Source organism: Peptoniphilus harei (assembly GCF_900454685.1).
Classification (GTDB): Bacteria; Bacillota; Clostridia; order Tissierellales; family Peptoniphilaceae; genus Peptoniphilus_A; species Peptoniphilus_A harei.
This window is the reverse complement of record NZ_UATM01000032.1, coordinates 576,715-634,385: the sequence shown is the minus strand read 5'-3', so window position 1 is coordinate 634,385 and position 57,671 is coordinate 576,715. Positions and strand designations below refer to the sequence as shown.

General features: G+C 36.4%; 53 protein-coding genes and 1 pseudogene (2 of these 54 only partly in view). 23 read left to right on the top strand and 31 right to left on the bottom strand.

The genetic code is table 11. From position 1 onward, the window contains the following. On the top strand, nt 1-263 hold the final stretch of the coding sequence (locus DRZ96_RS04435) for a hypothetical protein (protein WP_112889733.1). 499 nt of this gene lie to the left of the window's left edge; only the last 263 of its 762 coding nucleotides appear in the window; the start codon falls outside the window, past its left edge; it ends in the stop codon at nt 261-263. Nucleotides 264-369: 106 nt separating this feature from the next. Here the strand turns inward: DRZ96_RS04435 and DRZ96_RS04430 are convergent, their stop codons facing one another. From DRZ96_RS04430 to murA, 8 genes are all read right to left on the bottom strand, one after another. Then, entirely contained in the window at nt 370-1,224 is an 855-nt protein-coding gene (locus tag DRZ96_RS04430) for a DnaJ domain-containing protein (protein ID WP_112889732.1), read from the bottom strand. Beyond that, a complete protein-coding gene (locus DRZ96_RS04425; RefSeq protein WP_112889731.1) occupies nt 1,224-1,892 on the bottom strand; it encodes a metallopeptidase family protein in 669 nt (222 codons plus the stop codon). The genes DRZ96_RS04430 and DRZ96_RS04425 overlap by 1 nt, the downstream gene beginning before the upstream one ends. Nucleotides 1,893-1,984: 92 nt before the next feature. Continuing rightward, on the bottom strand, nt 1,985-2,785 hold the full coding sequence (locus DRZ96_RS04420; protein WP_112889730.1) for an ATP-binding cassette domain-containing protein: 801 nt from the start codon (nt 2,783-2,785) through the stop codon (nt 1,985-1,987). A gap of 4 nt (nt 2,786-2,789) precedes the next feature. After that, nucleotides 2,790-3,746 carry an ABC transporter ATP-binding protein gene (locus DRZ96_RS04415; protein WP_070702719.1) on the bottom strand — a complete coding sequence of 319 codons (957 nt, stop codon included), beginning with the start codon at nt 3,744-3,746 and terminating at the stop codon, nt 2,790-2,792. 1 nt (nt 3,747) lies between these two features. After that, nucleotides 3,748-4,590 carry an ABC transporter permease gene (locus DRZ96_RS04410; protein WP_070702721.1) on the bottom strand — a complete coding sequence of 281 codons (843 nt, stop codon included), beginning with the start codon at nt 4,588-4,590 and terminating at the stop codon, nt 3,748-3,750. Between the two features lie 7 nt (nt 4,591-4,597). Continuing rightward, the gene (locus DRZ96_RS04405) at nt 4,598-5,527 is read right to left on the bottom strand and encodes an ABC transporter permease (RefSeq protein ID WP_112889729.1); all 930 of its coding nucleotides are present in this window, start codon (nt 5,525-5,527) and stop codon (nt 4,598-4,600) included. Nucleotides 5,528-5,595: 68 nt separating this feature from the next. Continuing rightward, the gene (locus DRZ96_RS04400; RefSeq protein ID WP_112889728.1) at nt 5,596-7,122 is read right to left on the bottom strand and encodes an ABC transporter substrate-binding protein; all 1,527 of its coding nucleotides are present in this window, start codon (nt 7,120-7,122) and stop codon (nt 5,596-5,598) included. Nucleotides 7,123-7,137: 15 nt separating this feature from the next. Beyond that, nucleotides 7,138-8,385, bottom strand: a complete 1,248-nt coding sequence (gene murA / locus DRZ96_RS04395; protein ID WP_112889727.1) for a UDP-N-acetylglucosamine 1-carboxyvinyltransferase — start codon at nt 8,383-8,385, stop codon at nt 7,138-7,140. A 140-nt stretch (nt 8,386-8,525) separates the two neighbouring features. Between murA and DRZ96_RS04390 the strand changes: the two genes are divergently transcribed. Further along, nucleotides 8,526-9,680, top strand: a complete 1,155-nt coding sequence (locus tag DRZ96_RS04390; RefSeq protein WP_112889726.1) for an aminotransferase class I/II-fold pyridoxal phosphate-dependent enzyme — start codon at nt 8,526-8,528, stop codon at nt 9,678-9,680. A gap of 104 nt (nt 9,681-9,784) precedes the next feature. On the opposite strand, the pseudogene DRZ96_RS04385 reads toward DRZ96_RS04390, so the two are convergent. Next, nucleotides 9,785-10,661 (bottom strand): annotated as a pseudogene (locus DRZ96_RS04385) (DNA-3-methyladenine glycosylase family protein). A 46-nt stretch (nt 10,662-10,707) separates the two neighbouring features. Next, nucleotides 10,708-11,337, bottom strand: a complete 630-nt coding sequence (locus tag DRZ96_RS04380; RefSeq protein WP_112889725.1) for a redox-sensing transcriptional repressor Rex — start codon at nt 11,335-11,337, stop codon at nt 10,708-10,710. A gap of 227 nt (nt 11,338-11,564) precedes the next feature. On the opposite strand from DRZ96_RS04380, the gene DRZ96_RS04375 reads away from it, so the two are divergent. Continuing rightward, complete coding sequence (locus DRZ96_RS04375) at nt 11,565-15,314, top strand: S-layer homology domain-containing protein (protein ID WP_112889724.1); 3,750 nt, start codon at nt 11,565-11,567, stop codon at nt 15,312-15,314. Nucleotides 15,315-15,409: 95 nt separating this feature from the next. Here the strand turns inward: DRZ96_RS04375 and srtB are convergent, their stop codons facing one another. Beyond that, the gene (srtB, locus tag DRZ96_RS04370) at nt 15,410-16,153 is read right to left on the bottom strand and encodes a class B sortase (protein WP_112889723.1); all 744 of its coding nucleotides are present in this window, start codon (nt 16,151-16,153) and stop codon (nt 15,410-15,412) included. A 177-nt stretch (nt 16,154-16,330) separates the two neighbouring features. Here srtB and DRZ96_RS04365 point away from each other — a divergent pair, with 177 nt between their 5' ends. Further along, a complete protein-coding gene (locus DRZ96_RS04365; RefSeq protein WP_172605461.1) occupies nt 16,331-17,794 on the top strand; it encodes an APC family permease in 1,464 nt (487 codons plus the stop codon). 34 nt (nt 17,795-17,828) lie between these two features. Here the strand turns inward: DRZ96_RS04365 and DRZ96_RS10515 are convergent, their stop codons facing one another. The 8 genes from DRZ96_RS10515 to sdaAB all read right to left on the bottom strand — a co-directional run bounded on the left by DRZ96_RS10515 (nt 17,829) and on the right by sdaAB (nt 24,385). Further along, nucleotides 17,829-18,005, bottom strand: a complete 177-nt coding sequence (locus tag DRZ96_RS10515; RefSeq protein WP_172605460.1) for a hypothetical protein — start codon at nt 18,003-18,005, stop codon at nt 17,829-17,831. Between the two features lies 1 nt (nt 18,006). After that, complete coding sequence (locus DRZ96_RS04360; protein WP_112889721.1) at nt 18,007-18,909, bottom strand: arginine deiminase-related protein; 903 nt, start codon at nt 18,907-18,909, stop codon at nt 18,007-18,009. A gap of 99 nt (nt 18,910-19,008) precedes the next feature. Continuing rightward, complete coding sequence (locus DRZ96_RS04355; protein ID WP_112889720.1) at nt 19,009-19,839, bottom strand: bifunctional 5,10-methylenetetrahydrofolate dehydrogenase/5,10-methenyltetrahydrofolate cyclohydrolase; 831 nt, start codon at nt 19,837-19,839, stop codon at nt 19,009-19,011. Beyond that, nucleotides 19,836-20,729, bottom strand: coding sequence for a diacylglycerol/lipid kinase family protein (locus tag DRZ96_RS04350; protein WP_112889719.1), 894 nt, complete (start codon nt 20,727-20,729; stop codon nt 19,836-19,838). Before DRZ96_RS04350 ends, DRZ96_RS04355 begins: the two co-directional genes overlap by 4 nt. Before the next feature lie 20 nt (nt 20,730-20,749). Continuing rightward, nucleotides 20,750-21,484 carry an elongation factor P 5-aminopentanone reductase gene (ymfI, locus tag DRZ96_RS04345; RefSeq protein ID WP_112889718.1) on the bottom strand — a complete coding sequence of 245 codons (735 nt, stop codon included), beginning with the start codon at nt 21,482-21,484 and terminating at the stop codon, nt 20,750-20,752. Between the two features lie 110 nt (nt 21,485-21,594). Beyond that, complete coding sequence (locus DRZ96_RS04340) at nt 21,595-22,830, bottom strand: dicarboxylate/amino acid:cation symporter (RefSeq protein ID WP_070702744.1); 1,236 nt, start codon at nt 22,828-22,830, stop codon at nt 21,595-21,597. Between the two features lie 4 nt (nt 22,831-22,834). After that, entirely contained in the window at nt 22,835-23,716 is an 882-nt protein-coding gene (gene sdaAA / locus DRZ96_RS04335) for an L-serine ammonia-lyase, iron-sulfur-dependent, subunit alpha (RefSeq protein WP_070702745.1), read from the bottom strand. After that, nucleotides 23,717-24,385 (bottom strand): L-serine ammonia-lyase, iron-sulfur-dependent subunit beta, encoded by a 669-nt coding sequence (gene sdaAB / locus DRZ96_RS04330; protein ID WP_070702746.1) that lies wholly within the window; start codon nt 24,383-24,385, stop codon nt 23,717-23,719. Between the two features lie 247 nt (nt 24,386-24,632). Between sdaAB and DRZ96_RS04325 the strand changes: the two genes are divergently transcribed. Next, complete coding sequence (locus tag DRZ96_RS04325; protein WP_070702747.1) at nt 24,633-26,210, top strand: AbgT family transporter; 1,578 nt, start codon at nt 24,633-24,635, stop codon at nt 26,208-26,210. Between the two features lie 560 nt (nt 26,211-26,770). On the opposite strand, the gene DRZ96_RS04315 is transcribed toward DRZ96_RS04325, so the two are convergent. Beyond that, nucleotides 26,771-27,265, bottom strand: coding sequence for a radical SAM protein (locus DRZ96_RS04315; protein ID WP_232012778.1), 495 nt, complete (start codon nt 27,263-27,265; stop codon nt 26,771-26,773). 327 nt (nt 27,266-27,592) lie between these two features. Between DRZ96_RS04315 and DRZ96_RS11660 the strand changes: the two genes are divergently transcribed. The 8 genes from DRZ96_RS11660 (at nt 27,593) to DRZ96_RS04275 (ending at nt 35,585) form a co-directional block, all read left to right on the top strand. After that, nucleotides 27,593-27,847, top strand: coding sequence for a MarR family transcriptional regulator (locus DRZ96_RS11660; RefSeq protein ID WP_236587156.1), 255 nt, complete (start codon nt 27,593-27,595; stop codon nt 27,845-27,847). Nucleotides 27,848-28,087: 240 nt separating this feature from the next. Further along, nucleotides 28,088-28,936: a DegV family protein gene (locus DRZ96_RS04305; protein WP_112889715.1), complete on the top strand. Its 849-nt coding sequence runs from the start codon at nt 28,088-28,090 to the stop codon at nt 28,934-28,936. 121 nt (nt 28,937-29,057) lie between these two features. Continuing rightward, entirely contained in the window at nt 29,058-29,975 is a 918-nt protein-coding gene (locus tag DRZ96_RS04300) for a DUF2232 domain-containing protein (protein ID WP_112889714.1), read from the top strand. A gap of 11 nt (nt 29,976-29,986) precedes the next feature. Next, nucleotides 29,987-31,984 carry a DHH family phosphoesterase gene (locus DRZ96_RS04295; RefSeq protein WP_112889713.1) on the top strand — a complete coding sequence of 666 codons (1,998 nt, stop codon included), beginning with the start codon at nt 29,987-29,989 and terminating at the stop codon, nt 31,982-31,984. A 1-nt stretch (nt 31,985) separates the two neighbouring features. Beyond that, the gene (gene rplI / locus DRZ96_RS04290; protein ID WP_112889712.1) at nt 31,986-32,435 is read left to right on the top strand and encodes a 50S ribosomal protein L9; all 450 of its coding nucleotides are present in this window, start codon (nt 31,986-31,988) and stop codon (nt 32,433-32,435) included. 5 nt (nt 32,436-32,440) lie between these two features. Then, nucleotides 32,441-33,802, top strand: a complete 1,362-nt coding sequence (dnaB, locus tag DRZ96_RS04285) for a replicative DNA helicase (protein ID WP_112889711.1) — start codon at nt 32,441-32,443, stop codon at nt 33,800-33,802. A gap of 102 nt (nt 33,803-33,904) precedes the next feature. Continuing rightward, a complete protein-coding gene (locus DRZ96_RS04280) occupies nt 33,905-34,780 on the top strand; it encodes an undecaprenyl-diphosphate phosphatase (RefSeq protein WP_112889710.1) in 876 nt (291 codons plus the stop codon). Between the two features lie 10 nt (nt 34,781-34,790). Continuing rightward, nucleotides 34,791-35,585 (top strand): carbon-nitrogen hydrolase family protein, encoded by a 795-nt coding sequence (locus tag DRZ96_RS04275; protein ID WP_112889709.1) that lies wholly within the window; start codon nt 34,791-34,793, stop codon nt 35,583-35,585. Nucleotides 35,586-35,666: 81 nt separating this feature from the next. Here the strand turns inward: DRZ96_RS04275 and DRZ96_RS04270 are convergent, their stop codons facing one another. Both DRZ96_RS04270 and DRZ96_RS04265 read right to left on the bottom strand, forming a co-directional pair. Further along, the gene (locus tag DRZ96_RS04270) at nt 35,667-36,308 is read right to left on the bottom strand and encodes an SdpI family protein (RefSeq protein WP_112889708.1); all 642 of its coding nucleotides are present in this window, start codon (nt 36,306-36,308) and stop codon (nt 35,667-35,669) included. Next, nucleotides 36,298-36,570: an autorepressor SdpR family transcription factor gene (locus tag DRZ96_RS04265; protein WP_112889707.1), complete on the bottom strand. Its 273-nt coding sequence runs from the start codon at nt 36,568-36,570 to the stop codon at nt 36,298-36,300. Before DRZ96_RS04265 ends, DRZ96_RS04270 begins: the two co-directional genes overlap by 11 nt. 490 nt (nt 36,571-37,060) lie before the next feature. On the opposite strand from DRZ96_RS04265, the gene DRZ96_RS04260 reads away from it, so the two are divergent. Both DRZ96_RS04260 and DRZ96_RS04255 read left to right on the top strand, forming a co-directional pair. Beyond that, the gene (locus tag DRZ96_RS04260) at nt 37,061-37,807 is read left to right on the top strand and encodes an IclR family transcriptional regulator (protein WP_112889706.1); all 747 of its coding nucleotides are present in this window, start codon (nt 37,061-37,063) and stop codon (nt 37,805-37,807) included. Between the two features lie 331 nt (nt 37,808-38,138). After that, nucleotides 38,139-40,025: an ABC-F family ATP-binding cassette domain-containing protein gene (locus DRZ96_RS04255; RefSeq protein ID WP_112889705.1), complete on the top strand. Its 1,887-nt coding sequence runs from the start codon at nt 38,139-38,141 to the stop codon at nt 40,023-40,025. A 316-nt stretch (nt 40,026-40,341) separates the two neighbouring features. Here DRZ96_RS04255 and DRZ96_RS04250 read toward each other — a convergent pair whose 3' ends face one another. Continuing rightward, nucleotides 40,342-40,980 carry a racemase gene (locus tag DRZ96_RS04250; protein WP_112889704.1) on the bottom strand — a complete coding sequence of 213 codons (639 nt, stop codon included), beginning with the start codon at nt 40,978-40,980 and terminating at the stop codon, nt 40,342-40,344. A 4-nt stretch (nt 40,981-40,984) separates the two neighbouring features. Then, entirely contained in the window at nt 40,985-41,857 is an 873-nt protein-coding gene (locus tag DRZ96_RS04245; protein WP_112889703.1) for a diacylglycerol/lipid kinase family protein, read from the bottom strand. Nucleotides 41,858-41,948: 91 nt separating this feature from the next. Here DRZ96_RS04245 and DRZ96_RS04240 point away from each other — a divergent pair, with 91 nt between their 5' ends. The 3 genes from DRZ96_RS04240 (at nt 41,949) to DRZ96_RS04235 (ending at nt 44,707) form a co-directional block, all read left to right on the top strand. Further along, nucleotides 41,949-42,521, top strand: coding sequence for a neutral zinc metallopeptidase (locus DRZ96_RS04240; protein WP_236587155.1), 573 nt, complete (start codon nt 41,949-41,951; stop codon nt 42,519-42,521). A 34-nt stretch (nt 42,522-42,555) separates the two neighbouring features. Beyond that, complete coding sequence (locus DRZ96_RS11655; protein WP_407673022.1) at nt 42,556-42,786, top strand: neutral zinc metallopeptidase; 231 nt, start codon at nt 42,556-42,558, stop codon at nt 42,784-42,786. Nucleotides 42,787-42,877: 91 nt separating this feature from the next. Continuing rightward, nucleotides 42,878-44,707 (top strand): LTA synthase family protein, encoded by a 1,830-nt coding sequence (locus DRZ96_RS04235; RefSeq protein WP_112889702.1) that lies wholly within the window; start codon nt 42,878-42,880, stop codon nt 44,705-44,707. Here DRZ96_RS04235 and DRZ96_RS04230 read toward each other — a convergent pair whose 3' ends face one another. After that, nucleotides 44,708-45,601, bottom strand: a complete 894-nt coding sequence (locus DRZ96_RS04230) for a DUF368 domain-containing protein (protein WP_112889701.1) — start codon at nt 45,599-45,601, stop codon at nt 44,708-44,710. It lies immediately after the preceding gene. Between the two features lie 187 nt (nt 45,602-45,788). On the opposite strand from DRZ96_RS04230, the gene DRZ96_RS10510 reads away from it, so the two are divergent. Next, entirely contained in the window at nt 45,789-45,944 is a 156-nt protein-coding gene (locus tag DRZ96_RS10510) for a hypothetical protein (protein WP_172605459.1), read from the top strand. A 99-nt stretch (nt 45,945-46,043) separates the two neighbouring features. Further along, nucleotides 46,044-47,393 (top strand): DUF438 domain-containing protein, encoded by a 1,350-nt coding sequence (locus tag DRZ96_RS04225; protein WP_112889700.1) that lies wholly within the window; start codon nt 46,044-46,046, stop codon nt 47,391-47,393. Between the two features lie 40 nt (nt 47,394-47,433). Here DRZ96_RS04225 and DRZ96_RS04220 read toward each other — a convergent pair whose 3' ends face one another. Both DRZ96_RS04220 and DRZ96_RS04215 read right to left on the bottom strand, forming a co-directional pair. Beyond that, the gene (locus tag DRZ96_RS04220) at nt 47,434-48,165 is read right to left on the bottom strand and encodes a hypothetical protein (RefSeq protein ID WP_112889699.1); all 732 of its coding nucleotides are present in this window, start codon (nt 48,163-48,165) and stop codon (nt 47,434-47,436) included. Nucleotides 48,166-48,414: 249 nt separating this feature from the next. Then, a complete protein-coding gene (locus DRZ96_RS04215; protein ID WP_112889698.1) occupies nt 48,415-49,158 on the bottom strand; it encodes a hypothetical protein in 744 nt (247 codons plus the stop codon). A gap of 176 nt (nt 49,159-49,334) precedes the next feature. Between DRZ96_RS04215 and glsA the strand changes: the two genes are divergently transcribed. The 3 genes from glsA to DRZ96_RS04200 all read left to right on the top strand — a co-directional run bounded on the left by glsA (nt 49,335) and on the right by DRZ96_RS04200 (nt 52,197). Then, nucleotides 49,335-50,264: a glutaminase A gene (glsA, locus tag DRZ96_RS04210; RefSeq protein ID WP_112889697.1), complete on the top strand. Its 930-nt coding sequence runs from the start codon at nt 49,335-49,337 to the stop codon at nt 50,262-50,264. 9 nt (nt 50,265-50,273) lie between these two features. Beyond that, the gene (locus DRZ96_RS04205; protein ID WP_112889696.1) at nt 50,274-51,743 is read left to right on the top strand and encodes an alanine/glycine:cation symporter family protein; all 1,470 of its coding nucleotides are present in this window, start codon (nt 50,274-50,276) and stop codon (nt 51,741-51,743) included. Between the two features lie 103 nt (nt 51,744-51,846). Next, nucleotides 51,847-52,197 (top strand): phage holin family protein, encoded by a 351-nt coding sequence (locus DRZ96_RS04200; protein WP_112889695.1) that lies wholly within the window; start codon nt 51,847-51,849, stop codon nt 52,195-52,197. A gap of 47 nt (nt 52,198-52,244) precedes the next feature. On the opposite strand, the gene DRZ96_RS04195 is transcribed toward DRZ96_RS04200, so the two are convergent. From DRZ96_RS04195 to DRZ96_RS04180, 4 genes are all read right to left on the bottom strand, one after another. Then, nucleotides 52,245-52,550, bottom strand: coding sequence for a DUF4298 domain-containing protein (locus DRZ96_RS04195; protein WP_112889694.1), 306 nt, complete (start codon nt 52,548-52,550; stop codon nt 52,245-52,247). A gap of 203 nt (nt 52,551-52,753) precedes the next feature. After that, nucleotides 52,754-53,149 (bottom strand): pyridoxamine 5'-phosphate oxidase family protein, encoded by a 396-nt coding sequence (locus tag DRZ96_RS04190; protein ID WP_112889693.1) that lies wholly within the window; start codon nt 53,147-53,149, stop codon nt 52,754-52,756. 83 nt (nt 53,150-53,232) lie between these two features. Then, nucleotides 53,233-54,414: an amidohydrolase gene (locus tag DRZ96_RS04185; RefSeq protein WP_112889692.1), complete on the bottom strand. Its 1,182-nt coding sequence runs from the start codon at nt 54,412-54,414 to the stop codon at nt 53,233-53,235. Between the two features lie 107 nt (nt 54,415-54,521). Further along, nucleotides 54,522-57,671: the 3' portion of a phosphoribosylformylglycinamidine synthase gene (locus tag DRZ96_RS04180; protein WP_112889691.1), read on the bottom strand. The gene runs 519 nt beyond the window's last position; the window shows 3,150 of its 3,669 coding nt (coding positions 520-3,669); its start codon lies off the right edge, out of view; the stop codon is at nt 54,522-54,524.

The following is a 57,671-nucleotide window of genomic DNA, read 5'->3' as shown; positions in this document are numbered from 1 at the left end:
TGAGAGAAATTAATGGCGTGCAAGTTTATTATTGGAGATTAGAAAGTGTCTTTTTACCAGATGAAAAAGATGCTACAGAAGAAGAACGCGAAAGATCAGAAAAAGATCCTTTCTTTAACCTAGCTATTGGCTCAGCTAAAAGAGAAGAAGACGCTTCAAAGCACCTAATCTTTGACTACAAGGGAGTGCAATATGAGCTAATGGCTGGAGATGATATGGACGTAAATGAATTTTATAGGATGGCAGAAGAAATTATAAAATAATTTTTTCACAGTTAATTAAAACATTTTTCTTATAAATTAAATAGTTGTAAAAAACTAAAAATCTAAACACCAAAAAAGGACCCTCGTGGTCCTTTCTTTTTTGTCTTTAATTTGCCCCAGTCATCTTCTTATACATTTCCACATTTGTGTCGTTTAAGAATTCGTAGGCTGCATTTATTTTTTGAAATTTTTCCTTGGCGCCCTCTTCCTTGTTTAGGTCAGGGTGATATTTTTTTGCCATCTTCCTGTAGGCAAGTTTGATTTCATACTTGTCTGCATTATAATCTACCCCAAGAGTGTCGCAGGCATTTTCGTATTGGTCTTTGAAACCGTAGCCTCCAGTTGATGATGAAGAGCCACCATAAGATCCACCGTAATTGTTGCCGTAAGACCCTCCTTGATTTTCATAAAATCCACCGTAGCCTGATTGCCTAAAGAACTCTTCAAATTGTGAGAAGTCGTCAAAAGTTGTCCAAGTAAAGCCGCCAAAGTCCTTAAACCTTTGTCTGTACTCTTCTTCTCTTTGCCTCCTCCTCTCTTCTTCTGCTTTAATTCTCTCTCTTTCCTTCTTTTCCCAATAAGCTCTTCCGTAGCCAGAGATATTTTCAAATTCATTTTCCTTGCCAAGGAGATAGTGGTCTGCCCTGTCGTAGAAAAATTCTGTCACAACATAGTGGGCGTACTTCAAGAAGGACTCTGACACATTACCAAGTAAGGGCACAAATATTGCCAAGATTATTAGGGTTGATAGCCAATCATTTTTCGCCAAGCCCCTCCAAGCAAAAGGGTTTAGGAGCAAAAATATTATTAAGCATCCTCCCATGGAAATTATGTACAAGAAAAATCTCCTCACTGCCGAGAAGAGATCAACAGCAATGTTTACTATTACAAGTAAGAGGGTCAAGATGAGGTCAAAAAATTTCCCCAGCCCCTTATAAAAATATCCTAAAAATTTATTCATTATTTTTTTCCTTTTCTATATTCTTCTAAAAACTTCTTATCTTCAATGACAAGCCCCCACTCATTTGCCAAAAATTCCAAGTGGTGGGTGAACTCGTGGAGGAGAACTTCTTCAAGCTTTTCCTTCAGCCTCTCCCTGGATGAATACCTATACATCTCCATAAAGGACCCGTAGTAAATTTTTATCATATTTCCAAGTATAGACCTTTGGTATTCTCCCATTATAAGGAGATCATCTGCTCGAGATTCTTCGTGGTATTTTTTATCCTCTGAAAGAATTATACCACCATTTAGATGGTCAAAGGCATAAGATGGTATGGACTCGCAGATGCCTTCCAAGATTTCTTCGACTTCGTCAATTCTCTCTAGGTAATAAGAGTCATATTTTTCTTCGTCTTTTAAGCCTGTGTCATTTTTATTTTCATTTTCTTCTTCATCTTCTGAATCTATATCTTCTTTAATTTTTTCTTGGACTTCTCCCTTATCTTCAAAAGCTTCATTGATTGAGCTTTCTTCTTTATTTGTATCTGGGCCTTTAATTTCTTCACTTGAATTTAATTTTATCTCATCTTCATTTTTTTCATAAATCTCTTCAATCAAGTCAAGAGGAAGGTCAAAATTATTTTCTCCATCGCTATAAAAAATTTTTCTGCCATCTGGGTCAAGCATCTTTTCACCTCCAAAATAAAAAACTGTAGAAGCCTACAGTTTTATCTACTTTATTTAATTATAATACCCAAGCTTAAAATTTTCTACACTTCTTATAGGTCATCACATTTAGCAAGAGTCTTTCCAGGTACTGATGATAATAATTTTTTTGTGTAGTCCATCTTTGGGTTTTCAAAAACTTCTTCTGACTCGTCATATTCCACGCATTTGCCATGATACATCACGAGAACTTCTTCTGCCACGTGCCTAACAACTGAAAGGTCGTGGGAAATGAAAATCATAGAAAGTCCCAAGTCCTTTTGCAAATCTTCCATCAAATTAATTATTTGAGCTTGAATGGAAACGTCAAGGGCTGAAGTTGGTTCGTCAGCAATAATTATCTTGGGGTCAACAGCAAGGGCTCTGGCAATAGAAATCCTCTGCCTTTGTCCCCCTGAGAACTCATGAGGATATCTCTCCATGTGGTATTCTGAAAGACCACAAATTTCCATTGTCTCCAAGACTTTTTTGTGGATCTTCTTCTTGTCCCTCTCTCCCAAAAGATTTCTTATGCCAGAGGCAATTATGTCCTTGCATTTTTTTCTTGGGTTAAGTGATGAATAGGGATCTTGGAAAATCATTTGGACGTCTTTCCTATATTCTTTAAGTTCCCTTTGGTTTTCTTCTAAAATATTCTTGCCCTTGTAAATTATCTGGCCTGTGGCATCGGGATAAAGTCCCATTATGCACCTAGCAAGAGTTGATTTACCTGAACCACTTTCTCCTACAACTCCAAGGGTGTGTGAAGTCTTTAGGTCAAAGGAAATATCATCTACTGCCTTTAGGACCTTCTTCTTGCCAAGATTAAATTCCTTGTTTACATTCTTAACTTGTAAAATTACTTTTTCTTCCATAATATCACCTGTACAAGAAGCAGCTGACCTTTTGGCCATTTACATCAACTTCTTCGGGAGCCTTCTCTTCACAAATTTTCATTCTCTCGTCACACCTTTCACAGAAGTTACAACGATCTGGAAGTCCTATTGGATTGGGAACTGATCCCCTAATTGTGTAGAGTTCGTCCTTCTTCTTGTGGGCACTTGGTATGGCCTTAATAAGTCCCCTTGTGTAAGGATGAAGGGGATGGGTGAAGATATCTTCTGCCTTGGCTCTTTCCACAACCTTGCCTGCGTACATTACGTTGACATAGTCTGCGATATCAGATACAACTCCCAAGTCGTGGGTTATGAAAATAATTGAAGTATTCATGTCTTCCTTTAACTTCTTCATAAGCTCCAAGACTTCCTTTTGGATTGTAACATCAAGAGCTGTTGTTGGCTCGTCAGCTATTAAAAGTTTTGGAGATGATGAAAGGGCCATGGCGATCATGATCCTCTGCCTCATTCCTCCAGAAAGTTCGTGGGGGTAAGAGTTGTAGACATCTTCTGCCCTGGGAATCTCAACTTTTTTTATCATCTCAATGGACTTTTCCTTTGCAGTCTTCTTGTCCATATCGAAGTGAGTCCTAAATACTTCTGACATTTGATAGCCAACCTTTAGGGCTGGATTGAGAGATGTCATTGGCTCTTGGAAAATCATGGAGATTTCATTTCCCCTTATCTTCCTAAGTTCTTCAGGAGTTGCTTCCAACAAGTTCTTACCTTCAAAATTTATTTCTCCAGAAATTTTTTCAAGAGATGACTTGTCGAGAAGTCCCATAATGGCAAGAGTGGTAACGGACTTACCTGATCCACTTTCTCCTACTATGGCAGTTGTCTTACCGTCACGAGTATTTATATTAACCTTGTTTACTGCTTTGACAATACCTTGAGAGCTTTTAAAAAAAACTTCAAGATCTTTTATTTCTAATAACATACTACCTCCTGAACTTTGGATCAAAGGCATCTCTTAGGGCATCGCCAACTATATTTAAGACTAAAATAGTTAGGGCGATGGCTATACCTGGGAAGAGAGTTATGTGAGGATAGTTCCTTATATAGGCCCTTCCCTCAGAAAGCATTTGACCCCACTCTGCTTCTGGCGGCATAATTCCCATTCCAATAAAGGAAAGAGAGGCTGCTGATAGGATTGCAGTTCCAACCCCAATTGTTGCTTGGACAATTATTGGGGCAAAGCAATTGGGAAGGATCTCTGCAAAAATTAATTTAAAAGTTTTTACTCCAGCAAGTCTCGCCGATTCTATATATTCCAAATTCTTAACAGACATAACCTGACTTCTTACAATTCTGGCATAGGATGGAACGGATGAAAGGGAAACTGCTAAGATTAAGTTTCTCATTCCACCACCAAGAGCTGCTGCAAGGGCAATAGCCAGTACAAGTTGAGGAATAGATAAAATAGTATCCATGACCCTCATGATTATGGCATCAAAGACTCCCTCATAGTAACCTGCAAGGGCCCCAATGATAACTCCTACAAATGTAGATATAATTACTGATGAGAATCCAATCTTAAGAGAGACTTGGGCTCCCTTTAGGACTCTTGAAAATATATCACGTCCAAAGTTATCTGTCCCCATTAGGTGATCTGAACTTGGCTTCAAGAAGTTGTCAGCTGGAAACTGCTCTGTGTAATCATAGGGCGCAAGATAGTCTGCAAAAATTGCTCCAAGTATTATTAAGATTAAAATCCCAAGAGCAACAACTGCAATCTTGTTTCTCTTATAATATTTAAAAAATGTTTTAAATCTCTTTAGCATATTCCACCTACTTGTACTCTGACTTAATTCTAGGATTTATAAATCCATAGAGAATGTCTACCACAATAGATATCACTGAGTAAACTATGGCAATAAGCATAATGGCTCCAAGGATTATTGGATAGTCACGAGTTTTTATGGAGTCAACCATTAACCTGCCAATTCCTGGTATGGAGAAAATTGTCTCTGTCAAAATACTTCCACCAAGAAGTCCACCAGCTTGAAGTCCAATAGTTGTTATAACTGGGACCATGGCATTTTTTAGGGCGTGAACAAAGATAATCTTGGATTTTGGAAGTCCCTTGGCATAGGCTGTCCTGATGTAGTCCTTGTCCAAGACATCTAACATGGCTGACCTTGTCATCCTCATAATAACTGCTGAAGATTGGAAGCCCAGGGCAAACCATGGAAGGATCATCTGTTTAATAGATGAAAAGCCTGATGCCGGTAGGACTTTTAACTTAGTAGAGAAAATTATTATAAGTAGTAGTCCTGACCAAAAGATTGGCATGGCTAGGCCTACCATTCCCACAGCTGTGATTATAGAATCAATGATTGTGTTTTTCTTTAGGGCTGCAAGGACTCCAAAGGATATTCCCATTACTACTGCAATAAGAAGGGCTCCGCCAGCAAGCTTAATTGTTGTTGGAAATACTCTTAAGAGGGCTGCAGTAACAGACCTTCCTGATTGGTAGCTTGTCCCCAAGTCAAAGTGGAGGACTAAATTTTTTAAATAATTCCCATATTGGACCAGGAAGGGTTCATTTAGTCCCAGACTCTCTCTTATAGCTTCTACTGTTTCCTTGGTTGCGTTGGGTCCAGCTGCTGCAAGGGCAGCATCACCTGGTGAAAGGTAGAGGAGCAAGAAGACTATAAAACTTACTCCCAAGAGAGTAGGTATTAAAATTAAGAGTCTCTTTAAAATATATTTTGTCATATCTAATCCTTTCTTTCCTAGAAAAGACGAAATTCACCAAATAAGAACTTGGTGAATTTCAAAAAAAATTAATTTTCTAATAATTTTACATCTTTAAGTTCTTGCGCATATCCTGGAAGTAGCTTAAGTCCTTCTACACTACTGTTAGCTGCCACAAGTGTTTCACCATAGCAAATGTATAACCATGGATATTCTTGATTTATAAGCTCTTGAGCCCTCTTATAGATTTCTGCTCTTTTTGCTTCATCAACTGTTGAAAGACCTTCCTTCATTAAATTATCAAGTTCTTCATTGCCAAAGTACATGTAGTTTGGTCCTTGGCCCTTGTTTGATGAATGGAATGGTTGGAAAAGTTCATAGTGAGCATCTACAATTGATGGGTTCCAGCTCATAATAAACATATTATGTTCTCGTCTCTTAAGTGCGTCAACAAAAGCACCCCATTCAAGTCTTTCCACATTAAGTCCAATTCCATATTCCTTTAATTGGGCTTGCATCATAGTTGCAACATTAACTCTTTGGGTGTTGTCAGATGTGTAGATTGAAAGATTTGTTCCTTCCCCCATACCTGCTGCTGCAAAAAGTTCCTTTGCCTTATCCTTGTTAACCTTATTTGTTTCAAGGGAATCTGCAATAGAATATTTAAAGTTAGGGTTAATTGGACTTGTTGCAAGATTTCCACTGTTCATATAAACAGTTTCAAAAATTGTATTCATATCAATGGCATTTACCATAGCTTCTCTAGCTTCCTTCTTGTCAAAAGGTGCCTTTTCCATGTTAAATCCAATAAAGTGAACTGAGTTGTCTAACTTTCTGTAAAGTTTTAATTCGTCATTTTCTTCGATATTAGGAATTTCACTTGGATCAACCTTATAAGCTAAGTCTACTCCACCAGATTCAAGCTCAATAATTCTTTGAGATGCTTCTGGAATAACCTTCATTTCGATTCCAGCAATTTGTGGCTTGTCTCCCCAATAGTTTTCATTTACTGAGAAAGTAGCGTGGTCATTTTGAATCCATTCGTCTAATACAAAAGGTCCTGTTCCCATTGGTTCAGTAGCAAGATCTGCTCCACCTTCAACATAAGCCTTTGAAAGGATTGAAACTGCTGGGTGAGAAAGTGAGTTTAAGAAAGCAGCATCTGGTTCAGTTAATTTAAAGGAGAAAGTCAAGTCGTCTTCTTTTTGATAAGAATTCTTGTCGATTTTTCCATAAAATGGTTTGAACTTGTCAGTTTCTGCGGCCCTATTTAGTGTAAATATTACATCATCTACTGTTAGAGGATCTCCATTGGAGAACTTAACTCCCTCTCTTAACTTTATCTTAAAAGTTTGTGGGTCTGGGTTTTCAATAGATTCTGCAAGAGAGTTTTCAATCTTCCCATCTTCATTTACTTTTACCAAAGTATCATAAACTTGGAGTAAGATATTTACAGCATAGTCATCATCTATTGAAGAAGTTTCAAGAGACGTTGTATCTTCTGAAACTGCAACTTTTAATATCTTTCCTTCTCCATCACCCTTGTCCTTGGAGGAGCAAGCTGTCATAAATAGGGAAAGCACTAAAAGCATTCCAATAATTATTTTTTTCTTCATTATCATCGTCCTTTCTTAGATTCTTTTGATATCGGCTCCAAGATTTCTAAATTTCTCTTCAATTTTTTCATATCCTCTATCGATGTGATGAATTTCAGAGATTTCAGTTTCTCCTTCGGAAACTAAGCCTGCAAGTATAAGGGCAGCTCCTGCTCTTAAATCAGTTGCAGCAACTTTGGATCCGTATAGTTTGTTCTTACCCAAAAGTATAGCTTCTCTATCTACTACTTTGATTTTTGCACCCATTTTCTTAAGTTCATCGGCGTGCATGAATCGATTTTCAAAAACTGTCTCTATAATAGAAGATTGTCCTTCAGCTTGAGTTAATAGAGCCATGAACTGTGCTTGTAGATCTGTTGGAAAGCCTGGATGAGGTAGGGTTTTGATTTCAATTGGTTTAATTTCATCTTTGCCTATCACCCTAACAGTATCTCCATTTTCAATTACTTGAGCACCAGTTTCTTCTAGCTTTGCTATAACTGGTTTTAAGTGGGAAGTAATAATATTTTCAATTGTGATGTCTCCACCAGTAATTGCTGCAGCTACCATAAAGGTTCCTGCTTCAATCCTGTCTGGAATAATTTGGTGAGTGCAACCAGTCAACTTTTCTACACCCTTGATCTTTATTGTAGAAGTTCCTGCACCTGTCACCTTGGCTCCCATTTTATTTAGGAAGTTTGCAAGGTCAACAATTTCTGGTTCCATGGCACAGTTTTCCAAAATAGTTTCGCCTTCAGCAAGAACTGCTGCAGTCATAATATTTTCTGTTGCCCCAACTGATGGGAAGTCAAGATAAATTCTTGTGCCAACAAGCTTGTCGCACTCAGCCATAATTTCTCCGTGAGTCATCTCTATATTTGCACCTAATGCCCTAAAGCCCTTTAAGTGTAGGTCAATTGGTCTTGATCCAATGTTACATCCACCAGGTAGAGAGTTGTGGGCCTTATTTAACTTTGCAAGAAGAGGTCCCATAACCAAGAATGATGCCCTCATCTTGCTCATAAGTTCGTAGTCAGTTTCATAAGAATTAAGTCCACTTGGATCAATCTCAAGTCTGTTGCCATCTTTTTCTATTTTAAGTCCAAGCTTTCTTAGGACTTCTGTAATTATTTCAACGTCCTTTAGCTCTGGCACGTCTTCCAAAATAATTTTTTCTGTGCCAAGAATAGTCGCTGCCAAAATTGGAAGAGCTGCGTTCTTCGCACCAGAAATTCTAACCTTGCCCTTTAGTGGGCCCTTTGATTTTACTAATATTTTATCCAAAAGGATTCCTCCCCTATTTTTATTTATATTAAATTAATTATATCATAGAGAATCTTATTATTTAAGGAATTAAAACAACGCCTATTAATAAAATATTTATTTATGATAAAATGAATTATTAGAAATAAAGGGAGGTTTTTATGAAGAAATTTATCCGTGAAAAATATAGGGATGTTGAAGAATCTATTTACGCTGTTGACTACTCAGAAATCTATGATGATTTTATCAACTTTGGCGTTGGTGACCCAGACCTTGCTACTGACGAAGCCATAATAAAGGAAGCCTACGACTCACAAATGGCAGGTCACACCCACTACGCAGATCCACAAGGTTACATAGGTCTAAGAAAGGCCATAGCAGACTTTTATAAGGAAGACTTTGGGGTGGCTTGCGACCCTGATGAAGTTATGATCACTATGTCAGGAACTGAAGGAATGTTTTTAATCCTTCAAGCTATCCTAGAAGAAGGCGATGAAGTAATGGTTCCTTCACCTTACTTTAGTGTCTACCCAGACCAAGTTGACATGGCTGGTGGTAAAACTGTCTTCTATGACACAAAGTTCGAAAATGATTTTGACATTATTCCATCTGAACTTGAAAAATTAATAAATGAAAAGACTAAGGCCATTATAATAAACACTCCCAACAATCCAACTGGGGCAGTTTATAGTGACGAGACCCTAAAAGAAATTTATGATCTTGCTGTTAAACACGACATCTTAGTGATTTGTGACGACATCTACACAATTTATTCCTACGAGTCTGCCTTCACTCCAATGATCAAGTGGGATAAAAACTTTGACAGGGTGATTTCAATCTCTTCAATGTCCAAGGACTATGTAATGACTGGCTGGAGGCTTGGTGCAATTGTTGCCCACAAGGACCTTATTAAGTCCATGACTTCCATTCACACAAACACAGTTTACGCAGTCCCAACAATTTGCCAATACGCAGGCGTTGTTGGCATCGAAAACAGGAAAAGAATCTGTCCGCCCCTTGCAGAAGAATACAAGGAGAGGATGTATCTTGCTTATGACAGGCTAAAGAAATTAAATCACGTTGAAGTTATGAGACCAAAGGGAACTTTTTACATCTTCCCAAAAATTTCTGTCCCAGGCATGACAACTGACGAAGTTGTAAAAGAAATTTTAGAAAAGGCCCACGTTAACTTAATTGATGGCAAGGCCTTTGGTGCTGCAGGCGATGGCTTTATAAGAATTGCCGTTACTGTTAACAAGGACAGGATCAACGAAGCCTTTGATAGGATAGAAAAATTAGAAATCTTTCAAAAGTGATTTTCTTTTGAAAAATTAAAAAAGATTAATAAGAATTAAAAATCCACGAAAAAAGACTGCGTCATAAAAACTCAGTCTTTCTTTATTTCTTATAAGTTTATAAATTACTTGCCCAACTTGTTCTCTCTTCCATAATAAAAGAGATATTGGTTGGCAAAGCCTGCGTTCTTGCCAAATACTTCTCTTCCACGCATGGCAATCTTTGACTTTGGTGTCACTTCTTTTAAATATAATTCCTCCATAACCCTCTTTATCCACACGTCAACTGGGAAGGACTCCTTCCTGTCAAAGGCAAAGAGGAGGATGCAGTCGGCAACCTTTGGCCCAACTCCTGGAAGGATTTGGAGTTCCTTTCTTGCATCTTCAAGATCCATGTCTTGAATTTTATTGATGTCAACTTGACCTGATGCAATTAATTTTGATGCTTCAACTATCCTCTTGTCACGAAAGCCAACCCTTGCAAATTCACGAAGGTCTTCTGGCTTGGCAAGGGCAAGCTGGTCTGGACTTGGGAAGGAATAGTATTTTCTATTCTCATCCTCTCCAAGATAGTCCCCATACATTTCCGAAATTTTTTCAATTGCCTTTTGGATTCTAGGTATTTGGTTGTTGGCAGAAATTATAAAAGAGATAATTGTCTCAAACTTGTCTTGGTTAAGGATCCTTATTCCCTTACCATATTCTGTTGCCCTTTTCATTACCTCGTCTTTGGAAAGTTCTTCCATTACTATTTTGTAGTCACGAGAAAGGTCAAAATAGTCATAAAAAATTTCCTCAAAGGACTTTTCATCTACTCCCTTTAAAATTATTTCATCCCCAACTTTTTTTTGCATTGGCAACTATGCCATGGGTTACAAAGGTAAAAGACCCGTCCTCTTCTTCGTACCACCTAAAGGCCTGGCCACAAGTGAAAATATCTCTTGGGTCAAATTCTTCTAGGTCAGTGATCTTGCAAAAGCCTTCATCAAAATTTATCTTCATCAATAAAAAACTCCTATAAATAAAAAACCTATTATTAAATAATAGGTCAGCTAATTTCTTTCATAAAATAAGATAGGGTTAGAAGTGAGTCGTTAAGTCTTATGTTTTCAACCACAATGCCTTCCGGTCCCTTTAGGTCGTAGGGTGCGAAGTTCCAAATTCCCTTTACACCTGCATCAATTACCCTATCTGCCACCTCTTCACAGACTTCTCTTGGCACAGTGATAATTGCAACGTCTACACCTTCATCTCTTATGTAATTTTCTAAGTCCTTCATATTACGGACCTTGATCCCACTAATGTCTTCTATGTCATCTTTAATGTCAAAAAGTGAAATGACATTAAAACCAGAATCCCTAAATCCATTGTATCTTGCAATGGCTTGTCCAAGTCTACCTGCACCAATTACTATACTCTTGTAAGACTTGTCTATTCCAAGAATTTTATCAACCTGGTCTTTAAGAGCCTTGGTATTGTAACCATATCCCTGTTGGCCAAATCCCCCAAAATTATTTAAGTCCTGTCTAATTTGCGAAGCAGAAAAACCAGTGAGGCCACTAAGTTCCTTAGAAGAAACTCTCTCCACTCCATCTTCTATGAGTTCTTTTAAGTATCTGTGATAGACTGGCATTCTCCTTATTACGGTTTCGGAAATACTCCTTGCATCCTTCGGCAAATTAACACCTCCTAATTGTTTATATTATAACAATCTTTCCATATTTTGTAAATTGTAGTTGTTTTTCTTTACAAATATTTCATTAGTAAAGCTAGAAAAACACTTAATGCTTTATTAAAAATTTACAATAAATAAAAAATAAGTTAACAAAATCTTTAGAATTTTTCTGTAATATCCTAAAGGATAGATTTATTATTTATACTATTTTTTTATTAGAAAGGAGAAATATGAAAATATTTAAAAAAACTTTTAGAAAAATGACTTTATCTTTTTTAGTCATATTACTTTTTATGTCCAATATACTTGTAAACACTTTTGCTCTAACAAGTAAGGACATAAAAATTCAAAGTTCAGGTGGCGGTGGAAGTATTAATTTAACAATTGAATTTCCAAAATTGTTTAGATTAAATCCTGAAGAGAACACAGAAATTTCAGTATTAGAAGGCAGCGGCGATGTATTTATAAATGAAGAAAAATTCGACTATACCCCAAAACCTTTACAAATTAAAACTGAAAATAATTCTTTTAACCTAAAAGTAGATTCAAATATAGATGAAGATATTATTGTTAATATAAGAACATCAACTTTTTCTTTAATCTTAGCTTTAAATACTCAAAATTCACATGCGTCAGTGACAAGTTTTGAACCCTTTATTGAAACTGATGAGCCTGATTATGTGGATGAAAATTTATCACACAATGTAAACTTTCGCTCATCAATAACTAACATAAATAACTCTCAAGAAGCAATGGATTTTATCCAAAAATCAAATTTTGCCTTCCCAAATAATGAGGTTAATGTCAATACTATTAAAGATCAAGTTGATCTATCCCTAGGAGACCAATTTGAAAATGAAATTATTTATAATAAAACTAAAAAATGTTATGAAATTTCAATTTGGTCAAAGAATGATAAGCAAGACCTAGTTAAAGAGCCTCTTTATATAAACTCTGATGTAAATATAAATTTTGATGACCCTAAAATATTGAGATATTCAAGTCTTAGACAGATAACAGAAAATGACTCTCTTATTGAAAATGGCAGTTTGAAAATTGAAAAAAATAACTCAAGTCCTTACGGTAATGTTGTGCTTCCAATATCAAATTACGGAAGAAACTACACTATTGAGGCTGAGGTTATCCACAACGGCGGAGCTAATAATTCAAGATGGATTGCCCTTTCCTACGGTCTTAAACCAATTAATCCAAATGAAAATACTTGGTCCTTTTGGCAAATGGCTATAAGAAAAAATGCAACTGCAACAAATGGTGTCGAGTTTGCCAACATGACCCCTTCAGGCAATTGGAATGTAAAAGCAACTAGTCCATATAAGGAAGTATTAAAAGACAATACTCCTTACAAGTTAACAATTGTAGTAGAAGGTAATGAAGTGAGAGAGTATATAAATGACGAACTTTTAGTTGTTTCAAGTCTTCCTATTGAAGATAGAGATGGAAAAATTGCTTTTTCTTATAATAATGCAAATGCTGAGTTAAAAAGTCTCAAAGTTACTGGTGAAATTCCGAAAAATCTTCCAAAAGAAATTGTCATTGACGATATCCAAAATGAATATGTAAGTAATATTTATCAACCAAAAACTCAAATTCAAATCCCACCAACAATTGTGGCAAATAATTCTAATAATTTTACCTCCTTGGCATCAGGAATTAAGAGACCAGCCACAATAATTTTTGATTTAGATGAAGATTTAAATGTAATAGCATCTAACGCTAAAATCCCTCTAGGTTCAGCTATTGAGTCTATAAAGAAAAATGCAATGATTGCCTTTAGAACTAATTCTGAAAGTACAGCTTTTAAATTATCAAGATTTATAGATAATAATAAAATTGTTGATGCTTTTATTATTTCTAAAAATCCAGAAATCATAAAAGAAATTACAAATCATACTGGCATGAGAGGCGTCTTAGATTTTACTGACAAGGAAATTTCAAGGGATAATTTAATTAATATTGTTCACGAAACAAATAAATCCAATTCAAGGATCGCTCTAATCCCACAAAAACTTGCCAAGAGAGAAAACATCAAATATATTCAAGCTAGAGCTATTGCAACATGGGTTCTTTCAGATTCGGAAGACAAGAGTCTCTATAACAATATTTTGTCTGGGGCCTATGGAATTGTTACGGAAAAACCACTTGACGCCATTAATTTTATTGAGTCTTTTAAGGATCCATCCCTTGGAAATATCTTGACTAGAAATACAATAATAGCGGCTCATAGGTCTGTACACACAGATATTCCTATTGATATTCCTGAATTAAATCTAAAGGCAGGGGCAAATCTACCGGAAAATTCTATATCAGCACTAAAGGCTGCAATGGCTATACATGCAGATGCTGCAGAGTCTGATGTGTATCTTGCAAAAGATAATGTACTTGTTATGAATCATGACGCAAGAACAGGTAGGCTTTCAAATAAAGATGTGCTTGTTGAAGACTTAACTTCTTCAGAATTAAAGGAAATTAAATACAAAGAAAAGCCTGACGAAGGCATAGCAACTCTAGATGAGTTTTTTGATGCTAGTAAGGACTCCGACATAATACATGTAATTGAAATAAAAAGTGGCAATCTAAATATTGGATCTTATTTAAGAGATACTGTTTATAAGCACAATATGCAAGACCGAGTAATTTTTATTTCGTTTAGTAAAGAACAATGCGAAAAAATGAGAGAATTTATGCCAGAAATATCTGTTGGTTATTTAGGTGGAGTAACTACTGCTATTACTCCAAAAACTTTGGCTGTAAAAAAACTTACAGAAACTTTAAGCCCTATGAATGCTTTTTTCAACAACAACATGTCACTTGCAAATTATGAACAAGCTCAGTTTTCTAATCATAGAGGAATTTTATTTCATCCATGGACTATAAGGGATAGAGGTATTTATGAAGAATATTTCAGTAAATCTTATCATGGTGAAACAACTGACTTTCCTTTCTGGGGCATGGACTATTTATCTTCTGTAACAAGCTCAAAAGATAATTATACTAAAAAAGAAGTTGATAATAATAATTTTATAGCAAAATCAAACTTTAAAAATGGAAATAGCATAGATCTAAAAAATCCTAAACTCATTAAAATTAAAGATCAAGAAAATTTATTTTTGCTAGGCGACTCCTATGAATTAAACAATATAGGCAAAAAATATACTGTTGTTTCTGAAGTTTTATCTTTAAAAGAAAAAGGAAATGAAGAAGCAGTTAAACCTAAGAATCCAGAAGAGCAAACTAATCCTAGTAAAACAGAGGATCCAACTTATCCAGAAAGCCCTCAGAATCCAAATAATCCGCTCCCTTTAAATCCAGAAGAAAATAAAGAAGATTACTATTACAATTCTATATTCGACTTTAGTAGACATGACCACCCAAAGACTTATCCTGTCAACATTAGCTTTAAGGAAGATAATAAAAACAAGAAAAATAATTATCCTCAAGACATAAATGGATACTGGGCAGAAGATTCAATTAAAAAAGTTTTAGATGAAAATCTAATGGAATTAATTAATTCTAACTTTATACCTAATAAAAATTCAACTAGAGCAGAAATTGTTAGAGCTTTGGCGAAACTTGAAAAAATTGATCTAGATTCTTATGATAAAAAAATCTTTAAAGATGTTGATTCTAATACTGAAATCGGAAAAATGATTGCTTGGGCTTACGAAAATAAAATTATAGCCGGTTATGAAGATGGAAATTTCAGAATGAATAATTCCATAACAAGAGAAGAATTTGCATCTATATTAAATAGGTATGTTGTAAATTTAAATAAAAAATTTCCTCTTGAAGAGCCTGTAGCTTTTACAGACTCAAAAGAAATTTCAACTTGGGCAAAAGATGATGTTAATAAAGCTGTAGAGAGAGGCTTAATCTATGGTTATGAAGACAAAAGCTTCAAGCCTAAACATAACATTTCAAGAGCTGAAGTTGCACAAATCTTTACAAATTTAATGAAATAGTTTTAAATTAATAAAAATAAAAAGAGTTCTACTGAAGATAGCTAATAAATAAGTAAGTCTTCTTGTAGAGCTCTTTTTTATATAAATTTATAAATTTAATCTTCCTCCAATTTTGCCTGTACCACAAGCCTTGTATCTCCAGGCGAGCAAGTTTGTAGGGTCAAGATGTCTTCAATCTTCTTTGGAAGATCTCCATTAAAAGTATTTTTTTCTTTTATATATCTAAGGAGGTCTTCTCCCTCTTCCTCAGTGTAAGATGGACTCCTAAACTTGTCATAGGGACTGGCATTATAAACTGCAAAGACCTTGTATTTTTTGTAGCCATCAAGAGAATAAATTTCTATAAACCTATCTTCTGCAAAAAATCCTTCTTCTTCATACTTGTGAAGGTCCTTAAAGTTTCCTGCCCTAACATTGTTGTGCCCGTAAACAATTGTGTTTTGATCAGAAAAGTTTTCATCGTTCCTGTAGTCCATAAAGATGGCACCAAAGACATTGTACTCGTCCTTGTAATTGTGGTTTAGGTAGTAGTCGTTGTCACTTCCCTTGACTATTGGATAGTAAATCTCAGTTCCGCCAACCCTTATCCAGCCAACAATAGAAGGATATTCTTTTCTCAAGTCCTCAATTTTTTTTATGGCTTCAAGATTTTTCTTTTCTTTCTCATCAACTTTTGGATCAGGAGTCTTTAGCTCTTCTCTTTCGAATTTTTCTTGAACTTCTCTTGTGGCGTCCTTAAATTCCTTGTCTTCCTTGTTGTAATTGTAAATCCTATAAAGACTTGTAAGCAAGATTATCACAAGGATGACTTCTATTATAGTTAAAATTTTATTTTTCATATTTTTCCTTTCTTATGGTATCTTATATTCTAATTTTTATTAGTTCAAGTTGTTTTTTAATTTTAAATAAGAATTGTATTCTTTATAAATTTGACAACTGGCTCATTTTTAACTTATTATTATAATATAGTTTAACGCGATAAATTGATGCAGATACTTTTGATAGAGGTGTTTTTCTTGAAAAAAGATAAATATAGTGAAATGAAAAAGAAAATTCCAAATATAAAAAATATAATGAGAATTAGACAAAGTAGAAAGAAAGGTGATATGGGTTATCTAGATTTTTTCATGCTTGGTTTTGGATCTATGGTTGGAGTTGGCTGGGCAGTTTCTTCTAATCGCTGGATAGCTCTAGCTGGTGGTCCTATTCCTGCCTTTCTTGGATTTGTAATTGCAACTATTCTCTTAATACCAATTGGACTATGTCACGGGGAGCTACTTGCCACCCTGCCACAGGCTGGTGGGGTCATGGTCTATACTAGTAAAGCCTTTGGTCGAAACTTATCCTTTATTTCATCTTGGTTTCTTGCTCTTTCTTATCTAACGATACTGCCTTGGGAAGCTATTTATATAAACACAATTCTTAAAAAATTAGTTCCTTTCTTATCTAGTTCAAAGGTCCTTTATTATGTAGCAGGTTATCCAATACAAGCATCTTCCATCTTTCTTGGTATAGGGCTTGCCCTTTTGTTATTTTTTATAAATTTTAAGGGGGCAAATTTTGCTTCAAAGCTTCAATCTATACTTTCTATTTTAATAATTTTAATAGGTTTTATAGTCATCTTTTTTTCCTTTAAAGTTGGAAGTGTTTATAATTTCTATCCACTCTATAAAAACGTCGGCGAGGGAAATCACTCTTCACTTTTTGGTGGAATAATAGCAGTTATTGTAATTGTTCCCTTTTTTATGTCAGGTTTTGACACTATTGCCCAATCTGTGGAAGAAACTTCACCCGATAAAAAATTTAAAAATGTCGCCATTGCCATGGTTCTGTCTATAGTAGCAGCAGGTGCTTTTTATTCACTTGTGATTCTTTCAACAGGAAGCGTGTCCAATTGGCAAGCCTATTCTCTTGCAAGTCCGCCTGCCATGGGATATTTGCTACAAGACGCTTACAGAGGAAGACTTGGTCTTATTCTTGATAAATTAATTGTAATAGGAACTGTCTCTGGACTTTTCTCAACTTGGAATGGAATGTTTATGGCATCGGCAAGACTACTTCAATCTATGGCAAAAAATAATCTTATTCCAAAGGTTTTTGCAAGGGAGCACGCTGAATATGGAACTCCTGTAACAGCTCTTGTTTTCTGCTTTTTCTTTGCTGCTGTCGGTCCTTTTGTGGGCATGAATTTAATTGACCCCTTGACTAGTCTTGGTTCAGTTTCTTTTGTAATTGGATGGTTCTTAACTTGCCTATCCTTAGCTGCTCTTATTAATAAGGATAAGGATTATTATACTTCCTTTAAGGCTCCAGGTGGAAAACTAACTATTTATCCAGCAATAATAATTTCTGCTGTAATTGTAATCTCCACTTTCATACCAAAAACTCCTTCTTTTATGGGCTACACTGCCCTAATTATTTTCTTCTTTTGGTTACTTTTGGGATTAGCTTTTTTAAAATTTTATAATAAAAAAGATTAATATAAAAAAGAGAGATAAAATTTATCTCTCAATATTATACATAAACTCCTATAGCCAAAATTATTGAGGCAAGGGACATTAAAATTTTTCCTAATAGTATCAAAAAATTTTCCCATGACTTGTTTTCCTTATATATTTTATAATTTTCGGGGACTTGTCTTGCCCAAAAGATGGCAAAAATTATAAAAGCCAGGCATTTTAATAAATCCATATCAACCCTCCCTTATGTCAAAGAAATTTTCTGCTATCATGCACCTTATTGATCCGCCACCGTATTTTGAAATTGTGTCTACATCAACTGGCAGGATCTCATCCTGTTTTTCAATTTTTTCTCTATTTTCTTTTCTAAGATGATCATAGGCTGACTTGGCTATGACAAGGATATTTTTATCCTCTCCCTTTAATTCAAGGGAGTTTCCTGCAAAGTTATCAAATTCTTCCTTGTTAAGAGAAATAATTTCTTTTCCAGATTCTCTTAGGGACTTAAGAACTTCTTCTTTGTTTTCTACAATTAATTCATCTGCAATAATCGCAAATTTTTCTCCCACCATCATCATGACATTGGTGTGGTAGACATAGGTTCCCTTGTCTTTAGCCCTGAAATAAACTGGCTTTAAGTCAAAGCTATGACAGAATTTTAAAAATTCATCCTTGTCACATCTTTTCGAAAGACTCCCGTAGCAAATGTTGTTCCACCTGTCAATTACTACAGCCCCAGTCCCTTCAAGGACTTTTCCTTCATCATTTCTAAAGTCAACAACTTCTGCCCTGTCGTAGTCTAGAATTTTTTTAAGCTGTGGAAGAATTTTGTCATACTCTTCATTCCTGTTGTCTGTGTACATCTCAGAAATAAAAATTTTGCCAGGGAAAGTCACAAAGACATTGTTTGGGAAAATTGAATCTGGTGTCCTGTCATCAAAGTCACTAATTACATCAACTTGAATGTTTTTTGCCCTTAAACTTTCCACTGCCCTGTCAAATTCTCTTAGGGCTCTCTCTTGAATTTCTTCATCAGAAGTTTTCTTTGGGCTAACTTGGTAGACATTATCTGCCGCTGTTTCTATATTAAAATTAAAGGCGTAGGGCCTAACTAAAATTACTTTATTTGTTATCATTTCTTTCTCCTTTATATCAGTAAGATTAATTATAACAAATTTTAAGTAAAAAACCCTCCACTAGGGAGGGATAAGTTTTCGCTTATATTTTTAAATTTTTTACAAGTAATAATTTATTACATTCTCAAGAAGAAGGAGGTTTGTAATGCTTCCTATCCCACCGGGAACTGGTGAGAAGGCTCCAATCTTTCCCATAACAGCTTCTTCGTCAAGGTCTCCACGATACTTGCCTTCCTTGTTCTTTGAAGTCCCAATATCAATTACTACTGCATCTTCATTTAAGTAAGATTCATCAAGAACCTCAGCCCTTCCCATGGCAGTGAAGATTATATCGGCAGCTTTTGTGTGCTTCCTGAGGTCCTTGGTTCCCACGTGACAAACAGTTACAGTTGCAAGCTCATTAAGTAAAATCATGGCAAGGGGTTTTCCAACAACATTGGAGTGGTTAATGATAACAACATCTTTCCCCTTTAATTCATAATCATAAAACTCTAAAAGTTCGTGAGCAGCCTTCGGTGCAAGGGGAATAAATCCATCTAAGTGGCCGCTATAGACCTTAGCCCTATTAATGGGATTCATGCAGTCAATGTCCTTCTTGGGATCAAGGGCAAGGGAAATCACATCTTCGTCAATACTTTCTGGAAGTGGTCTAAAGACAAGTATTCCACCAATTTTTTTGTCTTGGTTTAAATCTTTTAGGCAATCCAAAATTTCATCTTGGCTCACATCTTCTTTAAATTCATTTACATCTACACTTACTCCAAGTTTTTCTGCAGATTTTTTTATTCCCTTTAAATAGGCAAGAGATCCATAGTCATCACCCACCCTAATAATAGAAATTATTGGCTTGTCCTTTAATTTTTTAATTTTTTCAACTAGGTCACCAGTCTTCTTTTCAACATAGTCCTTGGCATATAAAATTTTTGTCATGTTAATTCCTCTCTCGGGATATAAACTTCAACAGCTTCCTTTAAAATCTTTATCTTTACAGGAAGTTTTGGTCCCTCATCTCCATCTATATCAAGTCTTACTTCTTTATCATCTATTGAAGAAATCTCTGCTTCTTTAACGATGAAGTCCAAAACATTTTTGCCTTGCTCCACTTCTCCTTCTATTGAGTCTTTTAATAATTCAAGCCTATCTTTAATAGAATCCTTAGTTAGAATAAATAAATTTGCATATCCATTATTCATCTCTTTATTTTCAGATGTGAATTCAAGCTTTCCAATTTTATTTGAAAGTCCAACCATTAGGTGGTCTACTGGACCAGAATAATTTCCACCATCTGATTTAACGTCAAGATTATATTTTTCCGAGCCAGCTAACATTTCAATGGACTTTTTTATATAAGCAAGTCCTCCAATTTTTGACTTCTCTTCAGAAGAAACTTCATGAATTGCTTCTGGCACTGGCCCAATTGATGCAAAGAGACTAAAAATTTTATCGTTAACCCTTCCTAAGTCAATCTTTTCTGTCCTTTTAAAATCAAAAGACTCAAGTGCTTCTTCTTTATCTTGAGAAATATTAAGACTTTTGGCCAATAAGTTTCCTGTTCCACCTGGCAGTATTAGGAGTTTTGCTCTAGAATCAATATTTTTCATTCCAAGTAGGACTTCATTTACAGTCCCATCGCCACCATAAACTCCAATGGAATCTACACCTCTTATTTCTTCAACAAACTTTGTCCCATCTCCAGCTTTTTTTGTTTCTTTTAAGATAACTTCATCAAAATATTTTTTAAGCTTATCTTCTATTTTTCCAACAAATTCTTTCCCACTTTCATCCCCAGAATTTGGGTTGTAAATAAATAAAATTTTCATTTTAACATCTCTCTTTTACATCAATATACAATCATTCCACCGTTGGGAGAAATTATTTGTCCCGTCATGTAAGAATTTTTTTCTGAAACCATAAAGGCAACTAGTTCTGCAATCTCTTCTGTAGTTGCAAGTCTACCCATGGGTATGTCTTCTGATAAGATGCAGAGGTTGTCTGTCCCAATCTCTCTTGTCATTGGTGTATCCACTGCGCCTGGGGCAACTGCGTTAACTGTTATGCCTGAATAGCCAAGCTCTTGGGCCAAGGCCTTTGTCAGTGCGTTAATAGCTCCCTTAGTTGCAGAGTAGTGACTCTCCATGGACCCACCAACTATTCCCCAAATTGATGTCATGTTCAAGATTTTTCCTGAATGCTTCTTTAGCATATAGGGAAGGGCAGCATGGATTGCGTTATAAACTCCCTTTACATTTACATCAAAAATCTCGTCCCAAGTTTCTTCGTCAATATCTTGGAAGAGGGCGTAGGAAGAAATGCCTGCGTTGTTAATTAGGATGTCAACTCCCTTAAATCTTCTCTCTACTTCTTTAAACATCTCTTCAACTTCAGAAAATTTTCTTATGTCTGCTTTTATGGCAAGGGCGTCCTTGCCCATGTCTCTTATTTCTTTTTCTAGGTCTCTTGCTTCTTTCTCTGACTTGTTGTAGTTAATAATAATTCTGTAGTCTTCTCTTGCAAGCCTTCTTGCAATATCTCTTCCTATTCCACGAGAGGCTCCAGTTATAAGTACAGTCTTCATCTTCCCTCTTCACCAACCTTTACTTCATTATACCAAATTTATAAAAATTATTTTGCAAAAGAAAAAAGCCATGTCATTGACATAGCTTTTTAGGTAAATATGCTTTTAAATTATAGGTTTATTCTACCATCATCGAAGTCTTCTTCTGGGATAGGTTTCTTTACAATGTGTTTGTAATAGATTTTTTCAACTGCCATAGAAATAGCGTTGTCGCCTGTTACGTTACAAGCTGTACCAAAAGAGTCTTGAGTTAGGTATAGTGAAATTAAAATTGTAGCGAGTGTTCCTGATGAATCGATTCCAACTACTGGTAAGAATGGAAGGGCACTCATTACTGCTCCACCTGGCGCACCTGGTGCTGCAACCATAGCAACTCCAAGAACTGCGATAAATTTAAGTATTAGTGGGAAAGAGTGTGGCATATCAAACATTGTTAGTAATGTAAATACGCAAGCTGTAAGAGTAATCATTGATCCTGCTAAGTGAACTGTTGCACAAAGTGGGATACAGAATTCTCTAATTTGAGCTGTAACACCCATTTTTCTGTTACAAGCAACGTTAACTGGAATAGTTGCTGCAGATGATTGTGTACCTGCTGCTGTTAGGTAAGCTGGAACTGCTTCTTTTAAGCATTTGAAAGGATTTCTTCCTGTGTATGCTCCTGCAAGTGAAAATTGTACTATTAGGTATAGTAGGTGTAGTGCAATGATGCAGATGAAGATTTTCCAGAATATTCCAAGAATTGCAAATACTGAACCTGAGTATGATAGGTTACAGAAGTTACCAAAGATAAAGAATGGTAGTAGTGGAATTACAAATTTTGCTAGTACTAGATTTATAATTTCGTTGAATTCATTAATTGCTTTGTAAAATACTTCTCCAGATCCTTTAGCTCTTATAGCTGAAACTGTAAGTCCAATCATAAATGCAAGTACAAGTGCTGCTGTTACATCAATGAAAGGTGCTAGTGGAATTTCAAATAATGGTGCAACTTCATTTGCTGTTGCTTTTTGAATTTCTTCTGCAAGCTCTGGTCTAATAAAGCTTGGGAATATGTTTCTTGCCATTGTATAAGATAATGAACCTGCAATTAATGTAGATCCATATGCTAGAGCTACAGTTGCTCCTAAAAGTTTACCAGCACCTTCTGAAAGGTCTGCTATACCCTTAGATACAAAGGCAATAATCATTAGTGGGATTATAAAGTTTAGGAACTTTCCAAATAATCCTGATATTGTAATTGCTACTTGAGTTACAACTTCTGGTAAAAATTGTCCAACAAGAACCCCAAGTGCAATGGCAATAATAAGTCTAGGAATCAGACCTATTTTTTTCTTTTCTTTCATTTCCTTAATCCTCCTTAATATTTAAAAACTTAGCCCTGATTTCTTGGCCAGTTTTTGTGCCTGCTAATCCTCCAAGACCAGTCTCCCTAATAGATTCATGTAGCAAGTGACCAACTTCTCCCATTGCTTGACAAACTTCGTCAAAGGGAACAATTGATTTAATACCTGCTAGGGCCATATCAGTTGATATGAAAGAGTTCATAACACCTGATGCGTTCCTAAAAGTACATGGATACTCTACTAGTCCTGCTATTGGGTCACAGGCTAGCCCCATTACATTAATAAGTGTAATGCTGGCTGCGTTTAGTGCTTCTTCTGGACTTCCGCCAAGCATCTCAACTAGTGCAGCTGCTGCCATTGCGCTGGCAGATCCACACTCTGCTTGACATCCACCTTCAGCACCGGCGAATGTTGCATATTTACCAATAATTTGCCCTATTCCTATTGATGTCAGTAGTCCATTTATTAAAACCTCATCATCTAAGTCATACTTTTCTTTGGCTGCCATTAAGGCTGCTGGCATTATGCCAGAACTTCCAGCAGTAGGTGCTGCTGCAATAGTCCCCATGTTTGCGTTTGTCTCAGATGTGGAAAAGGCCATAGCCATTGCCCTAACTAGGAACTTGCTAGTTAAAGGGTCTTTTTCCTTTTGATAGTCGTTCATCATTTTTGCAAAACCGTCTATCATTTTATATTCAGTTTCAAAGGATTTGTCCAGTGTTTCTTGAGATGATCCTCTCATTACACCTAATATTCCCTTAAGTTTATCCTTCATCTCTTCTTCAGTCATATGAAGGGCCTTTGTTTCTTCCCTAAGAACTAAATCGTAGATGTGGATATTATCTTTTTTACATGCTTCAATAACTTCTTTAGCTGTATTTAACATTTAAACCTCCACATATTTTGATGTGATATATCTGGAATTATTTAACAATTTATCTACTAGATTTTTGTTTGCACTTTCATCTAACTCCACAGTTAGAGTTACAATATTTGTAAGCTCATCCTTAGTAGTGTTTATGGATTCAATATTGTAGGACTCGTCAGCAAGAATAGTTGACACGTCTGCTATTACACCCTTCTGTTCTGGATATTGGAATAAGAATGTAGGGAACTTGCCGTCATATTCTACTTCAATTCCATTGATGTCAACAATTATCATGTTTCCACCACCAATTGAAGACCCTATTACATATTCACTATCCCTATCCTTGTAATTAAATTTAATCTTAACAGTGTTTGGGTGATAACCTTCACCTAAATTCATTGGTATGAAGGAATACTTAATTCCCCTCTCATCTGCAATTTCATAGGCATCCCTAATAGAGCTATCGTAGGTTTTGAATCCCATTATTCCACCTAAAAGTGCCCTATCTGTTCCATGGCCCTTGTATGTAAAAGCAAAAGATCCATGAAGATAAAACTCAACGCTTTCATAATCATCTGGACATATTTTTGCAGCTAGTCTTGCAATTTTGCAAGCGCCTGCAGTGTGAGATGATGATGGACCAACCATTACTGGTCCAAGAATTTCAAACGAACTATACTCTTTCATTGGACTCCCCCTTATTTCTTAGACCTTATTTTAGCATAATATACTTAATTTGTGAAATGAATTTGGACCTAAAGAGTGGTTATTTAACTTATTCTTTCACTTTTATGAATGGATTAACAAAAGTTTGACTTTATCCCTTTGCTGTATTACAAACATTTGCAGCAAAACCAAATATTTCTTGCAAGTATATCATAGATAATATAGTATTAAATTATGAGGATATTATTTTCATTTATAGGAGGAATTTATGAAAGAACAAAACAAAAAAGTCAAAGACCAAAATGATGTCGGTGGCTTTCTGAAAGGTGTTGAAGTAATTGGTAACAAGTTACCTCACCCAGCCATAATTTTTGCAATACTTAGTGTAATCGTAATCATAGTTTCATATTTTGCAGCAAAATCTGGCATGAGCGTAACATACTTCGATGCTAAAGCAGGAGAAGAAGTAACTAAAGAGGCTGTTTCCCTACTTAACTGGGATGGTCTACGCTACATTTTTAACTCTGCAACTGATAACTACACAGGCTTTGCTCCACTAGGAACAGTACTAGTAGCTATGCTTGGTGTTGGTGTTGCTGAAAACAGTGGACTATTTGATTCCACTCTAAAGAAATTATTATCAAATGTTAACCCAACAGTTTTATCAGCTACAGTAGTTTTCGCAGGTGTTATGTCAAACATCGCATCAGACGCAGGATACCTAGTTGTAGTTCCACTAGGAGCACTTATCTTTGCTAACGCTGGTCGTCATCCACTTGCCGGTATAGCAGCTGCCTTTGCTGGTGTTAGTGGTGGTTTCTCAGCCAACCTTATCCTTGGTACAACTGACCCACTTCTTACAAACATCACAAACGAAGCCCTAAGAGCTGGTGGAATTGATATGGAACTAGCAGCAACTTGTAACTGGTACTTCCTATTTGTTTCAACATTCTTAATCACAATTGTTGGTACACTTGTTACAAACAAAATTGTTGAAAAGAACTTAGGAGAATACCACGGAACTTACCAAGTTGACGAAAATCCATTAACTGAACTTGAATTGAAGGGTCTTAGAAATGCACTTATAGCACTAATCATTTTCGTAGCTATAATGGCCTTCCTAATGTTCCCAGCAGGTGCTCCATTTAGAGAACTTGAAGAAGGTAAGAACGCAATGACTCTTAAGAACTTCTTAGGTCACGGACTTATCCCAGCAATGCTTCTACTATTCTTAGTTCCAGGTCTCGCTTATGGTAAGACAGTTGGAACAATTAAGACTTCACACGACTTAGTTGACACAATGACTAAGGCAATGCAAGGTCTTGGTGGATACATGGTACTAGCATTCTTTGCAGCACAATTCGTATCTTATTTCAATAAGACAAACCTTGGACTTATCCTTGCAAAAAACGGAGCAGACTTTTTAGAATCAATTGGACTAAATGGACTACCACTTCTACTAATGTTCATCTTGCTATCAGCCTTCCTTAACCTATTCATGGGATCAGCTTCAGCAAAATGGGCAATCATGGCTCCAATCTTCGTTCCAATGATGTATAACCTTGGACTTTCACCTGCACTTACACAAGTTGCATATAGAATTGGTGACTCTTCAACAAACATCATCACACCACTTATGTCTTACTTTGCAATGATCGTTGTATTCATGCAAAAATACGACAAGGACTCTGGACTTGGAACACTTACATCAATGATGCTTCCATACTCCATGTGCTTCCTAGTGGGTTGGTCACTATTAATGGTTGTATGGTACCTACTTGGAATTCCAGTTGGACCTGAAGCACCACTTCATGTACAAGACATGGTTTCAATGTTATTTATCTAAAATAAAATATTCTCAATAAAAATAAACCCGGTGGAAATTCACCGGGTATTTTTATGTCAGCTTCTATTAAATTGTAAGAAAATAATTCATGACTAGCTTCCAAAAAATTTAATTTTCAAATCATAAATCTTTATTTTTTTGTTAAAATAATACTATTCTTAATTGAAAGGAACTTATGATGAAACTTTTAAAAAATAAAAATTTGCATATCCTATATCTATTTGTCTTTATAGCACTTGCATTTGTAAACTATTTTTATCCAATAAATAAAATAGCTGTCTTGATATATAGTATTCTAAGCCTACTTATTTTAAGCTTTTTTGAAAAAATTTATAGTTTTAAGTTTAGTAACCATATAAAATGTCTTGCTATAATTTATATTATTTTAGTTTTGATAGAATTCTTTATTGAAGATTTTATTTCTCCAATGGCATCTGAATCACCACAAAATCATGTTTTTATTTTTCTTAGTTCCTTATCTATTTTAACTATTTATAAAATATTAAAATATAAGAAGCCTAATAAAAAAGGACGCTGTTAATTTAATCACAGCGTCTTTTTTAGCCTACACCAAAATCTGTTATTTCAAATAAAATATCAATTCTTGGATCATCTTCAAGATACCTGTATTTTTCTACGAACCACTTCACAAGATCTTCATCTCTTTTTATATCTGTGGAGTTGTTCATAAAAATATTTACTGTAGCATGAGAGAAATTTTTTATTATTTCCATGTCGCGGTCAATCATTTCTCTTGTCTGACCCTTTATGCCCACCATGACGCAGGGTGAGTCAAAATATTTTTTAACTTCCCTATAGTCTTTAAAGTTTGCACCTTTTTTTAGGACATTTTCCCTAAAGTCGTTATCAAAAGTTTCTATTCCCGTCTTAAAAGTTATGGGAATTCCAAAAAAGTCTCTTATCTCGTCAAGTCTATTCCTATAAATCCAGTGAGCTTCAAAAAATAATCTCTTTATATTTTTTTCTTCAACTACTTTTTTTATTTCTTTAAGCGTATTTTCTGTCAAATCAAAAACTGATGCAGAGTCAATCACTTCTAGGACTCCAAACTCTCCCGTGACATTTTTTAAGACTTCAAGATTTATCTCGTCTATCTTTTTATTATCTATCTCATTGTCTTCTATATAATCACAAAAAGTACACTTTCCCCACTTGCAAGGCCTTGCCTTTAAGAGGACAATTTCCCTCTTTGTCTTGTTTGTTATTTTTGAATACCTATTGATAAAATCATCTCCTTAAGAAGTTTATCTCTTATGACATTTTAACACAAATTTTTAATAAAAAATCTTCAAAGATATAAATGTTGACATGTCAACAAGTATTATTTATACTTAAATTTACATCAAATTAGTGGGGTGTTTATGCTAGATAAATTCAATTACTTTTCCAGCGAGATCTTTAATCTTGTAAAGAACTGGCAAAAGTTAGCAGGCCAAGTCATGAAGGACTTTGGCCTAAACGCAAGTCAGCTAATCTATATGCTGGCCCTTTACGACCACGACAAACTAAATTCTATGGAGCTTGTAAAAATAAGCGGCAAGGATAAGTCTGACGTGTCGAGGAACCTAAACCAAATGATAAAGTCTGGCATCGTAGAAAAAAAAATCAAACAATAAGAACAACTACGGAGGCAGCTTTTATCTCACAGAAAAGGGAAGGCTCATAGGTGCCAAGATAAGTGAAAGGACCATGGAATACATTGAGCTTGCAAACAAAAATATTTCAGGGGACAAGAAGGAAATTTTTTATGAAGTCCTAGGTGCCCTTTCAGAAAATATTGAGAACTTGACAGAAGAAAAACTTTAATTTGATGGAATTCAAATTTAGACTATAGATTTATAATTGAGAGGAAATATATGGCAGTAAAAATAATTGTGGGATCAACTTGTGATGTGGAAGAAAATATTAAGAAGGACTTAATAGTAGTTCCCCTTCACGTTACCTTTGGAGATGAAGACTTTTTAGATTCAGTTGATATTACAAAAGACGAATTTTATGAAAGACTAGAGAAGAAGGAAGAGTTTCCTATGACAAGTCAACCAACTCCTGTAGCCTTTATGGATATTTACAAGGAAGTAATCGATAATGGGGACGAGGCAGTGGTTATTGTCTTGTCATCAAAGTTATCGGGAACTTATCAAAGTGCCAAGCTTGCCAGTGAAGGCCTTGAAGATAAAATTTTTATAGTAGATAGTTTAAATGTCTCCAACGCAGAAGGTGCCCTTGTGGACTATGCCACAAGACTTGTAAAAGAAGGTAAGTCGGCGAGAGAAATAAAAGAAATCCTTGATGAAGCTAAGAAGAGACTTAGACTTGTTGTTTTAGTTGACACCTTAGAATACCTTGAAAAAGGCGGAAGAATTTCAAAGACATCAGCTCTTCTAGGAAACCTCTTCTCTGTTAAGGTCCTTCTTTCTATGAAGGATGGAGCAATTACATCTGTGGGCAAGGCCAAGGGAATAAAGAACGCCAACAATCTTTTCATTAGTGAAATAGAAAAGACTGGCTCCATTGACTTTGACATGCCAATAAAACTTGGCTACACAGGTCGAGATAGCAACAAAATTGAGAAATACCTAAGAGAGACAAAGAGTCTATGGGAAGATAAAATATCCTCACCAGAGTTTATACAAATCGTTAGCGTTGTTGGGACACACACAGGTCCAGGCGCCCTCTTCTTGTCTTACTTTAGTAAAGAAATTTAAGTTTTTAAAAGTTCCTAATTTTAGGGACTTTTTTTATTTACTTCAATAAGTTAAAGTCAAGCTAGATTTCTTTATCAAATTTGATTTCTATGGTAAAATATGGTGGATAGGAGTTGATTTATTGGAAAAAGAAACTGACTATAAGGGACTCTTTAGACTCTTCACAAGGTCTATTGTCATCTCCACTCTTGGAATGATCTTTCCCTTTCTCTATATTTTGTTTCCTTCTATGTATGTAGCTGAATCTGTGAAGGAAGGAATAATAAAAGTAATGGCAACACTTCTTGCTGTTGTACTATTACTTGGGGCCTTTATGGGACCTGTCCAAGCCATAGTTGTCTTTACAATCTTTGGTCCCTTCATCTTAATTTTTCACTACATGATAACTACGAAAAGATCTGTCTCCATGACTATCTTGGCGACATCTTTAATATTTTTTACATCAATAATGGTTCTATTCTTTGCCTTTGGGATCAATAGCGAAGTCCTAAATTCAAAGGAAACTATTAATGCAATTACAGAATTTTACAAAAATCTAGCAGGTGAAGATTTATTATCTTCAGGGACTATGGCGATTTTCACAGAAAATGTTGAACTTTACTACAAGAGGTTCTTGCAAATTCTCCCATCAGTCCTAATTATCACATCCCTTGTGACATCCTATATCACTTATACATGGGCTGGGAGGAGTCTTCTTGCAAGAGGAGTCTTTATTATTCAACCATCTTCTCTTGAATTCTTGAAGTTTCCAAGAGAGATTATAATCTTGTCTCTTGTGAGTCTTGCCCTATTTTCACTAACTGGCGACTACTTTGGACCCACAGGACAAGTCTTTATGATAAACCTAATGAATCTAGTGTTTTTTATGCTCTATGTATCTGGTCTTGCCATAGCCAAGTTTTATATGACGAGATTTGGAGTAAAGAGATTTTTACAATTTCTCTTAATAGGACTGAGCTTCACTATTTCATCTCTTCAGATTTTTGTGATAATACTTGGTGGTCTTGATCAAATTGTTAACTTTAGAAAAATTAAATAAGTGGGAATGCTATGAAAAATAATTATAATTTTAAAGATTTTCTTCCATTTTTTATTTTTGGAATAATACTTGTCCTTATCCTGCTCTTCCTTAGACCTCTTTATGGTCTTATTGGAATCTTGGGACTTGCTTATGTAGCCTTCTTGGCCTACAACAAAATAAATAGCAAAAATGAAGAAAATTTAAAAAACCTTGAAAACTTAAATAAAAGATTTGATTCCCTGACTAAGCAGGCAATCTTTGACATGCCCTTTCCCCTAGTTGTTACTGACGAAAAGGCAAAAATACTTTGGTACAACACACCCTTTATCAATCTTTTCAATGAAAAGGATGTAATTGACAGTGACCTTGAGAACCTAATTGGAGACATTGATATTGCCAATATCTTAAATTCCAATGGTGAAAGGACAATACCCGTTGAATTAAACAAAAGATTTTTTAACATCTATACAAATGTTGTTAAAAACAAGTCTGAAAAGGGAGAAGGCAGGTCTGTCCTCTTTTATCTAGTGGACAACACTGCCTACCAAAATTTAAAGGACAAGTACACTGATGACTTTGCCATTGTGGCAAAGGTGGAAGTGGATAACTTTGATGAGGCCATATCTTCTGCTCCGTCAGAAATCAGACCCCTTCTCATTGCAGAGATTGACTCAACAATTTCTCAATACTTTGAAGAGTATGATGCCCTTGTGAGAAAGTCTGATGAGGACCTATATCTTGTTGTTATGAACTTTAAGTCCCTAAGGGCAATTAAGGAAAAGAAATTTGATATCTTAGATGACTTGAGAGACCTAAACAAGGGGAACTCAATCCCCATTACTCTTTCCATTGGAGTTTCTTCTTTTGGACTTAACTTCAAGGATGCCTATATTGAATCAGACTCATCTCTTGACTTGGCCCTAGGTCGTGGAGGCGATCAAGCTGTTGTTAAGGTTGAGGATAATTATGAATTCTTTGGTGGAAAATCCAAGGCTGTTGAAAAGAGAAATAAGGTTAAGGCAAGGGTTATTGGTGAGGCTCTTAAACAATTAATTGAGAGGTCTGAAAATGTCTACATCATGGGCCACAAAAACCCCGACATGGATGCCATTGGTGCAGCTATTGGTTGTCTTCGTGCAACCTTAAACAGGAACAAGGAAGGCTATATTGTCCTTGAAAAATCCAACCCTTCTATTGACAATTTAATTGACAGGATGAAGGAGGAGGAACCAGAAATTTATGAAAAAGTAATTTCTAGGGAGACTGCTCTTAATAGGATTAAGCACTCTTCACTCTTGGTATTAGTGGATAATCACAAGCCATCCTTTACAGAGTGTCCAGAACTCTTGGACAAGACTAACCAAATTGTTGTTATAGACCACCACAGGAGGGGCAAGGAATTTGTGGACAATCCCGTTCTACAATATGTTGAACCCTATGCTTCTTCAACTTGTGAACTTATAACTGAAATGCTAACTTATATGTCAAGCGACTTAAACCTAACTCACTTTGAGGCCGACGCCCTAATGAGTGGTATAGTTGTAGACACTAAGAACTTCTCCTTCCAAACTGGTGTAAGGACCTTTGAAGCAGCTTCCGTCTTAAAGAGAGCTGGAGCTAACATGATAAAGGTAAAGGCCCTCTTCCAAGATGACTTGGACACCATGGTTTACAGGGCAGAAGTAATTCACAATACAAAGATGATCCACGACAATATTGCTGTATCACGCTTTGATAAGGAATCCAACAACTCTGTTCTCGTTGCAGCCCAAGCTGCCGATGCCCTACTTGATATAAATGGAATTGACGCATCCTTTGTTCTCACAATAAATGATGGCAAGACCCACATATCGGGAAGGTCTCGTGGAGAGGTTGTTTCAGTCCAACTTATCTTAGAAAAAATTGGTGGAGGCGGCCACTTGAATATGGCTGGAGCCCAACTTGATACAACAGACTTAGACGAAGCAGAAAAGATTTTAACAGAAGCTATTGACGAATATTTAACTGATAATAAAAGCGAGGAATAATATGAAAGTAATTTTAATTAAGGACGACAAAACTTTAGGTAAAAAAGGCGAAATTGTTAACGCTAAGACTGGCTATGCTAGAAACTTCTTGCTACCAAGGGGAATAGCTATTGAAGCTACTCCTGAAAACATGGAAACTTGGAAGAAAAATAAAGCAGAAGAAGAAAAATTAGAAAAAGAAAACCGCGCTAAGGCAAATGAAATTAAAAAAAGAATTAGCGAAATAACTTTAACTATTAAGGCTAAGGCTGGAGAAGGTGGAAGACTTTTTGGTGCCATCACTTCTGCTGACATTGCAAAGAAATTAAAACAAGAACACAAAATTGATGTTGATAAGAAGAAAATTGTCCTTGAAGAAAACATCAAGGAAGCTGGCATGAAAAATATTGACATCAAGCTTTACCCAGATGTTGTTGCCACTCTAAAGGTTAATGTTAGACCGGAATCTTGATCGATATGGAAGCAAAGGGAGAATTAAATTTTAATTCTGTTTCAAATTTAAAGATGCCTCCCCACAACTTGGAGGCAGAGGAGTCAGCTCTTGGATCTATGATGCTTTCCAAGGAAGCCATCACAACATCTATTGAGCTCTTAAAAATAGAGGACTTCTACCAAGAGGCCCATAGAAAAATATATAATGCCATCTTAAATATTTACAACAGAAATGAAGCAGCTGATGTTATAACAATTGCTGAGGAACTCAAAAAAACTGACGACCTTGAAGTAGTTGGAGGCATCACCTACCTTGCAGATCTTTCTTCAAATGTAACTGCAGTTTCAAATATTAAATACTACTGCAAGATCATCAAGGAGAAGGGAATCCTAAGGGAACTTATTGATTCATCAGACAAGGTAATTTCTGCTGCCTATTCTCCTGATGCCCAGGCAGACCTCATCATTGAGCTTGCAGAAAAATCTGTCTTTGAGATAACTCAGGATTCCACAAAGAATGGGCTTGTAAATATTAAAAGCATTGCCCTGGACTCCTTCTCTGAAATGGAAAAAAAGGCCCAAAACCCCAACGCCCTTACGGGACTTACAACTGGTTTTGTGGACCTCGACAGAAAAATTTCTGGACTTCAAAAGTCTGATTTGATTTTATTGGCAGCAAGGCCTTCCATGGGTAAGACTGCTCTCATGGTTAATATTGCAACAAATGCCGCCCTAAGAGGTGGGGCATCAGTTGCCGTCTTTTCTCTTGAAATGAGTAAGAACCAACTCTTCCAGAGAATTATATCTTCCACTTCACACGTTGACCTCCAAAAGGTAATTAGTGGTAACTTAAACGAAGAAGAGTGGACAAAAATAATCAACACCATGCCCATTGTGTCCAGCCTAAAAATGGAAATCGACGACACAGCAGGGATCTCTCCACTAGAGCTAAAGGCCAAGTGCCGAAGGATGAAGGTGGAAAAGGGACTTGATTTAATTGTAATTGACTATCTCCAACTTATGCAGATGTCATCAAGGTCTGAATCTAGACAACAAGAAATTTCTGCCATATCGAGAAACCTCAAGGCCATTGCCAAGGAATTAGAAGTTCCTGTCATTGCCCTTTCACAACTTTCTCGTGCCCCAGAACTTAGGACTGACCACAGGCCAATCCTATCTGACCTTCGTGAGTCTGGTGCCATAGAGCAAGACGCCGACATCGTAATGTTCCTCTACAGGGACGAGTACTACACAAAGGAAGAATCGGAAAAGCCAAATGTTGGTGAAGTTATTATTGCCAAGCACAGGAACGGTCCAACGGGAACTGTTGAATTGATGTTTAAGAAGGAATTTACAAAATTCTTGAACTTACAGAGAAGCGATTAATAAGTAAATAAAATTTTTAAAGACCCTTGCACAAGCAGGGGTCTTATTTATATTTTTAACCTATAATGTTATAATAGGTTTTGAAAAATATTGGAGGTAAATATGATTTTAGACTTAATAAAAGTAATCTTCCTTGGAATAATCGAGGGACTTACAGAATTTTTGCCTGTGTCATCAACAGGCCACCTTATAATTGCAGACAGTTTTATAAAACTTGAACCCAAGGCTTTTTCCAATGCCTTTAGCGTCATCATCCAGCTTGGTGCCATCCTAGCAGTAGTTTATCTCTACTTCTATGACATCAACCCCATAGCCAAGGGCAAGCTTGTCCCAGTCATTGGAGAAGAAAAGTACAATGAACTTAGCTTCAAGGAAAAGTTTAAGTACAGGGACCTTGAAACAATGAGGTTAATTGCAAAAATTATTGTGGGCTTCTTGCCGGCAGCCTTCTTTGGTTTCCTCTTAGATGACTTCATCGACGCCCACCTTTTTAACCCTATTACAGTTGCCATTGCACTTATCTTTTACGGAATAATAATTATTGTCATGGAAAAAAATAATAAGGACAAGGACTTTAAGTACGAGACCCTAAACGACATTGGTCTCAAGACCGCCCTCTTCATTGGCTTTTTCCAATGCCTTGCCATGGTGCCAGGCACATCTCGTTCAGCAGCGACAATTATAGGTGCCATGCTACTTGGTTGTTCAAGAACAAGCTCTGCCAAATTTTCCTTTTATCTTGCAGTCCCAACAATGCTTGGTGCCACTGCACTAAAGATCTTAAAAATTGGCTTTTCCTTTAGCCTATGGCAATGGTTCTTGATCCTAGTGGGAGGAGTAATCTCCTACATCGTTGCCCTTGTTGTTATCAAAAAATTCTTGGGCTACATCCGTCAACACGACTTTATCCCCTTTGGATATTACAGGATTGTCCTTGGTCTAGTGGTCCTATGCCTTGGCTTTTTCAATATAATTTGAGGTGAAAAGTATGAAAGATTTTAATGTTGGATTAATTCAGCTGCCTGCTAAGGGCAACAAAAAAGAAAACCTAAAGACTATGGAGGAATATGTAGCCCTAGTAAAAAAAGAAGGGGCTGATGTGGTTTGTCTTCCAGAAATGTGGAACTGCCCTTACCAAAATTCCTACTTCACAAAATTTGCTGAAGAGGACTTTGGCGAAACTTATGAAAAGATGAGCCAAGTGGCAAAAGAAAATGAAGTTTATTTAATTGGTGGGTCCATCCCCATCAAATCAGGCGACAAGATTTACAACAGGTCATATGTCTTTGACAAGAAGGGCCGAGAAATCTACAGATATTCCAAGATCAACCTCTTTGACATAGAGGGCTACAAGGAGTCTGACACAATTTCTGGTGGCAAGTCCCTTGGAGTTTTTGAAACAGAATACGGGACTTTTGGCCTTGCAATTTGTTTTGACTTGAGATTCCCTGAACTCTTCCAAACTTTTAGGGACTATGGAGCAGAAGTCATCTTCGTCCCATCAACCTTCATGAAGAAGACTGGAGAAGTTCACTTCCACCTCTTAAATAGGGCTCGTGCAGTGGACTCACAATGCTACGTGGTCTCTCCTGCCATAGCAAGAGATGATGACTTGTCAAAGAACGCCTACGCTCACTCTCTGATAATTGACCCAAGTGGCAAGATTGAAGTGGACCTTGGCGAAGACAAAAATTACTCAGTCTTAAAATTAGAAAATAATAAGGTTAAGAGGGAAAGAGAAAAACTTCCCCTTGAAGTATCTAGAAAAAATAGAAAATTATAATTTATAAAAAAGAAACTCTTACAAAATTACTTGCAAGAGTTTTTTTTACGCCTTGGAAGTTAAACAAGGCTTTTTTAAATTTTAAATTCCCTTAGTGTATAGATAATAAGAATAAAAGGCTGGAATTATTCCACCAAGTATAAGTGGAACTAAAAATACAATTTCACTTTTTAAAAATACTGAAACTATAAGAGAAATACCAATTATTACAAAGCAAATACCACCTAATCTGTGGGTCCTCCTCCAGTTCTCGTCACTGTTAAGGGTCCAAGGTAGCTTTATCCCCATAGTGTAGTTCCTCTTTGTCTTTGGAAGGTAGTTGCCAATGACGATAAATAAAAGACCAACAAAAAGTGGAATTATAATTGAGACATTTACATCCCTTCCCAGTCCAACCATGACTGTTATAGTGTAGACCACTATAATTATAGCTGGCATGGCAAGCTTGCTAAGTGTCATTAAGAAGTTCTTTTGCTTCTTGTTCCTTGGGTCGTTGTCAAGCATAAAGCACGCGAAGATATTCATGACTACAAGAAATCCATGGGTCAAGACCATGGCATCAAACTTGGAACTGTAGTCATCAGCTTGACCCTGGAAATTCCAGTGGGTTGGAAGCTCTGCTGGCATCTTGTCGTAAAACAAGATATTAAAAGTTATTAAAATTAAAATTGATGCAATTATAGAAATTATTGAGCTTTTCCTAAGCCTAAATTTATTTTTCATCTGGACCTCCTTTGAATTTCACAATCCATGTAAGTATTTCTTCGAAAACTGAAGTGTTGAGCTCGTAATAAATAAAATTTTTTTCTTTTTCTTCGTAGATCAGGTCTTGGTCTTTTAAAATCTTTAAGTGGTGGGAGATCGTCGCCTTGGAGAGGTCAAACTGTTCGGCAATTTCCCCTGCGTTCATCCTGCCCGACCTAAGCATATTTAAAATCTCCAGCCTAACTGGGTCTGACAAGGCCTTAAAGGTATCAGAAAACACTGGACCACTTCCCTTCCATTAATTCTATTTCGATAATTATCTAAATGGTTAATTTAATTATATAAAATTTATTTTTCTTGTCAAGACTATTTTGAAATTTGTCTAAATAGTTTAATAATTTTTGATTTTTAACTATAACTTTACAAGTCTTTTCTCAATTCACAGGTACTGTGATTCTTTTCAAAATCAATCTAAAATCTACTAACCAAGAAAATAATTATTACTAAAAACAACTTATAAATTTTCTATTCTATAAAATTATAATCTTTCACAAGTCAAAAATTATTTTCAACAACTTTGTCTTTCCCGCTCTAAAAAAATCAAAAAATTTAACTTTAATTAACTTTTCCCACAAAAAATAAAAATATAACTTATAATAATTAAAAGACTCTCCTTTTTCCTTACTTATGGACAAAGTTAAAGCTGACATCATTTCTAAGAATGAAATAGCTTCCAGTATGTGGTATAATTTTACCTGGAAGGTGAAATTATGATTCAAAGTTTAGTCAAGGCAGCCAATGTTTTAGACATCTTAAAAAGTGAAAATCGAGAACTTACAATTGCAGAAATCTCTGAATTTTTAAATATACCCCCAAGCACAGCCCACAGAATCCTGTCAACCCTAATTGGTGTTGGTTATGTGTCAAAAGATGAGAGGACTCACCTCTATGGCTTAGGGCCAGCCCTAATTCCCCTTGGGATCAAGGCATCATCCAAGCTGGATCCCCAAGCTGTTGGCAAGGCAGTCCTAGAAAAACTGTCTGATGTGACTATGGAGGATTCCTATTTTATTATTAAGTCTGGGGACAAGGGCCTTATGCTTTCAAAGGCTGAAGGCAAGCATTCCTTAAAGATTGTGGAAAATTTTGGAATAGAGATTGATCTCCACAAGGGTGCAATTAGAAAAACTATACTTGCCTTTCAATCTGATGATTATATAAACTACTACTTAAAAAAGGACCTTTCCGACTACCTTGACTCACCTGTTGACAAGGAAGCCCTGAGGCATGACTTAATGCACATAAGAAACAATAAAATTTCTGTCTCTGATTCAGAATACATTGATTCTGTCATTGGCATTGGTGCCCCTGTATTTAATTACAAAGACCAACTTGTTGGCGCAATTGGTGTGGTTATCCCCAAGGAAAGGATCACAGAAGAGTCCAAAAAAGATTATATAGAGGCAGTGAAAAATGCCGGCATTGATTTTTCAAAAAATTTAGGACATTCAGACTAATTTTAACTCTACTTTTAATGGTAGAGTTTTTTTTGTTGGAAATTTTTATTAAGTCACAATTCTTTATCAAGTTACAATTAATTATTAACTCACAAACTCTTATAAAGTCACAATTTTTCTTCAACTCATAATTTTTTATCATCTTACAATTTATTATCAAGTCACAAACTTTCATTAAGTCGTATTTTCTTATCAAGTCATAACTTTCCATTAACTTATAATTTTTTATAAAGTCATAAATTTTCACTTACTCACTTCTTATAATACCCCTCCAGATCTAGCTTCTTTTAAAGGTCTCCCTAATTTGATAAAATATATCCAGGAGGTCATTATGCCAATACTTAGTTTAACAAATATAAAAAAATCCTATATTGATGAAGAAACTATTAGAGACGGAAACCTAATAGTGGAAGATAAGGATAAAATTGGTCTTATTGGAATCAACGGAAGTGGCAAGTCCACTCTTTTTAATATAATTACAGAAAACCTCTCCTACGACGAGGGAGAAATTTTTAGGAAAAAAGATTTAAAGATAGGCTACCTGGAGCAACAGCTTAGCCTTCACACTGAAGGATCTATTTACGACAACTGCCTTTCAATCTTTGCTGACCTAATAGAACTTGAAAAAAACTTGAGAAATCAAGAGCACATAATTGCAGAAAATCCAGACAATCTTGATGAAGAACTCATGAAGTACCAAAGGCTCCAAGACGAGTTTCACAAGAGGGATGGCTACTCTTACAACTCCAAGATCAGGGGGACACTAATTGGTCTTGGCTTCACAGAAGAGGACTTTGACAAGGACATCTCCACCCTATCTGGAGGGCAAAAGTCTCGTGTGGCCCTGGCCATGCTCCTCCTTGAAGATGCAGACCTGCTCCTACTTGACGAGCCTACCAACCACTTGGACATTGGGGCCATTTCTTGGCTGGAAAAATACTTAAAGGACATTGACAAGGCCGTCATCATAATCTCTCACGACAGGTACTTTTTAAACAACATTGTCTCTAAGATTGTCCTCTTGGAAAATGGTGGAACTAAAACTTACAAGGGCAACTACGACAACTATATGAGGCAGAGAAAGAAGGACTTCGAAGTCCTAAAGAGGCAATATGAGGACCAGCAAAAGGAAATTAAGAGACAAGAAGAAATTATAAAAAGATACATGAACCTTGGCCGTGACAGGTTTATCAAGCAGGGCAAGAGCCGTAAGAAGATGCTGGATAAGATGCAGAGGATTGAGATGCCAACTTCCAACAAGAAGACCAATCTCCACTTCTCTCCCAAGAAGACTTCGGGAAGGGATGTCTTGGAGATTAAGGACCTTTCAAAGTCCTTTGGCGACCACCAAGTCTTTCATGACCTCAATGCTTTTGTCTACAAGAATGACAAGATCGGCCTAATTGGTCCCAACGGTGTGGGCAAGTCCACCCTATTTAAGATCATTGCAGAAGAAACTTCTCCAACATCTGGAGAGGTCAGGCTGGGGTCCAATGTGGACGTGGCCTTCTTCTACCAAGAGCTTGACAACCTAAGCCTAGACAAGACTGTCATGGATGAAATTTGGGACGAGTTCCCAAAGCTTGAGCACTTCCAAATTAGGAAGTACCTTGCAGAATTTCTCTTTGTGGGCGACGACATCTTCAAGACCATTGATGAACTTTCTGGAGGAGAACGAGGAAGGTTATCACTTTTAAAAATTATGCTAAAGGGGGCAAACTTCCTTGTCCTTGACGAGCCTACCAACCACTTGGACATTGACTCCAAGGAGATACTTGAAGACGCCCTCTTGAAATACGAGGGAACTGTACTCTCCATCTCCCACGACAGGTACTTTTTAAATAAGACTGTTGATAAGATTTTTGAGATGACTGAGTCTGGTATCAACACCTTCCTTGGCAACTACGATTATTATCTTGAAAAGACCACTGAAGTGGAGTCTGATGACGAAGACTACAAGTCCAGGACAGAAATTGAAAGAGAAAAGCGTGAAGAGAGAGAAGAACGCAAAAAAAATAAGGCCCTTCGCAAGGAAAAAGAAAAAATTGAAAAAGATATTTCAACATTAGAGGAAAAGTTATCCACAATTGACTCAAAACTTGCAGACTCTAACACTTACAGCGATTATCAACTAGCCAGCGATTTATCAATAGAGCGTGAAAGCCTTGCAAATACTCTAGAAGACCTTTATGAAAAGTGGATGGAACTTGAGGACTGACAAAAATCTTATCAAGTTTCTTTCCACAAGCCTACTTGTGATATAGACTTTATCCCCAGCTTTATCCACATTATCCACAAGGATATGAACATTTGTCTTGAAAAGTTCTGCACATTTCATGCACATTTTGAAAAAATTATCATAAAACAAGAAAAATTTGTAAATTTACAAGAATTTTAAGGGGATTTTATAAAATTTATACAATCTTATCCACAGTTTCATAAAAGTTATCAACTTTTGTGGGTAAAAAAGAAAAGAGCTAAGAAAAAGCTCTTTTTTTTGTGTAATTTTTCAATTTTCTGTGGATTGTTTGTCTTTAAAGTCTTTTTATCATGTCTTCTGCTGGATCCAAGATTTCTATATCAGTCAACTTTTTAAATTCCTCTTTCATGTAGGGGAAGTGGGTGCAGGCAAGGATAATTCCCTCAGGTCTTTCTTCCATCTTGTTAAAAAAGTTAAAGAGGTCTTTTAGGTCAAGCTTTTTTATAATTTCTTCTGGGGCAGTTTTCTTTTCGATTTCTTCAACAAGACTTAGGATCCCAATAGAAATTGTGTCCCTAAAATTCTTTTGGCAAAGAAGGGCATCAACTCCATGGGCTGATTTTGAGTTTGCTGCAAGGATAATTAACTTTTTATACCTAGAGTCAAGATCTTTATAAAAGTCCAAGGGAGTGATAATTTGGATGTTCTGGCGGCGAGATAAGTCCCCCAGATCTATTGATGCTGAAAGAGAATTGCAGTAGATAAAAATTTTCTCTCCACCAGACTTTTTTGCATCCACAATTTTTTCTTCAACAAGTCTTGTGAGTTCTTCTCTTGAATAATATTGAAGGAGGGATTGGTCCTTGGGGTTCTTGGAAATAGGATAGGATAGAGTTTCAAATCCCCTCTCCCTCAAGAGGTCCACTCCCATCCTTGTGTCTTCATGAGTTCCTGCGAATACTCCAACTTTCATCTTCTCACTCCTTAAAATAAATCCACTTTAAAGCCTTGGGCAAGACCTTGTAGTCTATCTCCCTTGCCCTATAAATTTCTCCGTCAATATTATATAAAAATTCTCGGTCTGATGAAATTACTCCAGACCTTGTAATGATTTCTCTCACTCCAGGTTTTCCCAGGTGGGTCCCCTTCCGATAAGATAAAAATAATTTTATTATCCCCCTTGGCCCCATTTCATTAGCCAAAATTAAGTTCAAGAGCCCATCATCAAGCCTTCCCCTTGGTGAGGGATTAAATCCATTTCCATAATAGGACCCGTTGCAAAGGGCGGATACCAAAAATCTCCCTTTGCTTTCTCTTTCTATATTATCTTCGTCCCAATAAGAAATTTTTAAATTTACAATTTCTAAATTCGCCACGCTCTTTATAACTCCGTAGAGGTAGGCAAGCTTGCCTGATATATCCTTCCTCCTCATGAGGTCATAGGCGTACTTCAAGACATTGGTGTCAAAGCCAAGGCTGGTTACATTTATGCAAGTCTTTCCATTTACTTCTACTAAATCAATGGGCGATATTTCATAATTTAAAATATTTGAAAGATCAAAGGGCCTGAAGTTCTTGGAAAAGTCGTTGCCCGTTCCACCTGGTACAAGTCCAAGGGCTGTCTCACTTCCCCTTAATACACTAGCAACTTCTGATAAGGCACCGTCTCCTCCCTTTATAAAGAGGAGGTCGCCGCCACTATCCCTAAAGTCTTCTGCAAAAGAGATTGTGTCCCCAGGCTTTTCTGTAATTTTAATTTCGTCTTCCTTAAAATATTTTAAAAGTTCCCTCTCAAAGTTTTTGTCACGGCCCCTGCCCGACTTGGAACTTATTATAAATAATTTTTTCATAATTCATCACTTATATTTTATTATAGTAAATCTTTAAATGTTTTCCAATAATCTCTCCTTAATTTGGGTAAAAAAGCCTTGGAGGGATATTATGAAATGGCAAGGTAGAAGAAAAAGTTCAAATGTTTCCAGGTCTAAGGGTGGCGGTGTTGCCCTTGGTGGCGGAGGACTTATAATTGCACTTATAGTTTTTTTAATAACAGGAAGTCCAAGAGATGCTATTAGGTCAGGTCTAGGCGGGGGAGTCCAAAACTCTCAACAGGAATACCAACTGTCTGATAGGGAGCAAACTCTCTACGATTATTCATCAGTTGTCTTGGCTGACACCGAAGATGCTTGGCACGAAATTTTAGAAAAAGAAGGAATAAGGTATAGGGAGCCCAAGATGGAAATCTTCAAGGGCCAAGTAAAAAGTGGTTGTGGTATTGCCAACTCAGGCATGGGACCCTTCTACTGCTCACGTGATGAGACTATCTACATGGACCTTTCCTTTTACGACTCACTGATAAGAGACTTTGGGGCTGACGAAGGAGACTTTATCCTCTCCTATGTTATTAGTCACGAGGTTGGTCACCATGTCCAAGAAGTTACTGGAATAATGAAACAATACCAAGAGCTTGCAAGTCAGATGTCTGAAAAAAGAAAGAAATGCCCTAACAGTTAGGCTTGAGCTCCAAGCCGATTACCTGGCAGGAGTTGTGGCAAGATACCAAAAGGACAAGGGCTATCTTGACCCAGGCGACATTGAAGAGGCAGTATCAGCTGCTTGGTCCATAGGGGACGACACAATCCAAAAGAAGGCACAAGGCTATGTAAAGCCAGAGTCCTTTACCCACGGATCCAGCGAAGATAGGGTTCGTTGGTTCAAGAAGGGTTACGAGGCTGGCGACTTATCAGATTGGGATACCTTTAATAGAAAAAGTATATAAAGTCATACCAGCCTAGGGCTGGTTTTTTCTTGCTTAAAAAGTCCTATTAATTTATAATTTCCTTAAGCTTATTATTAAGGACGAGGACCAAATGGAAAAACACTTTAAAAATCTTACAAAAACTTTATTTCTTATTATAAATCTTATTTTCTATAGGACTTCTCTTGGAAGCCCCACAGGCGACAAGGGCCTTTACATATTGATTATTTCTATTATCTTGACAGGTCGTCTCGACTATATTCTTTTAAATCTATATCCCAAGAAAAATTATAAATACACTGTGGTGGGCTTAATTGTATTTTTAAAGATTGGCCTTTCCATCTACTTTAGGGAGTTCCATTCCTTTGATATATTTGGAAGGATTGGGCTTGCAAGAGAAGCTGGCGGAGTTCTACCTGTGATTTTCAAGGATTTTTCTCCTGCCTACTTCCTCATAATTTTAGCTGGCCTAGGCCTTGCCTACCTGATAAAAAAATATTATTGGGAAGAAGCCTTTAATAAGAAAAGATTTTATAAAGAACTTGGAGTATTTTTTGCCATCCTCATCTTACCTGGACTTTTTATAAAGCCCCTAAGGGGAACAGAAGTCTATACTTCAACTTTTTTATCTCCTCTTTACACAAGAGTGGAAGCCAGGCAAGATGCCAAGTCCCTAGAAAAGACTGACATAAAAAAATACTTTTCTTTTCGAGGATTTAAATCCAATGAATTTACAGGACTTGCCCAGGACAAAAATATAATTTTTATCCAATGTGAGTCCCTGCAAAATGCCGTGGTCAATAGGACCTATAATGGAGAAGAGGTGACTCCCTTCCTAAACTCCTTGATAAAGAAGCAGGGTTCTATCTATTTTAATAATTATTTTGAACTCCTAGGCTTTGGCAACACATCTGATGCTGAGTTCGTCTCCATGACATCTGTCTATCCTACCCTTGACGGTCAGGCCTATTCTGTCTACAAGGACAAGAAAACTTATGGACTGCCAAAGATTGCCAAAAAGATGGGCTATGAAACTCTAGCCATGCACGGCAACACAGGCAAGTTTTATAATCGCCAAGAAATCTATAAAAATTTTGACTTTGACAGGATTTATCTTGGGGAGACTTATGACCAGACTGACCAAGTCATGATGGGCCTATCAGACAAGTCCTTCTTTGATCAGTCCTTTGACAAGATAAAAGAGATTGAAGATGAAGGGAAGAAATTTTTTGCCCTTATGGTAACACTTACAACCCACACTCCCTACAATCTGCCAGAAAACTTGCGTGAGATTCCAAAAGAAGCTGATGATAAGACGGACTTTGTCTACGATTATATTTCCTGTGCTCGATACACCGACAGGGCCATGGAAGAATTTTTTGGCAAGCTAGAAAAATCTGGCATCCTAGATAAGACTGTAGTAATTATTTACGGAGACCACCACGCCTACACCCTTAACAAGGAAAAGGATAAGGAGTCCATGGAGAGGTGGCTGGGACGTGAAATTGACTACGACGACATGATGAATATCCCCCTTGTCATCCATGTCCCTGACTTTAATAAAAATATTACAAGACACAATGTTGGCTCACAACTTGACCTCTATCCCACTATCTTAAATCTCATGGGCTGGGACAGAAGTGACATCCCTACATTTGGTATTGACCTTCTTGGTTGGGGCAAGGAAATAGAAAACAACGCAGTCTATCCCCAAACCTACCTCTTAAAGGGTTCCTATATAAATAGGGACCAGGTCTTCGAATACTCTCGTGACGGAGTTTTTGAAAATTCCAGATTAATTGACAGGAAGACGAGAAGGCCCCTTCCCCTTGACCAAGCAAAGAAGGAATCGGACTGGGCCAAGATTTGTATCGACTACTCTAAAAACCTAATGACCAATGACAATTTAATAGAATTAGTGGAAAAAAATAAAGAAGACTGATTAATTACCAGTCTTCTTTTCTTCTTTAAGTCTTAATATTCTAATAAATTCTAATATAAACAAGATTAAAATTCCCAAGAAAAATCCAGGGATTGAAAAATTATATAAATTTAATGGTGGATTTCCCCCAAGAGTTGTGGGGCCCATGACAATTGCATAAAGAGACCCTATTATCATACCAAGAATTAGATACATCATCTTGTCACGATTTTTTCTCAGCCTTTCTCTTATAATCCTTATGGACATTAAAATACCAAAGAATACTCCAAGGGCCATGACCACAAGGGGCATTAGCTTGTCGAAGTTAAACCTCATGACCTCTCCTAGGGCTTCCACCACAGGTATGTAAACTCCTGCTATGAGAAGAATTGATGACCCAGAGATCCCTGGCAAGACCATGGCAGATATTGCAAGTCCACCTGCTAAGAATAAATAAACATAGTCAAAGACATTGGGATTGATTAAGTCGAAGTCACCAATGAATTTTGATTTTCCCTTAAAAATTACCAAGAGGATAACTATAATTAGACCAATAAAAATAAAATAAAATTCTTCTTTATTGTCCCTTAAAATCTTTATCTCGCTGGAGATTAGAAAGGGAAGTGACATGAGGGTCAATCCAAGAAAGACTGAAGTCATAAAGTATATTTCCTTTTGAAAAAGTTCTGACAGGAAAAAAATACTCAATAAGAGGCCAAAGAGCCAACCTAGACCGAGATTAAAAAGATACTTAAAGGCTTCTTTCCTCTTTTCCCTTTGACCTCCAAAAAATTCGTGCAAATTATCTATAAATTTATCATAAAAACCTAGGATGAAGGCAAGGGTTCCCCCGCTGACCCCAGGCACAGAGTCGGCTATTGCCATGACCATCCCGTTAAAAAAATTAATTAACATAATTCCTCCATCTATCTATGATAACATTTAATTGTAAAAATTATTTTTAAAGAAGGAATTTTTACAAATTTTTAATATTCTTTAACAGATTAAATCTTTATCCTTTAAAATTCTTTTATTTAGGTATATATTAATTAATAAGATAATATCTTACTAACTACATAAAAATTTGACAAGGAGGATAAACATGAAAAATAAAAAATTTTTAGGGAGTTTAATAAGCATACTTCTTGGACTGGGACTTGTTACTTACACAAAGGACCCTTTCTTAAGCATCTTTATCTATATCTGCCTTGTAGCTATTTACAAGTTAATAAGAGCTTTGATTTTAGAAGCTAAATAAAGTCTAGAGGCTCGACAGAGTCTCTTTTTATTTGATTAAATTTAATAAATATTTTCTAATAATGGGTATAATATGCCTAACAAAATTTTAGGAGGAAATATGAAGAACATAAACGTAGACGAACCTGTAGCAAATCTCATTGAAAAATTTCCAAATTTAAAAAACATTTTAAAGGATTTAGGTTTTATTGAAATTACAAATCCCCTAGCCCTTTCTACTGTTGGAAAAATGGTTTCAATAAAAAAAGGAGCCGAAATAAAAAATATAGACTTGGATTTAATTAAAGAGAAGTTGAGAGAAGAAGGCTTTAATCTAGTTGATGTTGAAAATGTTAGTGATGATTCCAAAGAAGATAATGATAGACTTAGTCTCTTAAAATCCTATATCGAAAGACTTTCTAAGGGCGAAGACTTGGAAGCTGTTAGAAGTGATTTTGTAAAAAATTTTAAGGATGTCTCTTCAAAGGAAATAGTTGATGCTGAACAAGAACTAATTATGAGTGGCCTTCCCCTAGAAAAAGTCCAAAAACTTTGCGATATACATTCTGCACTTTTCCACGAAAGTAATATTGTAGATGAGAGTCAAAAGGATTTGGGAAAAATTCCAGGTCATCCTCTAAATATCCTAAGTATAGAAAATAAAAAAATTAAATTTTTAGCTGATGAAGTCAAAAATAGCAAAGACAAGTTAGCTAAGATAAGAGAGCTTTTAAAAATAAATTCTCATTACGGCAAAAAGGCTGGACTTATTTATCCCCTTTTGAAAACTAAATATGATATTATTGGTCCCAGTGATGTTATGTGGGCTGTCGATGATGAAATAAGAAGTGACCTGTCACATATTGTAAAAGCAAATTCTTATAATGAGGAAAACTTAAATAAGGTTTTAGATAGGATCTATGAAATGATATATAAGGAAGAGAATATCCTCTTCCCACTTTTAAAAGAAAACTTCACAGAAGAAGAGTGGAATAAAATCTATGGCGACTTTGGAGAATATGGACTAGACCTAGTGGATGATTTCCCGCTTTGGAAGGACTACAAACCCAAAGAAATCCTACCAAAGGAAGAAAATTCTTATGGAAGTCTTGAATTCGAAACTGGAAGTTTAAAGATAAAGGAAGCCCTTCAAATTTTTAGGACCATTGATGTAGAGCTAACCTTTATAGATAAGGATGACTTTGTTAGGTATTATTCTGAGGGAAAGGACAAAATTTTTCCTAGACCTAAGTCTTGTTTAAATAGAGATGTAACTTCTTGTCATCCTCCAAAAGTTGTGCCAATGGTGAAGTCCTTGCTTGATGATTTTAAGAGCAAGAAGAGAGATCGTTTAGTTATATGTAAAGACATTAAGGGAAAGAAAGTCTTAGTTAAGTACCTTGCAGTTTATGATGAAGCTGGTGATTATCTGGGTACTTTGGAAACAGTTGAGGACATAAGCCACTACTAATGAAATGAAAAAAGAAGCCACATTGAAGTGACTTCTTTTTTTAATCTTCACATCCTATAACTTCATTGTAAATTTCCTCTGCCCTGTCCATGTAAATGTCAGATAGGCTTGCACGGAAGGGTGGTGTACAGAAGAAGAAGGCGATAGCTGCAATTACTCCAAATATAATTGCTAAAATAGAAAGAATCTCCATTCCTTTCATGACAAAAATAAGCGAAATGAAAGCAACTACTCCACATATTAAAGTAATCTTATAGGCCTCCACACCTGCCATAAAGCTTTCTGAAAATAATTTTATACCTGCCTTTACTATAAGCTTAAGGCTGTCAAAAAAGGTCAGGTCCCTATATCTCTCATCTGCCATGAAGAAATTCAGGTAGGCAAAAATAAGAGATGTGAAAATCATTACTAGGGTAAATAAAACTATTAAGCTTATTACAATCTTGGTGTCTTTAATTGCATAGTCAGAAAATAATAAAAATCCTGCGCCTGATGCAAGTGCGGCAAGGGTAAGTAAGACTACAGTAATGGCTCCCACCAAGATATTCATCAAAAAGACCTTGCCTGTCATAGTCTTTATGCCTCTAAAATAATCAGAAAAGCTCCCTTCCCTGTTATAAAGAAGTCCCCTGCAAATTATGTAGTCAAAAATAAAGGCTACAAAGCCACTTAGAATTGATAAGTTGCCGTCAGCAATATTTTGCAAAATTCCAGAAATTATTGCATTGACAATAAGTATTAAGATAATAGATCCGTAATTGTACTTTCTCATTAAACCATCTCCTTAGATCTTTTTATAAAGTTATTCTATCACAAATTAATTTGCCCTTATAGGACTTTTACCCAGGTGTAAAATTTCTAATTATTCATAAGCTTAGGAAATCTTCTTTATAAATAAACATAATCAAAAACATTGGGATTAATTAAGTCGAAGTCCCCAATGAATTTTGATTTTCCCCTAAAAATTACCAAGAGGATAACTATAATTAGACCAAGGAAGATAAAATAAAAGTCTTCTTTATTATCCCTTAAAATTTTTATCTCTCATGAATTCCTCATAAATTTCTTCTGACCTGTCCATGTAAATGTCAGATAGGCTGGCACGGAAAACTGGTGTGCAGAGGAAGAATGCGACAAAAGCTATAACCAAGGCTATAAAAATAATTGCAGTAAAGGGCTCTATATTTTGTAGTGAAAAAATTCCAGGAATAAATCCTATCGCTCCTAAGATTAAACTGATCTTATAGGCTCTAAGACCTGCCATAAAGCTTTCTGAAAATAATTTTATACCTGCCTTTATAATAAGCTTTAAGCTGTCAAAAAAGGAAAGGTCCCTGTATCTCTCGTCTGCCATAAAGAAATTCATGTAGGCAAAAATAAGAGACGTAAAAATCATTACTAGGACATATAAAACTATTAAGCTTATGACAACCTTGTTACTGTCAATACTTGTAAAACCATAAAATACTATGGAGCCTGCACCTGATAAGAGAGTTGCTAACAAAACTAGGATTACAGCAATGGCTCCCACCAAGATATTCATCAAAAATACCTTGCCTGTCATGGTCTTTATTCCCCTGAAATATTCAGAAAAGCTTCCTTCCCTGTTATAAAGAAGTCCCCTGCAAATTATGTAGTCAAAAATAAAAGCCACAAAGCCACTTAAAAATGACAAGTTACCGTCAGCAATATTTTGCAAGATTCCAGCAATTATTGCATTGACAATAAGTATTAATAGAATAGATCCGTAATTGTACTTTCTCATTAAATCATCTCCTTAGATCTTTTTATAAAATTATTCTATCACACATTCCCTTTGTTTATTATATTTTTAACCGACTTTATAAAAGCTTATCTTTAAGACTTTAACAAAAGTTTTTTGGTATCGATTTCATTTTTGTGTTATAATAAATTTCCGAGCTAAACAAAAGGAGGTGAATTATGTTTTTAAAGAGAGAAGATATTGTTGAAAAAATTGAAAAGTCAATTAAAAAAAGTGAGAGATTCATTGGTCAAGGTGAGCTTGCAACATACATACCAGAGCTTGCCAATGTGGACCCTAATGGCTTTGCCCTATCTATTGTTACTACAACAGGAGATGTCTACAACTTCGGTGATGTGGACAAGGTCTTTTCTATGCAATCCATTTCAAAGATCATTTCATTAATTATGGCTTTAAATGACAACACAATACAAGATGTCTTGGCAAAAGTTGGGACAGAACCAACAAAATACAAGTTTAACTCTTTGATACCAATTGATGATAAGCCATCTAACCCACTGATCAATGCCGGTGCAATAACAACTGCATCTCTTATTGTGGGTAAGGATGTAGACGAAAAATTCCAAAGAGTTATGAATTTGGTAAAAAAATTATCTGACAGCGAAAATATTAGCTTCCTAAAAGAAGTCTACACTTCTGAAATGGAAACTACTGATGTAAATAAGTCAATTGCCTACTACCTAAGGAGCAAGAAAATTTTTTCATTAAATGCTGATGAAGTATTGGACTTATATGTAAGAAATTGTTCTATAGGTATTAACGCAAGTGAGCTTGCCCATCTTGGAGCAGTCCTAGCAAATGGAGGATCTGACCTCGTGACAGGAGATGAAATGATCTCAAGAGAAACTGTGAAGATTGTCCTTGCACAGATGGCATCCTGCGGGATGTACGAAGAAAGCGGGGAATTCCTATTAAATGTGGGGATCCCATCAAAGAGTGGGGTCAGTGGAGCAATACTTGGTATTGTACCTGGCAAGTGCGGCATCTGCACCTACTCACCAAGACTTGACAAGTCGGGCAACTCAATTCGCGGCAAAAACCTCTTGAAGATTTTGTCAAATGACTTAAACTTAAATATATTTTTATAAGGAGCAATTATGGGAACAATAATACAAACTATACATGACATAGGAGATTTACTTGGACAAAAAATGTATGCTGATGCCTTCTCAATGACTACTGGTCTATTAAGTGACAGCATTTATACATACCTACTTATACCACTTTTACTTGGAATTGGAATTTTTTACACTTTCAAGATCAAGGGTGGACAAATATCAAATATTGGACACGCAATAAAATTAATCTCTAAACCAGCAGAAGACAAAAACTCAATTTCACCTTTTAAGGCCTTCACTATTTCAGCTGCCTCCCACATTGGTACTGGTAACATAGTTGGTGTTGCCGCAGCAGTATCTATTGGTGGACCTGGTGCAGTATTTTGGATGTGGATAACAGCCCTTATTGGTGGAGCATCCTCTTTTGTAGAAAATACTCTTGGACAAGTTTTTAAAGAAAGAAATCCAGATGGAACATTTAAGGGCGGACCTGCCTTCTACATGGAAAAAGCCCTTGGAAAACCAAAACTTGCAGCCCTATTCTCAATAGTTATTGCCCTAGTTTATGGTATTAACTTTAACGCTATGCAAGCAAACACAATTGCAGCTGGCTTTAATTCTTCCTTTGGACTTGACAAAAGAATAGTTGCAGTTTGTCTAATAATCCTAGCTGGACTAATTATCTTTGGCGGACTAAGAAGAATCGCCGATGTAACAAGTTTACTTGTACCTTTTATGGCAATTATTTATATGGCAGTTGTACTTTTCATAGTAATAAAAAATATTGCCCTAGTGCCACACATGTTTGGCCTAATCTTTGAAGGAGCCTTCTCCCTAAAGGCAGGCTTTGGTGCTCTATTTGGAACAGCAATCCTAAATGGTATTAGACGTGGACTTTTCTCCAACGAAGCCGGCATGGGTGCAGTACCAAATGCATCAGCAGTAGCAGACGTATCTCACCCTGCTAAACAAGGTCTTATCCAGGCACTTGGAGTTTACCTTGACACAATCCTTGTTTGCTCAGCAACAGCCTTTGTTATAATCCTAGCAGGAGAAGGAATCTATGCATCAGACCTACAAGGACTAGAGATCACACAAGCAGCTCTTGTAAATGAAGTTGGACCTTGGGCAAACTACTTCCTAACATTTTGTGTATTGATGTTTGCCTTCTCATCAATTGTTGGTAACTATTACTATGGAGAAAACAACATCTTAAAACTAAACCTTGGCAAGAACGCCCTAAATATCTACAGGGTTATTGTTCTTATAGCAGTAGTGCTTGGTTGTGTTGGAGACTTCTCCATTGTTTGGAACACAGGAGACGTATTTATGGGAATCATGGCAGTAATCAACCTAATAGTATTAATATTCTTAGGAAAGATTTCTGTTGGCGTTTACAATGACTACATGAAACAACTTAAAGAAGGTAAGGACCCTGTATTTAATCCAGAAGATGTTAGTGAACTAAAAGCATATTTAGATAAAATTACAGCATGGAATAAGAGATAAAAAAAGTCGCAGCCTGGTCTGCGATTTTTCTTTTTAAGATTTTAAATTATAAAAGACCCCACTGTGGTATAATAGAAATACAAGATACATAAAGGAGGAAGACATGAAAAAAGTACTTGGCGCTCTAGTGGCAAATGCCTTGTCATTTTACCTACTAGACCTAATGTTTAGCAATGTATATTTTGAAAAAACAAGTGCCTTTGTGGCAATGGCAATAATCTTTTCACTGGTTAACCTTACAATAAAACCAATCCTAAAGGTTTTGTCCTTCCCAATTACACTTTTAACTCTTGGACTATTCTCACTGGTTGTTAACGCAGTAGTCCTTAGCATTGCCTTTAAGTTTGTGTCCACAGCCCACATAGGAAGCTTTGGAACAGCCTTCTGGGCATCAATAGTTCTAAGTTTTATAAACAGTGCTATAAGAGAATTTTTGAGCAATAATTTTAACTAAAGACATTAAAAGAAGCCGTAGGAGAAAAAAATCCTGCGGCTTCTTATTTAACGGTATTTAATTACCTCAGTTGCAAGCTCAAGCATATCAATGGCAATATTAAAGTTTTCACCAAAGAGGTCAAAGACAGCATCTTCAGAGAGAACTCCACATGGAAGATCTTCAGGCAATTCTCCCTTGTCATATCTCTCCAAGTCGTCAAAATATTCTTGGGAGCTATAATAATTGCTCAGCTTCATATATTCTTCTTGATGGTCAGCAAATTTTTCAATTGCAGCCCTAAGTTCTACAATCAAATCATTGTGATCATTTAAAATCTTTTCCATCTCACTAATTCTCTTAACAGGATCCATAATATCCTCCTTTATAAAATAAGAAAAATTCTTCTATCTTAATAATTATAATATAAAATAAAAATAATCTACATAAGTTTATTTTAAAAAACTTAAATGTAATAAAAAAGTCAAGTTCAGTTGCCCAAACTTGATTTTTGTTTTTTTGAAACTATAATCTTAAACTTAAATTATTTAAGCTTAATAGGAGATCTTTTTAAATCTTAAATTTCTACTACTTCCCTATCCCCTGCAAAAGTTGAAAATACTGCTTGGCCTTCTTTAAAATATAGGACAGTCATCTTGCCATCATCTACTGAATACATATTTTCTAGGGCCTCTTTGTTTTGCTTCATCATTTCTTCTCTAGCTTCTATCCTGTCATCTTCTTCTAGGACACCAGTTAGTCTTATCCAAGTTTTGCCATCAAAGGCAGTGACTTCAACCTTAGGGTTTTTCTTGATTTGCTTGTAAACATCTTTTTCCTTTGATGTCACAATATAAATCCTACCTTCAAATTCTGCAAGGGCACCTAAGGGTCTAACGCGAGCTTGGTCACCATCTTGGCTCGCTAAGTAAAATACCTTAACTTTTTTTAAGTAATCGTAAATTTTATTCATAATATTTCTCCTTATTTATTTCTTTACCCAAAACTTACCTAGAAACACAAAAAGAGAAGCCCTAAGCTCCTCTTTTATACTTCTCAGTCTTCCATTAAATACTTTACTACTACTGCTGCCATTGTCTTTGCACAAATCACCATGGCATCTTCTCTTATGTCAAATTTTGGATTGTGGTTTGCATAGGGCGCATCTTCTTTCTTTGCTCCAACGAAATAAAAGCATGATGGCCTTTCCTTAGCATAGTAGGCAAAGTCTTCTGATGCTGTTTGCGGTCCTCCGTCATAAATTTTCTTGACTTCTTTTATATCTGCTTCTTTAATTGCATCTACTACAAGGTCTGTCATGGCTGGGTCATTGTAGAGGACTGGGTAGTCGCTTTTACATTCTACTTCTACTTCCATGCCAAAGGTTTCGCCAATTCCTCTTGCAATCCTATCTATTTCTCTTTCAATTTTTTCTCTTGTTTCATCTGTCATGGACCTAATGTCTCCTGTAAGTCTCACAGAGTCCTTGATTATATTAAAGCTTCCTTGACCTTCAAAAGACCCAATTGTCACAACTCCGTTTTCAAAGGGAGAGAGCCTTCTTGATACAATAGTTTGGACTGCTGTTACAAAGTGTGATGCTGCAACTATGGAGTCATTTGCCAGGTGGGGCATGGACCCGTGTCCGCCTGTCCCTTGGAACTTGATTGAGAACTTGGACCTACCTGTTTGGGTGTTGCCCTTGTGGTATTGGACTTCTCCAAAGTCCATGGCTGACATAACGTGAATTCCAAATACATTGTCAACCCCATCTAGGACTCCAGCTTCAATCATAGATTTTGCTCCTCCTGGAGGTGTCTCTTCTGCGTGTTGGTGGATAATGACAATCTTCCCCCTAAGCTTTTCCTTCTTTTCCAATAAGATGTCTGCCAAGACCATTAGGTAGCCTGTGTGGGCATCGTGGCCACAAGCGTGCATGACTCCAGGATTTTTTGATGCAAAGGGAAGTCCTGTCTCTTCCTGGATTGGTAGGGCATCAAAGTCTGCCCTAAGGGCTATAGTCTTGCCTGGTTTTCCTGTGTCGATTACAACTCTTAGTCCATTTCCTCCCATGTTTTTTGTGACTTCCACATCCTTGCCCTTGTAGTAGTCGGCAAGGTATTTTGCAGTTTCTACTTCTTCAAAGGAAAGTTCTGGGTTCTCGTGAATGTGGCGGCGGTGGTCCACCATTTCATCTTGTCTCTTATCTATCTCGTCAAAAATCTCTTTTAGTAACATTTTTCTCCCCCTCTTAAAAGTCTATTTATAAGATTATACTCCTAAATTTTTGTATTTTAAAGGGACTAGAAAACTAGCCCCTAGGTATTTTTATATTTGTTTTTTAATTAATCTTCTTTAAAGAATTCTACTCCTGCAGTGAAGATGTCTTCAAGTTCCATGTCAAAAATGTTCTTGAAAGTATTCTCTACAAATCTTTCACTGTGACCCATCTTGCCAAGGATCTTTCCATCTTCTGACATAAGTGCTTCAACATTTAAGAGTGAACCATTTGGCGCATCTTCATAACAAATTGCAACTTGTTCCTTGTCAAGGATGTCCTTTATAACTTCTTCACTTGCAATAAATCTTCCTTCTCCATGGGAGATTGGCACCTTGTAAGTTTTGCCTTCTTCTAGCCTTGCAAGCCATGGTGAATTATTTGAAATAACTCTTGTGTCCACAACTCTTGCAATGTGTCTTGAGCAAGTGTTGTAAGTTAGGGTTGGATCATCTTCTTCAAGGTCCTTGATCTTGCCGTAAGGAAGAAGTCCTGTCTTAACAAGGGCTTGGAAGCCGTTACAAATTCCAAGTATAAGTCCGTCGTTTTCTTCTAATAAAGTTTCAATTGCCTTTTTAACTTTTTCAGACCTAATTACATTGGCTATAAATTTACCAGATCCTCCTGGTTCGTCTCCTAGTGAGAAACCTCCAGGTATTGCAAGGATTTGTGCCTTGGAAATTTTTTCTGCCAATTCATCAAGTGATTCTTGAAGGGCTTTTTCGTCCTTGTTCCTAAATACAAGAACTTCAGCTTTTGCTCCTGCTCTCTCGAAGGCCCTTGCTGTGTCGTACTCTGAGTTTGTGCCAGGGAAGGCTGGTATAACAACCTTGACTTCATCAACTGGCTTCTTGGATTTCATCCTTCTCTTTGGAGCCTTAGCTTGGTCAAAGTCTTCAAGTTTATGTGAGTCAAGTGGCTTGAAGATCTTATCCATTGTTGTGAGATAAGCCTTAGATAATTTTTCTACATCTAACTTCTCTCCATTTACAATCATTTCATCTTCTTTGAAGTCACCAAGTTTTTCTATGAAGTCCCTGTCTTCTTTGTATTCAACTATAAAAGATCCGTAAAGTGGTGAATAAAGGTCATCTAATCTTATGTCAAAGCCAACATTATCAATTGCCATTTCAAAAATTTGTGGAAGGCTTCCCTTGTGAGTAATTGCTGCTGCAGAAATTATGTTTCCAGCTTCAATTTCTTTTTGTAGATTTAGGAAGTTTTCCTTTGCCATATCTAGGTCAAGCGCTCCAATATTATCTCTTTTTGTTTTTATAAGACCAATCTTGCCCTTGACCTTAAATTCTGGACTGATGATATTTTTTGCATCAGCAGTATTTACTGCGAAGGAAATTAGTGTTGGTGGAACATTTATGTCTTCGAAGCTTCCACTCATGGAGTCCTTGCCCCCAATTGGTGGTGCGTCAAAGAATCTTGATGCCTTTAGGGCTCCAAGAAGTGACTTAAGTGGTTTTGACCAAGACTTCTTGTTGTCCATCTTTTCATAAAATTCTTGGAAGGAAAGTCTAATACCTTCTACTGGCGCTCCTGCTGCCACAAGTTTTGCAATTGATTCAATAACTGCATAGTAGCCTCCAAGGAATTGTGATTCTTCAGATAATTTTGGATTAAAGCCATAGGACATAACTGAAGCTGTCCTTGATTCGCCATCATCTATTGGGATTAGGGCTGCCATAACTTGGGCTGGTGTATTTTGCTTTTTGCCTCCAAGAGGTTGTAGGACTGTTGCTGCTCCCACTGATGAGTCGAAGAGTTCGATCATATTCTTCTTAGAAGTTATATTTAAATCAGATAAATATTTTTCAAGGTCTTCAAGTCCGTCTTTGTTATTTAAGAATTTAGGAAGGTCTTCGCTTACAACTTCAACTTCTTCAAATCTTTTGGCACCAGTTTGGTTTACAAAGTCGTAACTCATGTCGCAGATAAGTTCGTCTTGGTAGTACATCTTTAGTCTATTGTCGCCAGTTACTTTTGCAACCACTGTTGCTTCAAGATTTTCCTTGTCAGCAAGTTCCATAAATTTGTCTACGTCGTCCTTGTCGATAACAACTGCCATTCTCTCTTGAGATTCTGAAATTGCAATTTCTCTTGGTTTTAGGCCCATGTATTTTAGTGGAACCTTATCAAGTTTGATTTCTATAGAGTCAGCAAGTTCACCAATGGCAACGGAAACTCCACCTGCACCAAAGTCGTTACATTTTTTGATTAATTTTGCTGCATCAGGATTTTTAAATAGTCTTTGGATTTTTCTTTCTTCTGGGGCATTACCCTTTTGGACTTGGGCAGATTCTGTTTCTATAGAAGAAACATTGTGGGACTTTGATGAGCCTGTTGCTCCACCAATTCCGTCCCTACCAGTTCTACCACCAAGAAGGATAACTACGTCGCCTTCACTTGGTTCAATTCTCTTTACATTTTCAAGAGGACAAGCTGCTATAACTGCACCAGTTTCCATCCTCTTTGCCACATAGCCTGGGTGGTATAATTCGTCAACAAGTCCAGTTGCAACTCCAACTTGGTTTCCATAAGAAGAGTAGCCAAGAGCTGCTTCTGTGACAATTTTCTTTTGTGGTAATTTACCTTCAAGAGTTTCTTCAATTGGAGTGAAAGGATCTCCTGCTCCTGTTACCCTCATGGCTTGGTAAACATAGGACCTACCAGAAAGTGGGTCTCTTATGGCACCGCCAAGACAAGTTGAGGCACCGCCAACAGGTTCGATTTCTGTTGGGTGGTTGTGGGTTTCGTTCTTAAACATAAGTAGGTAGTCACGGTCTTCTACTTTGCCATCAACTTCTACCTTTGCCTTGATCTTTACAGAGCAGGCATTTATTTCAGATGAAACTTCTAAATCTTCTAGCTTTCCATTTTTTCTAAGTTCCTTGGATAAAATTGTGCCAAGTCCCATTAAGGTAATTGGTTTTTTAACTCCAAGCTCTTCTCTCATCTTTAGGTAGTCGTCAAAGACTCTTTTGATTTCCTTGTCAAGCTCAGTCACAACACCAAAGTCAACATCAAGTTCTGTGTTAAAAGTTGTGTGCCTGCAGTGGTCAGACCAGTAAGTATCAATTATTGCAACTTCTGTTTCATTTGGGTCCCTGTTTTCTGACTTGAAGTAGTCTTGCAATACTTCTAAGTCTTCTGGACTCATGGCAAGGGATTTTTCTTCAACAAATTTAACAAGTCCATCCTTGTCGAG

What these genes read in the sequence shown, in the direction of transcription:
- DRZ96_RS04260 (WP_112889706.1), top strand. Translation starts at nt 37,061, where the DNA reads ATGATTCAAAGTTTAGTCAAGGCAGCCAATGTTTTAGACATCTTAAAA.
- DRZ96_RS04205 (WP_112889696.1), top strand. Translation starts at nt 50,274, where the DNA reads ATGGGAACAATAATACAAACTATACATGACATAGGAGATTTACTTGGA.
- DRZ96_RS04375 (WP_112889724.1), top strand. Translation starts at nt 11,565, where the DNA reads ATGAAAATATTTAAAAAAACTTTTAGAAAAATGACTTTATCTTTTTTA.
- DRZ96_RS04235 (WP_112889702.1), top strand. Translation starts at nt 42,878, where the DNA reads ATGGAAAAACACTTTAAAAATCTTACAAAAACTTTATTTCTTATTATA.
- srtB (WP_112889723.1), bottom strand. Translation starts at nt 16,153, where the DNA reads ATGAAAAATAAAATTTTAACTATAATAGAAGTCATCCTTGTGATAATC.
- ymfI (WP_112889718.1), bottom strand. Translation starts at nt 21,484, where the DNA reads ATGAAGACTGTACTTATAACTGGAGCCTCTCGTGGAATAGGAAGAGAT.
- DRZ96_RS04390 (WP_112889726.1), top strand. Translation starts at nt 8,526, where the DNA reads ATGAAGAAATTTATCCGTGAAAAATATAGGGATGTTGAAGAATCTATT.
- DRZ96_RS10510 (WP_172605459.1), top strand. Translation starts at nt 45,789, where the DNA reads ATGAAAAATAAAAAATTTTTAGGGAGTTTAATAAGCATACTTCTTGGA.
- DRZ96_RS04220 (WP_112889699.1), bottom strand. Translation starts at nt 48,165, where the DNA reads ATGAGAAAGTACAATTACGGATCTATTATCTTAATACTTATTGTCAAT.
- DRZ96_RS04190 (WP_112889693.1), bottom strand. Translation starts at nt 53,149, where the DNA reads ATGAATAAAATTTACGATTACTTAAAAAAAGTTAAGGTATTTTACTTA.
- DRZ96_RS04215 (WP_112889698.1), bottom strand. Translation starts at nt 49,158, where the DNA reads ATGAGAAAGTACAATTACGGATCTATTCTATTAATACTTATTGTCAAT.
- DRZ96_RS04410 (WP_070702721.1), bottom strand. Translation starts at nt 4,590, where the DNA reads ATGCTAAAGAGATTTAAAACATTTTTTAAATATTATAAGAGAAACAAG.
- DRZ96_RS04420 (WP_112889730.1), bottom strand. Translation starts at nt 2,785, where the DNA reads ATGGAAGAAAAAGTAATTTTACAAGTTAAGAATGTAAACAAGGAATTT.
- DRZ96_RS04230 (WP_112889701.1), bottom strand. Translation starts at nt 45,601, where the DNA reads ATGTTAATTAATTTTTTTAACGGGATGGTCATGGCAATAGCCGACTCT.
- rplI (WP_112889712.1), top strand. Translation starts at nt 31,986, where the DNA reads ATGAAAGTAATTTTAATTAAGGACGACAAAACTTTAGGTAAAAAAGGC.
- glsA (WP_112889697.1), top strand. Translation starts at nt 49,335, where the DNA reads ATGTTTTTAAAGAGAGAAGATATTGTTGAAAAAATTGAAAAGTCAATT.
- DRZ96_RS10515 (WP_172605460.1), bottom strand. Translation starts at nt 18,005, where the DNA reads ATGGATTTATTAAAATGCCTGGCTTTTATAATTTTTGCCATCTTTTGG.
- DRZ96_RS04240 (WP_236587155.1), top strand. Translation starts at nt 41,949, where the DNA reads ATGAAATGGCAAGGTAGAAGAAAAAGTTCAAATGTTTCCAGGTCTAAG.
- DRZ96_RS04275 (WP_112889709.1), top strand. Translation starts at nt 34,791, where the DNA reads ATGAAAGATTTTAATGTTGGATTAATTCAGCTGCCTGCTAAGGGCAAC.
- DRZ96_RS04350 (WP_112889719.1), bottom strand. Translation starts at nt 20,729, where the DNA reads ATGAAAATTTTATTTATTTACAACCCAAATTCTGGGGATGAAAGTGGG.
- DRZ96_RS04270 (WP_112889708.1), bottom strand. Translation starts at nt 36,308, where the DNA reads ATGAAAAATAAATTTAGGCTTAGGAAAAGCTCAATAATTTCTATAATT.
- sdaAA (WP_070702745.1), bottom strand. Translation starts at nt 23,716, where the DNA reads ATGTTAAATACAGCTAAAGAAGTTATTGAAGCATGTAAAAAAGATAAT.
- DRZ96_RS04250 (WP_112889704.1), bottom strand. Translation starts at nt 40,980, where the DNA reads ATGAAAGTTGGAGTATTCGCAGGAACTCATGAAGACACAAGGATGGGA.
- DRZ96_RS04415 (WP_070702719.1), bottom strand. Translation starts at nt 3,746, where the DNA reads ATGTTATTAGAAATAAAAGATCTTGAAGTTTTTTTTAAAAGCTCTCAA.
- DRZ96_RS04360 (WP_112889721.1), bottom strand. Translation starts at nt 18,909, where the DNA reads ATGATAACAAATAAAGTAATTTTAGTTAGGCCCTACGCCTTTAATTTT.
- DRZ96_RS04340 (WP_070702744.1), bottom strand. Translation starts at nt 22,830, where the DNA reads ATGAAAGAAAAGAAAAAAATAGGTCTGATTCCTAGACTTATTATTGCC.
- DRZ96_RS04225 (WP_112889700.1), top strand. Translation starts at nt 46,044, where the DNA reads ATGAAGAACATAAACGTAGACGAACCTGTAGCAAATCTCATTGAAAAA.
- DRZ96_RS04185 (WP_112889692.1), bottom strand. Translation starts at nt 54,414, where the DNA reads ATGTTACTAAAAGAGATTTTTGACGAGATAGATAAGAGACAAGATGAA.
- sdaAB (WP_070702746.1), bottom strand. Translation starts at nt 24,385, where the DNA reads ATGAAAGAGTATAGTTCGTTTGAAATTCTTGGACCAGTAATGGTTGGT.
- DRZ96_RS04425 (WP_112889731.1), bottom strand. Translation starts at nt 1,892, where the DNA reads ATGCTTGACCCAGATGGCAGAAAAATTTTTTATAGCGATGGAGAAAAT.
- DRZ96_RS04195 (WP_112889694.1), bottom strand. Translation starts at nt 52,550, where the DNA reads ATGGATCCTGTTAAGAGAATTAGTGAGATGGAAAAGATTTTAAATGAT.
- DRZ96_RS04295 (WP_112889713.1), top strand. Translation starts at nt 29,987, where the DNA reads ATGAAAAATAATTATAATTTTAAAGATTTTCTTCCATTTTTTATTTTT.
- DRZ96_RS04405 (WP_112889729.1), bottom strand. Translation starts at nt 5,527, where the DNA reads ATGACAAAATATATTTTAAAGAGACTCTTAATTTTAATACCTACTCTC.
- dnaB (WP_112889711.1), top strand. Translation starts at nt 32,441, where the DNA reads ATGGAAGCAAAGGGAGAATTAAATTTTAATTCTGTTTCAAATTTAAAG.
- DRZ96_RS04305 (WP_112889715.1), top strand. Translation starts at nt 28,088, where the DNA reads ATGGCAGTAAAAATAATTGTGGGATCAACTTGTGATGTGGAAGAAAAT.
- DRZ96_RS04200 (WP_112889695.1), top strand. Translation starts at nt 51,847, where the DNA reads ATGAAAAAAGTACTTGGCGCTCTAGTGGCAAATGCCTTGTCATTTTAC.
- DRZ96_RS04280 (WP_112889710.1), top strand. Translation starts at nt 33,905, where the DNA reads ATGATTTTAGACTTAATAAAAGTAATCTTCCTTGGAATAATCGAGGGA.
- DRZ96_RS04255 (WP_112889705.1), top strand. Translation starts at nt 38,139, where the DNA reads ATGCCAATACTTAGTTTAACAAATATAAAAAAATCCTATATTGATGAA.
- DRZ96_RS04430 (WP_112889732.1), bottom strand. Translation starts at nt 1,224, where the DNA reads ATGAATAAATTTTTAGGATATTTTTATAAGGGGCTGGGGAAATTTTTT.
- DRZ96_RS04355 (WP_112889720.1), bottom strand. Translation starts at nt 19,839, where the DNA reads ATGACAAAAATTTTATATGCCAAGGACTATGTTGAAAAGAAGACTGGT.
- DRZ96_RS04325 (WP_070702747.1), top strand. Translation starts at nt 24,633, where the DNA reads ATGAAAGAACAAAACAAAAAAGTCAAAGACCAAAATGATGTCGGTGGC.
- DRZ96_RS11660 (WP_236587156.1), top strand. Translation starts at nt 27,593, where the DNA reads ATGCTAGATAAATTCAATTACTTTTCCAGCGAGATCTTTAATCTTGTA.
- DRZ96_RS04400 (WP_112889728.1), bottom strand. Translation starts at nt 7,122, where the DNA reads ATGAAGAAAAAAATAATTATTGGAATGCTTTTAGTGCTTTCCCTATTT.
- DRZ96_RS04245 (WP_112889703.1), bottom strand. Translation starts at nt 41,857, where the DNA reads ATGAAAAAATTATTTATAATAAGTTCCAAGTCGGGCAGGGGCCGTGAC.